This window comes from Sphingobacterium sp. Lzh-3 (genome assembly GCF_046764375.1).
In the GTDB taxonomy this organism is placed as follows: domain Bacteria; phylum Bacteroidota; class Bacteroidia; order Sphingobacteriales; family Sphingobacteriaceae; genus Sphingobacterium.
On record NZ_CP177226.1, the window covers coordinates 2,075,831 to 2,133,501 of the forward strand.

Annotated in this window: 49 protein-coding genes and 1 tRNA gene (2 of these 50 running past the window's edge); 30 read left to right on the forward strand and 20 right to left on the reverse strand. The window is 38.3% G+C overall.

Going from position 1 to position 57,671, the window contains the following annotated elements; genetic code table 11:
- A protein-coding gene (locus tag ACLCDV_RS08530) for a transglutaminase domain-containing protein (protein ID WP_317667657.1) crosses the window boundary here: on the reverse strand, positions 1–1,858 show its 5' portion. The gene continues 116 nt to the left of window position 1, outside the view; 1,858 of the gene's 1,974 nt are visible here — the first part of the coding sequence; it begins with the start codon at positions 1,856–1,858; its stop codon lies beyond the left edge, outside the window.
- A 65-nt stretch (positions 1,859–1,923) separates the two neighbouring features.
- The gene (locus ACLCDV_RS08535; protein WP_317667656.1) at positions 1,924–2,298 is read right to left on the reverse strand and encodes a hypothetical protein; all 375 of its coding nucleotides are present in this window, start codon (positions 2,296–2,298) and stop codon (positions 1,924–1,926) included.
- Between the two features lie 487 nt (positions 2,299–2,785).
- Here ACLCDV_RS08535 and ACLCDV_RS08540 point away from each other — a divergent pair, with 487 nt between their 5' ends.
- Both ACLCDV_RS08540 and ACLCDV_RS08545 read left to right on the forward strand, forming a co-directional pair.
- Entirely contained in the window at positions 2,786–3,310 is a 525-nt protein-coding gene (locus ACLCDV_RS08540) for a hypothetical protein (RefSeq protein WP_317667655.1), read from the forward strand.
- 103 nt (positions 3,311–3,413) lie between these two features.
- Positions 3,414–4,313 (forward strand): flagellar motor protein MotB, encoded by a 900-nt coding sequence (locus ACLCDV_RS08545; RefSeq protein WP_075994703.1) that lies wholly within the window; start codon positions 3,414–3,416, stop codon positions 4,311–4,313.
- Between the two features lie 54 nt (positions 4,314–4,367).
- Here the strand turns inward: ACLCDV_RS08545 and ACLCDV_RS08550 are convergent, their stop codons facing one another.
- The 3 genes from ACLCDV_RS08550 to ACLCDV_RS08560 form a co-directional block, all read right to left on the reverse strand.
- Positions 4,368–5,000 carry a gluconate 2-dehydrogenase subunit 3 family protein gene (locus tag ACLCDV_RS08550; protein ID WP_294184724.1) on the reverse strand — a complete coding sequence of 211 codons (633 nt, stop codon included), beginning with the start codon at positions 4,998–5,000 and terminating at the stop codon, positions 4,368–4,370.
- A 4-nt stretch (positions 5,001–5,004) separates the two neighbouring features.
- Positions 5,005–6,741 carry a GMC family oxidoreductase gene (locus ACLCDV_RS08555; RefSeq protein WP_120334875.1) on the reverse strand — a complete coding sequence of 579 codons (1,737 nt, stop codon included), beginning with the start codon at positions 6,739–6,741 and terminating at the stop codon, positions 5,005–5,007.
- Between the two features lie 287 nt (positions 6,742–7,028).
- Entirely contained in the window at positions 7,029–8,624 is a 1,596-nt protein-coding gene (locus ACLCDV_RS08560) for an ABC-F family ATP-binding cassette domain-containing protein (protein ID WP_411973428.1), read from the reverse strand.
- Positions 8,625–8,852: 228 nt separating this feature from the next.
- Here ACLCDV_RS08560 and ACLCDV_RS08565 point away from each other — a divergent pair, with 228 nt between their 5' ends.
- Entirely contained in the window at positions 8,853–10,190 is a 1,338-nt protein-coding gene (locus ACLCDV_RS08565) for a sigma-54-dependent transcriptional regulator (RefSeq protein ID WP_411567684.1), read from the forward strand.
- 110 nt (positions 10,191–10,300) lie between these two features.
- On the opposite strand, the gene yiaA is transcribed toward ACLCDV_RS08565, so the two are convergent.
- Complete coding sequence (gene yiaA / locus ACLCDV_RS08570; protein ID WP_046675653.1) at positions 10,301–10,768, reverse strand: inner membrane protein YiaA; 468 nt, start codon at positions 10,766–10,768, stop codon at positions 10,301–10,303.
- 141 nt (positions 10,769–10,909) lie between these two features.
- On the opposite strand from yiaA, the gene ACLCDV_RS08575 reads away from it, so the two are divergent.
- Entirely contained in the window at positions 10,910–12,412 is a 1,503-nt protein-coding gene (locus ACLCDV_RS08575; protein WP_411973429.1) for a hypothetical protein, read from the forward strand.
- On the opposite strand, the gene ACLCDV_RS08580 is transcribed toward ACLCDV_RS08575, so the two are convergent.
- Together ACLCDV_RS08580 and ACLCDV_RS08585 are read right to left on the reverse strand one after the other, a co-directional pair.
- Positions 12,413–13,036 carry a murein L,D-transpeptidase catalytic domain-containing protein gene (locus tag ACLCDV_RS08580; protein WP_411973430.1) on the reverse strand — a complete coding sequence of 208 codons (624 nt, stop codon included), beginning with the start codon at positions 13,034–13,036 and terminating at the stop codon, positions 12,413–12,415. It abuts the gene before it with no gap.
- Positions 13,037–13,097: 61 nt separating this feature from the next.
- Positions 13,098–14,201, reverse strand: a complete 1,104-nt coding sequence (locus tag ACLCDV_RS08585; protein WP_411973431.1) for a DUF695 domain-containing protein — start codon at positions 14,199–14,201, stop codon at positions 13,098–13,100.
- A 232-nt stretch (positions 14,202–14,433) separates the two neighbouring features.
- Here ACLCDV_RS08585 and ACLCDV_RS08590 point away from each other — a divergent pair, with 232 nt between their 5' ends.
- The 10 genes from ACLCDV_RS08590 (at position 14,434) to ACLCDV_RS08635 (ending at position 24,970) form a co-directional block, all read left to right on the forward strand.
- Positions 14,434–14,940: a BON domain-containing protein gene (locus tag ACLCDV_RS08590; protein WP_411973432.1), complete on the forward strand. Its 507-nt coding sequence runs from the start codon at positions 14,434–14,436 to the stop codon at positions 14,938–14,940.
- Between the two features lie 12 nt (positions 14,941–14,952).
- Complete coding sequence (locus ACLCDV_RS08595) at positions 14,953–15,372, forward strand: SH3 domain-containing protein (protein ID WP_046675658.1); 420 nt, start codon at positions 14,953–14,955, stop codon at positions 15,370–15,372.
- 228 nt (positions 15,373–15,600) lie between these two features.
- Entirely contained in the window at positions 15,601–16,440 is an 840-nt protein-coding gene (locus ACLCDV_RS08600) for a hypothetical protein (protein ID WP_343567255.1), read from the forward strand.
- A gap of 240 nt (positions 16,441–16,680) precedes the next feature.
- Positions 16,681–17,880 carry a tyrosine--tRNA ligase gene (tyrS, locus tag ACLCDV_RS08605; protein WP_336837291.1) on the forward strand — a complete coding sequence of 400 codons (1,200 nt, stop codon included), beginning with the start codon at positions 16,681–16,683 and terminating at the stop codon, positions 17,878–17,880.
- Positions 17,881–18,013: 133 nt separating this feature from the next.
- Complete coding sequence (locus ACLCDV_RS08610; RefSeq protein ID WP_411973433.1) at positions 18,014–19,771, forward strand: aromatic amino acid hydroxylase; 1,758 nt, start codon at positions 18,014–18,016, stop codon at positions 19,769–19,771.
- Between the two features lie 81 nt (positions 19,772–19,852).
- Entirely contained in the window at positions 19,853–20,212 is a 360-nt protein-coding gene (locus tag ACLCDV_RS08615; protein ID WP_088160879.1) for an S-adenosylmethionine decarboxylase family protein, read from the forward strand.
- A 3-nt stretch (positions 20,213–20,215) separates the two neighbouring features.
- The gene (locus tag ACLCDV_RS08620) at positions 20,216–21,634 is read left to right on the forward strand and encodes a hypothetical protein (RefSeq protein WP_343567253.1); all 1,419 of its coding nucleotides are present in this window, start codon (positions 20,216–20,218) and stop codon (positions 21,632–21,634) included.
- Positions 21,635–21,647: 13 nt separating this feature from the next.
- On the forward strand, positions 21,648–21,866 hold the full coding sequence (locus ACLCDV_RS08625) for a DUF350 domain-containing protein (protein ID WP_088163497.1): 219 nt from the start codon (positions 21,648–21,650) through the stop codon (positions 21,864–21,866).
- The gene (locus ACLCDV_RS08630; RefSeq protein WP_343567252.1) at positions 21,859–23,376 is read left to right on the forward strand and encodes a polyamine aminopropyltransferase; all 1,518 of its coding nucleotides are present in this window, start codon (positions 21,859–21,861) and stop codon (positions 23,374–23,376) included. Before ACLCDV_RS08625 ends, ACLCDV_RS08630 begins: the two co-directional genes overlap by 8 nt.
- Positions 23,354–24,970: an FAD-dependent oxidoreductase gene (locus tag ACLCDV_RS08635; protein WP_411973434.1), complete on the forward strand. Its 1,617-nt coding sequence runs from the start codon at positions 23,354–23,356 to the stop codon at positions 24,968–24,970. The genes ACLCDV_RS08630 and ACLCDV_RS08635 overlap by 23 nt, the downstream gene beginning before the upstream one ends.
- A 110-nt stretch (positions 24,971–25,080) precedes the next feature.
- Here the strand turns inward: ACLCDV_RS08635 and ACLCDV_RS08640 are convergent, their stop codons facing one another.
- The gene (locus tag ACLCDV_RS08640; protein ID WP_411973435.1) at positions 25,081–25,980 is read right to left on the reverse strand and encodes a flavin reductase family protein; all 900 of its coding nucleotides are present in this window, start codon (positions 25,978–25,980) and stop codon (positions 25,081–25,083) included.
- 10 nt (positions 25,981–25,990) lie between these two features.
- Positions 25,991–26,965, reverse strand: a complete 975-nt coding sequence (locus ACLCDV_RS08645; RefSeq protein WP_411973436.1) for a fumarylacetoacetate hydrolase family protein — start codon at positions 26,963–26,965, stop codon at positions 25,991–25,993.
- 317 nt (positions 26,966–27,282) lie between these two features.
- On the opposite strand from ACLCDV_RS08645, the gene ACLCDV_RS08650 reads away from it, so the two are divergent.
- The 8 genes from ACLCDV_RS08650 (at position 27,283) to ACLCDV_RS08685 (ending at position 37,221) form a co-directional block, all read left to right on the forward strand.
- The gene (locus ACLCDV_RS08650; RefSeq protein WP_411973437.1) at positions 27,283–28,440 is read left to right on the forward strand and encodes a homogentisate 1,2-dioxygenase; all 1,158 of its coding nucleotides are present in this window, start codon (positions 27,283–27,285) and stop codon (positions 28,438–28,440) included.
- A gap of 31 nt (positions 28,441–28,471) precedes the next feature.
- Positions 28,472–29,599: a 4-hydroxyphenylpyruvate dioxygenase gene (gene hppD, locus ACLCDV_RS08655; protein ID WP_411973438.1), complete on the forward strand. Its 1,128-nt coding sequence runs from the start codon at positions 28,472–28,474 to the stop codon at positions 29,597–29,599.
- The gene (locus ACLCDV_RS08660; protein WP_317667643.1) at positions 29,571–30,857 is read left to right on the forward strand and encodes a Glu/Leu/Phe/Val dehydrogenase dimerization domain-containing protein; all 1,287 of its coding nucleotides are present in this window, start codon (positions 29,571–29,573) and stop codon (positions 30,855–30,857) included. Before hppD ends, ACLCDV_RS08660 begins: the two co-directional genes overlap by 29 nt.
- An 818-nt stretch (positions 30,858–31,675) precedes the next feature.
- Positions 31,676–32,455, forward strand: coding sequence for an N-formylglutamate amidohydrolase (locus ACLCDV_RS08665; RefSeq protein ID WP_317667642.1), 780 nt, complete (start codon positions 31,676–31,678; stop codon positions 32,453–32,455).
- On the forward strand, positions 32,445–34,277 hold the full coding sequence (locus ACLCDV_RS08670; RefSeq protein WP_317667641.1) for a flavohemoglobin expression-modulating QEGLA motif protein: 1,833 nt from the start codon (positions 32,445–32,447) through the stop codon (positions 34,275–34,277). The genes ACLCDV_RS08665 and ACLCDV_RS08670 overlap by 11 nt, the downstream gene beginning before the upstream one ends.
- A 13-nt stretch (positions 34,278–34,290) precedes the next feature.
- A complete protein-coding gene (locus ACLCDV_RS08675) occupies positions 34,291–35,295 on the forward strand; it encodes a glutathione synthase (protein ID WP_317667640.1) in 1,005 nt (334 codons plus the stop codon).
- Between the two features lie 132 nt (positions 35,296–35,427).
- Entirely contained in the window at positions 35,428–36,411 is a 984-nt protein-coding gene (locus ACLCDV_RS08680) for a lipoate--protein ligase (protein ID WP_411973439.1), read from the forward strand.
- Positions 36,412–36,453: 42 nt separating this feature from the next.
- Complete coding sequence (locus ACLCDV_RS08685; protein WP_411973440.1) at positions 36,454–37,221, forward strand: methyltransferase domain-containing protein; 768 nt, start codon at positions 36,454–36,456, stop codon at positions 37,219–37,221.
- Between the two features lies 1 nt (position 37,222).
- Here the strand turns inward: ACLCDV_RS08685 and ybaK are convergent, their stop codons facing one another.
- Together ybaK and ACLCDV_RS08695 are read right to left on the reverse strand one after the other, a co-directional pair.
- On the reverse strand, positions 37,223–37,699 hold the full coding sequence (gene ybaK / locus ACLCDV_RS08690) for a Cys-tRNA(Pro) deacylase (RefSeq protein WP_411973441.1): 477 nt from the start codon (positions 37,697–37,699) through the stop codon (positions 37,223–37,225).
- A 3-nt stretch (positions 37,700–37,702) separates the two neighbouring features.
- Positions 37,703–39,364 (reverse strand): helix-hairpin-helix domain-containing protein, encoded by a 1,662-nt coding sequence (locus ACLCDV_RS08695; RefSeq protein WP_411973442.1) that lies wholly within the window; start codon positions 39,362–39,364, stop codon positions 37,703–37,705.
- A gap of 260 nt (positions 39,365–39,624) precedes the next feature.
- On the opposite strand from ACLCDV_RS08695, the gene ACLCDV_RS08700 reads away from it, so the two are divergent.
- Positions 39,625–40,749, forward strand: coding sequence for a lipid II:glycine glycyltransferase FemX (locus ACLCDV_RS08700; RefSeq protein ID WP_317667635.1), 1,125 nt, complete (start codon positions 39,625–39,627; stop codon positions 40,747–40,749).
- A gap of 3 nt (positions 40,750–40,752) precedes the next feature.
- Here the strand turns inward: ACLCDV_RS08700 and ACLCDV_RS08705 are convergent, their stop codons facing one another.
- Positions 40,753–41,955, reverse strand: a complete 1,203-nt coding sequence (locus tag ACLCDV_RS08705; RefSeq protein WP_411973935.1) for a hypothetical protein — start codon at positions 41,953–41,955, stop codon at positions 40,753–40,755.
- Between the two features lie 342 nt (positions 41,956–42,297).
- On the opposite strand from ACLCDV_RS08705, the gene ACLCDV_RS08710 reads away from it, so the two are divergent.
- On the forward strand, positions 42,298–42,726 hold the full coding sequence (locus ACLCDV_RS08710) for a nuclear transport factor 2 family protein (protein WP_317667634.1): 429 nt from the start codon (positions 42,298–42,300) through the stop codon (positions 42,724–42,726).
- A 64-nt stretch (positions 42,727–42,790) separates the two neighbouring features.
- Here the strand turns inward: ACLCDV_RS08710 and ACLCDV_RS08715 are convergent.
- The 3 genes from ACLCDV_RS08715 to ACLCDV_RS08725 form a co-directional block, all read right to left on the reverse strand.
- A tRNA-Ala gene (locus ACLCDV_RS08715) sits at positions 42,791–42,864 on the reverse strand.
- Positions 42,865–43,087: 223 nt separating this feature from the next.
- Positions 43,088–43,789, reverse strand: a complete 702-nt coding sequence (gene bla / locus ACLCDV_RS08720) for a BlaB/IND/MUS family subclass B1 metallo-beta-lactamase (protein ID WP_411973936.1) — start codon at positions 43,787–43,789, stop codon at positions 43,088–43,090.
- Positions 43,790–43,913: 124 nt separating this feature from the next.
- Positions 43,914–44,252 carry a cupin domain-containing protein gene (locus tag ACLCDV_RS08725; RefSeq protein ID WP_317667632.1) on the reverse strand — a complete coding sequence of 113 codons (339 nt, stop codon included), beginning with the start codon at positions 44,250–44,252 and terminating at the stop codon, positions 43,914–43,916.
- A gap of 213 nt (positions 44,253–44,465) precedes the next feature.
- Between ACLCDV_RS08725 and ACLCDV_RS08730 the strand changes: the two genes are divergently transcribed.
- Positions 44,466–46,379 carry an AAA domain-containing protein gene (locus tag ACLCDV_RS08730; protein ID WP_317667631.1) on the forward strand — a complete coding sequence of 638 codons (1,914 nt, stop codon included), beginning with the start codon at positions 44,466–44,468 and terminating at the stop codon, positions 46,377–46,379.
- A gap of 82 nt (positions 46,380–46,461) precedes the next feature.
- Here ACLCDV_RS08730 and ACLCDV_RS08735 read toward each other — a convergent pair whose 3' ends face one another.
- Together ACLCDV_RS08735 and ACLCDV_RS08740 are read right to left on the reverse strand one after the other, a co-directional pair.
- Positions 46,462–47,982 carry an acyl-CoA dehydrogenase family protein gene (locus ACLCDV_RS08735; RefSeq protein ID WP_333575660.1) on the reverse strand — a complete coding sequence of 507 codons (1,521 nt, stop codon included), beginning with the start codon at positions 47,980–47,982 and terminating at the stop codon, positions 46,462–46,464.
- A 175-nt stretch (positions 47,983–48,157) separates the two neighbouring features.
- Complete coding sequence (locus tag ACLCDV_RS08740; RefSeq protein WP_333575659.1) at positions 48,158–49,024, reverse strand: helix-turn-helix domain-containing protein; 867 nt, start codon at positions 49,022–49,024, stop codon at positions 48,158–48,160.
- A 224-nt stretch (positions 49,025–49,248) separates the two neighbouring features.
- Here ACLCDV_RS08740 and ACLCDV_RS08745 point away from each other — a divergent pair, with 224 nt between their 5' ends.
- Together ACLCDV_RS08745 and ACLCDV_RS08750 are read left to right on the forward strand one after the other, a co-directional pair.
- A complete protein-coding gene (locus tag ACLCDV_RS08745) occupies positions 49,249–50,457 on the forward strand; it encodes an exo-beta-N-acetylmuramidase NamZ domain-containing protein (RefSeq protein ID WP_411973443.1) in 1,209 nt (402 codons plus the stop codon).
- A 95-nt stretch (positions 50,458–50,552) separates the two neighbouring features.
- Positions 50,553–51,812, forward strand: coding sequence for a PQQ-binding-like beta-propeller repeat protein (locus ACLCDV_RS08750; RefSeq protein ID WP_411973444.1), 1,260 nt, complete (start codon positions 50,553–50,555; stop codon positions 51,810–51,812).
- Between the two features lie 33 nt (positions 51,813–51,845).
- Here ACLCDV_RS08750 and ACLCDV_RS08755 read toward each other — a convergent pair whose 3' ends face one another.
- A complete protein-coding gene (locus ACLCDV_RS08755) occupies positions 51,846–52,196 on the reverse strand; it encodes a DUF2200 domain-containing protein (RefSeq protein WP_317667626.1) in 351 nt (116 codons plus the stop codon).
- Between the two features lie 273 nt (positions 52,197–52,469).
- Here ACLCDV_RS08755 and ACLCDV_RS08760 point away from each other — a divergent pair, with 273 nt between their 5' ends.
- Both ACLCDV_RS08760 and ACLCDV_RS08765 read left to right on the forward strand, forming a co-directional pair.
- Entirely contained in the window at positions 52,470–53,219 is a 750-nt protein-coding gene (locus ACLCDV_RS08760; protein ID WP_333575653.1) for a ThiF family adenylyltransferase, read from the forward strand.
- A 117-nt stretch (positions 53,220–53,336) separates the two neighbouring features.
- Entirely contained in the window at positions 53,337–54,029 is a 693-nt protein-coding gene (locus ACLCDV_RS08765) for a hypothetical protein (RefSeq protein WP_411973445.1), read from the forward strand.
- A 2-nt stretch (positions 54,030–54,031) separates the two neighbouring features.
- Here ACLCDV_RS08765 and ACLCDV_RS08770 read toward each other — a convergent pair whose 3' ends face one another.
- Positions 54,032–54,793 carry a response regulator transcription factor gene (locus tag ACLCDV_RS08770; protein WP_317667623.1) on the reverse strand — a complete coding sequence of 254 codons (762 nt, stop codon included), beginning with the start codon at positions 54,791–54,793 and terminating at the stop codon, positions 54,032–54,034.
- Positions 54,794–55,601: 808 nt separating this feature from the next.
- On the opposite strand from ACLCDV_RS08770, the gene ACLCDV_RS08775 reads away from it, so the two are divergent.
- Positions 55,602–57,671: the 5' portion of a GH92 family glycosyl hydrolase gene (locus tag ACLCDV_RS08775; RefSeq protein ID WP_411973446.1), read on the forward strand. 1,068 nt of this gene lie beyond the right edge of the window; the window shows 2,070 of its 3,138 coding nt (coding positions 1–2,070); it begins with the start codon at positions 55,602–55,604; the stop codon falls past the right edge of the window.

Here is a 57,671-nt window from a genome sequence, read left to right on the forward strand (position 1 = left end):
TTTGTAGTATTTCAAGTTGGTTGCCATTGACCTGCGTTACATATCTATATTTTGCAGTTGACTCCGGGAGTGCTAACGATGCATTCTGAGGCTTCTCGGCAACTTCATAATGGTCAGGGATGGTCAATTTGACGGCGTACATTGTTTTGGATTTAAACCCCATATCAACGGGATAAGTTCTTTCCTGTGCTTTAAATGGATTGTAGGAAATCCTGTCAATAATATTGGGTGCCAGTAATAATACGTCTTGGTCCAACTGTTTGGAAACATCTACGATAACATCAAACTCCTCTATCAATATTTGATCAATTTCTTCAAGGTTTTGGATACTTGATTTTGTTAAAGTTACATTGGGCATTTCTTCGTCCAGTTTTTCCCAGTATTCTTCCAGCGAATTGAATTTGGCGATATGTTGGCGTTTTAAAAAGGCTTTGTTACCCCTGCTACTTATGGTGAGTTTTCCCTTAATTTTAGCTTGTTCATCTAAAGCTCCTTCCAATACGTAGTTCACATCGGAAGATTCCTCTACCGTAAGGGGAAACCAGTCCGAGCTCTTTTTGGAGTAAATAATTCTTCCCCGTTCATTTAGACATTGTAAGGGCAGCTCCCCAAAAGGTAAGTATGAATTGGAGGCATCAAGTTTATATTTTACGCCATCTACATCTACGCAAGCGATGACATAGTCGAAGTCAGATAATACGGGAAATAAGGCATTGGGAGTCCCATTCCGTCGTGTTGAAAGAATAATAGGGTAGGCCTCCAGATCTGCCGCTAATAGCGCGGTTACTAGCGCTAAATTGATGTCGCCAATATTACCGGTCCGTTTTTCCAACGCTTTTTCAATGCCAGATTCTGCGTATTTGCCTAAATACTTATTCCATTTTATTTGTTTGTTGATATAGTTATAGATCTTCTTTGCTTTTTCTAATTTGGTGTCAGTAGGGGATACAATTGCTGCTAAGCTGGTTTTGAATAAGTCTGTTTTTTTTAATTGGCCACCAAAAGCCTTTTCATTCATTAAGTCTGTGTCTACATCTTTCCAGGTTTTGCTGAATGTCTTCTTGCTACCAGTGCTTGGATAAAAGATGGATTCAAGCTCATAATAAATAGCAGATTTAAAATTAGTGGGAGAAGTCATGTAGTCCTCTTCAATAAACGCTGGAATATTTTTCATTGTATAGGTCAATTTTGAACAATCCATTCGTAGTCCATCCAGAAATATATATTCTCTCAATGCTTCTGCTTTTTGATCGGTAAGCTTGTACGGGCCGCGTAAGACTACATTGTAGGTGAAAGAAGCTGGTATGATCGCAACATATTGGCTTTGTATTTTGGGAATATCATCCTGAAATTCCCATGTCTTGAAGTTAAATAAATCCTGCTCTAGCGTCCGATAAGACACTTCTATAATAGATCCTTCTTTAATATTCGGAAGAGTGAATTTATTTAGATCCAGATTGGCCGAATAATTTTCTCTGAAAACTTTCTTACTTTCAAGCTCCGTTTTCTCGATCCTGCCATTTTCTAAGTTATAGGTAACAGCCTTGAGTTCGTCAAAATAGTCTCGTATATAACTTCCGCGTTTATACGAGGGAATTTCAAAATTAGCTTTTTTAAATCCTTCTTTGTTATTGATCCGGATAAGTACATGGTATTCATGTTGAAGTTTTATTCGATTATCGTAATCATCAACAAAAACAGAACTCCGTCCAAACTCATTGAGCACGATAGCATTGGCGTTACTATCCAGATCTGTTCGTGAAAAATCCGAAATAGAAACTTGACCAAAATCAAAAGTTTGGGCTATACTATTTGTATAAATAGAAAATATTAAAAATAGCGTTAAAAACTGGCGCATAACTATAGGTGTAATAATTCACGAATATAAGTTTTTAGCCAAAATTAAACGATACTTCAGAATAATTATTTGTCGAGTTGCAAAAGATTATTGATGATCTCGGTAATGGTATCGACATCTTCGCCATCTTCCAGCATAGAGAATGCGAGATAGGTGGCGTAGATCTCTGGACTGAATTTTACGTGCTTATCGGCGATAAACCTATCGATCTGCTCTTCATTACAGTCAAAATGGATGCTCTGTAATTCATTGAAAAGATTGGTCGAAATGGTCTGATGATTTTCACCACAGGCAAATCCTGCAATAATATGGAATAGAAACTTATCGGTTATTTCGTCATCTTCCTTTTTGAACATAGCACGAATATGCTTATAATCGAATTTAGTTTTTGCGCTATTCACAATAGTGTCCCAAATCTGATACTCTGCTTTTGTCTCCATAGCTCGCTTTAAATTTATATTGGTATAAGCAATATAGCAAAAATAATTTGATTTTTGGCAAGGATAATGAAACTTATTGGCCTACTCAAAAGCGCTACAATAGCGGATTATCCGGGATTATCTGTAGGCATAAAATTCATCGGATCGTTAGGTAGAGGACAGGATGTCAATCATGATGAAGAACTTAGGCTTGTAATAAGGTGAAAACAATCTCTCCTAAGAAGCAGCCTAATATAACGCCAAATAAAATCGACAAAATCACTTTTAACCAGACTGGGCTTGTTGCTAAAATCAGTTTCATGTCGCAAAATTGCTTTAAAAATATCCTGGAATGAAGACTTTTCTCTTATTTAAAGCTAGCTGTGGCGATACGATGACATGAATTTTTGGCTTTGTGGTATGATAATTGAAAATTAATAGTTGAATTCGATTTTTTTAGTAATTTAAGTCGGAAAATGAAATTGTTGAAATAGCCTGATTTATAATTATGATAACACGAATAGTATTGACAATTGCTCTATTTACTTTAACAAAAGTTGGGCTTGGCCAACAGGTGAATATTGATAAAATTCGAAAAGAATATGCGGAGGCCGTGAAGGACGAAGATCTATGTGAACATAATTTGGAGGTGCTGACGGAAGGTGCCAAATCACCGACCGAGAAAGTATACCTGGCCGCCTATCAGATACTTTTAGCGAAACATATCGGCAATCCTTTTAAGAAAGTTGGGCAGTTCAAAGAGGGCAAAAAGCATTTGGAAGAAGTGATTAAGGAAAATCCAAATCATATTGAAGCACGGTTTATACGTTGGAGCGTACAGGTCCATGCGCCTTCTTTTTTGGGATATAACAATAATATCCTTGAGGATAAAAATTTTCTTGTTAAAAATCTTTACAAATTACCCAATGAAGAGGCTAAATCAATTATTTATAATTATCTCAAAGGCGCAAATCCCTATCTTAAAGGTGCGCAAGTATTTAGCGCCACAGAGCTGAAGGAGCTAGCCCAATAGGACGTTAAAGGTTGTTAATTTGACAAGGCTGTGGGGCATTTTGGCGAGAATATTGCGTATCTTGTTCTATGAATTAATTCAACATCTACAAAAAGAGTATATCATGAAGAATTTAGTTTTTCCAATGACTGTATTAACGGCCAGTTTGTTTGTTATCGGATGTGGTGTTAGCAAAAAGCAATATGCTGGTTTACAGTCTGACTATAGTAAATTACAAACGGAGCACAGTCAATTGACCAAACAATATCAGGATGGACAGCTTCAATTGGCTGAAGGTCGGACACGGATCAAGAGTTTAGAAGATCAGTTGGCCTCTGAACGGCAAAATAATGCGGATCTCCGATCGGCTTATGCTGCTTTGCAGAAATCGCTCGATAACAGTATTAATCAGAATTCACAGGGAAATATTAATATTTCCAAGTTGGTTGATGAAATTAACGCTTCAAATAAATATATTAAGCATCTCGTTGAGACGAAAAACAAATCCGATTCCTTGAATCTGGTATTGACCAATAATTTGACAAGATCGCTTAGCCGTGAGGAATTGCAGGAAGTTGATGTACAGGTATTAAAAGGGGTAGTTTATATCTCACTTGCTGATAATATGCTTTACAAATCCGGCAGCTATGAAATTAATGATAGAGCCGACCAGACATTAAGTAAAATTGCGAAAATTATCCAAGATTACAGAGATTATGAAGTATTGATTGAAGGTAATACCGATACCGATCCAATTTCTAAACCTAATATTCGGAATAACTGGGATTTAAGTACATTACGGGCTTCTTCTGTGGTACAGGCTTTACAAAATAAATATGGTGTGGATCCTAAACGCTTAACTGCAGGTGGTAGGGGAGAATATAATCCAATTGCAGATAACACAACGGCTCTAGGTAAGCAACGGAATAGAAGAACGCAGATTATTATCACCCCTAAATTGGATCAATTTATGGAGTTGATTGATAAGGCTCCGGAGGCTACTGAGGTACCATCGGCACAATAGATTTTAATGAGGTAAATAAAAAAATCCTTTCCGTTTTCGGAAAGGATTTTTTTATTATCCAAAGAATTTAGTCGGGTCAAAACCGTGCTCTTTCAACACATCATCTGGTACACCATTCCAGACTCCAGGTTTATTTCCGGCATAGCCGATATCTTTCACACCCATTTCACTCGTGTAAAATCCCGAGGAAGTCAGGTTGCGCATCAATGAAAAGAAGGCTGCACCTTGTTTCATTTCCGGTTTTGCCAAATCAGGGTAGGCAATATCATCTACCAATGCAAGTTGATCTTTTGCACTGCATTTGATAAATACTGTTCCGTAACGCTTTTTGGATTGGAGGTCAAGCCAACGAAGTCCGCCACGCATAGGGATTTTATTATCAGGCAAATCTTTTACGATAAATTCGATGAAATCGGGCACTCCCGCTTCCGAAGCACTTCCTGAAATGTTATCCTTAGGAATAATAATATCTGCCAAAACAGTGATTGTAGCCATTTCATGTTCGTCAAAAAACTTTTCGGCATATAATTGTTCCGTGCGTTCGTATTCAAAATCCTGGACTCCAGGTAATTTTTTGCTATTGTCTGCTACTGCATTTTTAGCATCTTTTGAATTGCAAGCTGCGGTTAAAAGACCAGATCCAGCTGCAATTAATCCTAATGCTCTTAAAGATTCTCTTCTATTCATGCTTTTAACCGTTTAATTTTTTCTTTTCTTGAAGTATATATTCTGCTGTCCGCATTGATAAGGCGAGTATTGTCCAGGTTAGATTTTTGTCACCTTGTTGTACAAATGGTCCCGCATCCACGACGTAGAGATTTTTACAATCGTGCGCTTGTCCCCATTTGTTCAAAACGGAGGTTTTAGGGTCATTTCCCATTCTTGTGGTACCACCTTCATGAATAATTTTTCCGGGAGCTTCCAGGCCATACAATGTATCTGCTCCTGGTATTTTAGAAGTAATTACAGCGCCCATTTCGTGCATAATAGACTGAAATGTCTCTTGCATATGTTTGGCTTGTGCTATTTCTTCATTAGCCCATTTGTAGTTGAAACGTAGCACAGGAATTCCGAATTTGTCGACTTTATCGGGGTCAATTTCACAGTAATTGTCTTTTCTTGCCAATGCCGTTCCCCGGCCTGCCATACCTACATTTGCACCATAATAGCTACGGAAATCTTCTTTTAATGCAGTACCATAGCCGCCTTTGGCTTTTGACTTCCCATCCGAATTTTTTGCCAGGTCATTTACTTTCGGTACCCAATTCAAAAATCCATAAGAGGGCATATGTAAACCACCGCCATATTCGATGTGGTAACCTCTTGGGAAATTCAACTTGGCATTATCTTCCCACCATGGTGAATAAATATGGACACTTCCAACGCCATCCTCATTATAACGCTTCCGGTCAAGTAGTTGTGGTAAAAAGCCCGATAAACTGGCCCCTGTAGAATCGTGGAGATATTTTCCGACTAAACCGCTGCTATTACCAACACCCCCAGGATGCGATTTTGATTTGGAATTTAACATGATCCGCGCGCTTTCACAGGCACTAGCACCCAAAATAACGGTTTTCCCTTTAACGGTATATTCCTGCAAATCCTTGGTGTTTACATAAGAAACACCAACTGCAATTCCTTCATCATTTGTAATGACTTCCCTTACCATTGCATTGTCTATCACCTTTAGGTTACCTGTTTTCATCGCTGGAATAACCAGACAAGATGAAGAAGAAAAGTCCCCATAAACTTTACATGCACGACCACATTGGCCACAGTAGAAACAGGTACCTCGATCTTTAATATCTTTTGATACTTCGGTTAGCACGGCTCCTCTTCCAGGAATCACTGGAACTCCAGCTTTTTTGGCGCCTTTTGCAATATATAATTCGTTTAAGCGTGGCTTAGGTGGTTTCATAAAAATACCATCGGGTTCGTTATGAATACCTTCTGCCGTGCCATATATTCCGATCATTCGATCGACACGGTCATAAAATGGCTTAACTTCTTCATAAGTGATAGGCCATTCGTCTGTTACTCCATCCTTTGGCTTGAAATCGTCAGGTCCCATACGTAATGAAATTCGACCCCAGTGGTTGGTTCTGCCGCCCAGCATACGTGCTCTAAACCATTCAAATTCAGTTCCCGCTACCTTGCTGTAGGGTTCACCTTCGATTTGCCAGCCACCGAAGGCTGCGTCAAAATCCCCGAATGGTCTTGTGGTACCGGCTCCTCTTCTTGGAGATTCCCAAGGCCAGCGTAGTTGTAACGAATCTTTTGCTGGGTCATAAAAAGGACCTGCTTCCAGCATCAATACTTTAAGCCCCGCATGTGCAAGTATATAACCTGCCATACCACCACCTGCGCCGGAACCAACTACGATGGCGTCAAATAATTCGGGATTTTCTTTAATTTGATAATCTGACATAATTAAATGAAGTAATTAATTGAGAGGCCTGTGCGATACATCTGCCCTAAGGCTGCTATGTAAATGAGAAGGTTCAATTAATTTAATGGTTATTGTTTCATGTTTAAAATCATCGTGAATATATCGATAAAAATTCGTTTTTTTTAAATTAATTTATCGATTTAGCAGATTTTAAATAAAGAATATGGGATTGTTACAAAAAATACCGTGTTTTATTAAAATTTTATAGGAAGCAGTCATTGAATACTGCGTTTATTCCGTTGCAACGAAATAAACGCAGTTGTCATTTACAGGTCTTTTAGTTTGATGACTTTGTTGATATGGATCTCCTGTAGAAAGACCGCATCATGTGAAATGACGAGTAGCGTACCTTTATAAAGCTGAATCGCTCGGGTTAGAATCCGGATATTTTGAAGATCTAAATTGTTTGTTGGTTCATCAAGGATAATTAGATCCGGCGACTGTTGCTGAATGGTGAGACAACATAATATCAGACGCATTTTTTCACCACCACTCAACAATTGGCAAGGCTTGTCCCAATCGTCTTTTCCAAATAAGAACCGATTGAGCCTAATTTTGATCTCATGTTCAGGTAGTGCGTCGCTATTGAATTGCTGGGCCTGTTCATAAATACTTAGATGCGAAGACAAAATGGAGTATGTTTGATCTAAATAGATCGAACGAAATGATTGACGTTCAATTTTTCCTTGTACAGGTGTCAATTGGCCGAGTAGAAGTCTGACCAATGTCGTTTTACCAGATCCATTCTGTCCTTGTAGTGCGATACGATCTCCACTGAATAATTGAAAGTTGATATTAGCTGGCCAGAGTCCTTGTGAGTCATACTTGAAATTGACATTTTCGACTTTGACCATACTCTTTCCGGTTGGAAAAGCACTGTTTCCTAAATCTATTTTAATCTCGTCCAGTGCAGATTGTGAACCTCGGAGTTCCTGTAGATCGGATTTGATATCTCCAATTTTGTCCTGATGCACACTTTTTATTTTGGCGGTACTTTTTTCAGCATTGTTGCGCAGTGTATTCATCATAATACGCGCTACACCTGCCTTTTCCTGTTTTTTTTGACCGCGGTTGTTTAATCTATTTTGGCGTTCGATTGTTTCTCTTTCTTTCTCCTTTGCAATTTTAATCGCCCTTTCCTTGTGGTGAATATCTTGTTGTAACGCATGGCGCTCGGTCTCTTTTTGAGTTTCGTAAAAGGCATAGTTCCCCCCATACCGCTTGATACCTTTTGGGGTCATTTCGGCCATGTCATCCAATAAATTAAGCAGGGCTCTATCGTGGCTAACAATAATCACTGTGTTTTTGCTTGATTGAATCCAATCGTATAGTAGCGTTTTGCTATCCATATCCAAATGGTTGCTGGGTTCATCAAGAAGAATAAGTTCGGATCGGTGAATGTGGATTCCGGCCAATAGGACTTTTGTTTTTTGTCCACCACTAAGGGAAGACATCTTCTGTGTCAACTGGATGTGGGGCAGATCCCATTGCGCGAAGGCTTCTTGGCATCGTTCCTCCAAGGTCCAATCATCTTGAAGTCTATTGAAATTTTCTTCAGACGCATCGCCAGCTAATATCGCGTGGAGTGCATCTAATTTTTGGGCAATGCCAAGTGCTTCGGCGACTGTGTTATCCTCAAATTGTCCCACAACTTGAGGAACATAATAGGTGCTGGTACTGACTTGTACGCTGCCACTGGAAGGCGATAGTTCTTTGGTAATCAGTCGCAATAAAGTTGATTTACCGACACCATTGTGGCCGATGAGCGCTATTTTCTCTTGCGCATTGATGTGTAGATTTATGTTCCCAAACAATAAATCTTTATTCGGATGTATATAAGAAAGTTGTTGTAATGAAAGCATGTTGAAATTCTTTAAATGTTAGAAAAAACCATTTGGACAGGTATTGTCAATGGATGGTATTTATTTCGTTCTAAAGAATTTTAATCTTACATGCAGTTTTAAGGATGTTGAGAGAAGCAAATATAGCGTTTTTATTTTGATGACGGGAAAGTTTTTGAGAAATAGTCAAATTGTTTATTTTTCTACTATTTGCTTCGGACAAATTGTACTTTTGAAAAAACGAATATTGTGAATAGAATTCTCCTTATAGATGACGAAGAGAAACTTCGGAAATTGATGGCCAAAATTATTAGCCTGGAAGGTTTTGATGTGATTGAAGCAGCTGATATTAAATCGGGGTTGAAAAAGCTTGAAGTCAGTGATGTAGACGTTGTACTTTGTGATGTTAAACTGCCTGACGGTAATGGGGTAGAAACGGCCAAATTAATTAAAGAACGGTATCCAATTGTAGAGATTATTCTATTGACGGCATACGGGAATATCCCGGATGGTGTTCGGGCGATAAAAAATGGTGCTTTTGAATATATTACCAAAGGAGATGACAATAATCGCATTATACCCCTGCTTTATAAAGCCAGTGAAAAGGTTGCATTGGCAAGAAGGGTACAGCAGTTAGAAAAGCGATTGGGAGATAGACTTTCTTTCGATAAGATTATTGGAAAATCTAGTGCAATAAAGGCCGCCATCGGCATGGCACAAAAGGTTGCTGTTACAAATACAACGGTCTTACTAACAGGCGAGACGGGGACCGGCAAAGAGGTTTTTGCGCAGGCGATCCATCAGGCAAGTGCGCGAAGAGATCGTGGTTTTGTGGCTATTAACTGTGCCGCATTTACGAAAGATCTGTTGGAAAACGAGCTGTTTGGCCATAAATCCGGAGCCTTTACCGGTGCTACTAAAGATCAGCGGGGCTTGTTTGAAGAAGCGCATTTGGGGACTATTTTTCTGGATGAAGTCGGAGAGATGGCTTTGGAACTTCAGGCCAAAATTCTCCGTGTTTTGGAAACGGGCGAGTTTTTGAAAGTAGGGGATTCCAAACCAACTAAAGTGGACGTACGTATCATAGCCGCGACCAACAGAAACCTCGAATCCGAAATTGCTTCTGACCATTTTAGGAGTGACCTATTTTATAGGTTGTCTGTTTTTACGGTTGAATTACCGCCATTGCGCGAACGTACTCAAGATATAGCGACTTTGGCACAATATTACGCTGATATCTTTGCTTTAAAATCCAACTTGAAACCTCTGCAGATGACCCCTGAGTTTGTGCAGGCATTGGAAAGTAACCCATGGCGAGGGAATATACGCGAATTGAAAAATGTAATTGAACGCAGTGTGATTTTGAGTGAGGGCGGTGTACTGGATGTTCAGAGTCTTCCTTTCGGTGAGCGTGATGTTAGGGAAGGTTCGGGTGTCTTGTCAAACTTTTCGATGGCTAACATGGAAAGACAGCATATACAACGTGTATTGAAACATACGAATGGAAATAAAGCTGAGGCCGCTCGACTGCTAGAAATCGGTGTGGCTACTTTGTATCGAAAAATCGAAGAATATAAAATCCAATAATTTGATTGTTAGTTTTCTCAACATGATTAATTCTTTGCGTCAGTATTCGGTTCGTTTGGGATTGAAAGATCCTGCAGCTTGCTACGCAGAGGCTGCAGGATCGGCACCCGCTAAAGTTTTATTTCATTGTCATCGATAAGTTTTGCATCACGTGTATTTTTTTGTACTGCGATAGCTGAAAAAATACTCAATGAGAAGGACATTGCATAGAATCCTTTTTCACTTAACAGCAGGTCCGCGTTCCATAGGCCTACAGTTAATAGCACGACGGCAGCAATTGTGGCAAACCAGCTTAAACCGTAGTACAATTCGGTAACAGCTAGTCCTTCTGCTTTATCTCTTACACTTTTTTGAACGGAGATAACCGCAAATAGCGCAAATAGTAAAATTGTAAAATAATACCCTTTTTCATTTAATGCCATTGTTGCATTCCATAAGCCTACACAATAGCCAACGGTGCCAACCAATAATGCAGTCCATGAGGCTCCAATAAATGCTCCTGTTGGTTTAAATGGGTTTCTTTTGTCTAAATTTCTTTCAGCCTTTTTTTCTTCGATCATGTTTTTTAGCGGTTCCATAATTTTCTTGTTTTAGTTTTAATTTGTTGTTGTTTTATGATTCAAATATCGATAGGAACTAATTATTTTAAAACTTGAATTTATAAGAATACTGACGATATAATTTTGTTTAATATATTTGTTTAATTCTAAATTTAAGCTATGGCGGACGCGATATCGGATCTCCTATTATTATTGAATAAAGATGATATTAGGGATTTTAAGACCTTTTTGAAACAAAAGAATAAGCGAAATGATGTGAAGAATATCAAGTTACTTGAGATTATAGAAACTGATGATATAAATAAGCTAAAAAAGTTATATGATCCCATTAAAAACCGGGATGCTTATCACGCATTGAGGAAGAGGCTTCATGATAGTCTTTTGTTTTTTCTCTCAAATAAGGTTTTTGAACGAGACAACAGTGAAGCCCACGAAGCGTTGAGATTATTTGTTGTGGGCCGTTTTCTATTGGAAAGTCAGTTCATTAAGATTGGATTCAAATGTCTTCAACGGGCTGAGGACAAGGCTCTTGTTCTGGAACAGTTTAGTCTGCTGAACGAAATCTTGCAAATCAGACTACAATATGCACATTTAGATCTCAATGTCAATTTGGAATTACTTATCGATCGTTTTACCGAAAATCAGCAAAAACATCAACAAGAAGCAAAATTTCAGATTGCTTATGCGCTATTGCGTTCAGCATTGCAGGATATTCATTTGAAAGCAAAAATAATTGATATCAATAAGTTGATTTTGAGTGTGCTGAGTAAATACAGTATTTCTTTGGATGATCTCTTATCATTTAAATCACTTTATCAACTTCTGTATATTGCAAATGAGTATGCAGCAATACATCAAAACTATACACTGGTTCGTTCTTTTTTAAAAACAGCAGATAATTTTTTGATGAAGTACGATGAACAATCAGCGCATCAGCTATTTTACTATCTTCATATTTTGTATTATCTGGCCAATTTTAATTTGAGGAACGGATTCTTTAATGAGAGCATCGGGTACTTAGAACGCTTGAATGAAGTTTTATCTCAAGGAAATGCGGTTTTTCGAGTCCAGTTTCAGCTGCGGTGCCATTTGTTGATGGCATTGAATTTCCATTACCTTGGCGATGGAGTAAAAGGTCTTTCCGTGTTAAGGGCGGGGATTAAACAAGCTTCACCAAAATCAAGTGAGGTTGATCTTGCGGATCTACAGTTGTGTTTGGTGATGTTTTTAACGCAATTTGAAGATAAAACAGCATTGATTGAGCTTCGACAGTTGATTCGAACAGATGCTTGGTACGAGAAGAAAATGGGCATGTTGTGGACGATTCGGAAGAGTCTGCTTGAAATCTTGATCCATATTCAATTCGATCACATCGATTTGGCAACCTTGAAATTAAAAAGCTTTGTCGGTAGGTATAAAAAATACTTGCTGAATGTCAAGGAAAACAGAGTGATTGATTTTGCCAAATTGGTAGAGAAATATCTTTTAAATCCAGCAGTTATTCAAGGGAAATCCTTTCGGGCAGCTGTTCAAACTATGGCGGAGGACAAAGAAAATAAAGATTTATTTATCATGGGATTTATTGCTTGGTTGAAAGCTCTTACTGTTTCTCAAAGTCCGTATCAGGTTTTATTGAACTTGATCAAAGAAAATAGCTGGTGATCAATAATAAATATGTAAGACGATTTGTTTCTTTGAAGAGTCAATCAGGTTCTGTAGTCTTTTGTAGAATTCGACGTTTACCATAGGACAGCCTTCACTGAGACATACTGGATCTACTTGTTCATCGTAAGGCATGCGGTCATATTTGTGTAGAACGATGTTTCTAGCATATGCATTGCTATTGGAGCTATCTAAGCCATATAATTTATATGCTTTTCCAAATTTACCGTTATACGAGCTGCCGATAGCGTAACTACCTAGCGATGTCGCATGAGAGTTATCTGTATTGCTAAATTGCAAAAGATTCTTTTTTCCGGTTTCGGAGCCGGATCCATGCGCCACTAGCCCTTGATCTAGAATCCGATCTGTTTTTAGATCTACGACAAAAAAACGATTTCTTCCCGAGGGGCTTTTCATATCCAAGAGAAAGGATATGTCACTATTATACTTTTTGTTGTTTATGAGGCGTTTTTTTACGTTCTTTATTGCCATCGTATAGCGAAAGGCGTCTGAAGGAGCATTTTCTTCCTTATCAACAACGGCTAAAAGCGTGTTTTTTTGAATGGTTTTGTATGTGATAAGGCTAATTCCAAGGATAATAACCAAAAGAATGATTTTATTCATGTAAATAAAGCATATTTCATAAAGTACTTTTATTGAAACTTATGTCTGCTGTTCGAGAGACCTATTCTATTTGTTTATAAAATCGTTCGAAGGTTTTCCAGTATTTATCTTTGTAGATGCTATAATCAATTTGAAGATTGTCCCTGTATTCTTCGATTAATCGATCAATCGTTCGTGAGGCTTTTCGGAATTCTGTACAAGCCAAGTAAATTTCCCTGAGGTTATCGGCAGTTTCTCTTCCGATATTAAGAAATCCAATATCATTTGGAAGACTGTCCATTAATTCTTCTTCAAATTTATCCATTAAATCGTAAGTCTCCTGATCGGGCATGCCATTGGTTGCTGTTCCGTCATAATTAATCTTTAATGTAACTATCCAAGGGTGAGAAGCTTTTCCATCCCAGTCTAATAACGTCGTATTGATGATAGCAAAGATAGGTAAGTCGTTCTCCAGGATGCCCTCAAAAGCAGTGTATGTGTCATCTGCGGCCCGGTGCCTAACGTCGGTATATTTTTCCACAAATTCCTTTTCCCGCCAGATCAAATAGTCTTTTAATTTAAGTAGAGGAATCAGCTCTTCCGTTGCAAGCTCTTTTGAGGTGACATTCAAGTTATCTATGGCTATGATCGAGTTCAATTCCCCAATGTAATTGTCGAGAAATATTTCTATCCCATGAGAAATATTGGCTTTGTTCTCTTCCGTAAAATCGGGGTGAACAATAACAATATCGACTTCATCTGGATGGTATTTATGTTGAATGGGGTAAAAAAACATATCCTTGATGTCAAAAGTGAATCCATACATCGTGATTTTGAATTTTTCCATATCCGCAATAGCGGGTTTTAATGCAGTAAATTTCCAATGCGCTAATACTGGAGCAGAAGCGATCAGATGTTCTACAAACGCAATGTTTTTGATGACACCATCTGGCGTGACGACAAGTTCTGCAGTGTCATCATCGTACATTCCCGTTAAGAAATACAGTTCCTTGCGAAGAGCATCTATCTTCGGCGAAAGTTTGCTGAAAAAATTCTGATCAATTTGTTCTCCAGTCTTGACGATTTGAAAAAATGCGTGTTCGTTTTTTGTAAACCAATCCCAAAAATCCCCTATACTGTCCTTTTTATTTTCTTTTTTACCAAAAATATTGTTCAAAAATCCCATAATTAATAGCTGTTTGATTGAATCATCAAAGTGCGTATCTGTTACTTAAAATGTTTTTATAACCACAGAGGATTAAATGATCCGAATGAAACAATCATGAATACCTCTGTTCCTAAATTTAATTATATAATTATAATCCGGCAAGGGAATTTAAGTTTAAAAATAATTGGACAAACAATTGCGTATGGAGTTTGTTAGGATTATTGTTGAATTATAAATTAAAATTGGTCTTATGAAATTTAGCAAATTAACATTTTGTCTATTGGCAACTACAATTGTGCTTTCCTTTACGGCTTGCAAATCAGGTTTATCTGACGAGAAGTTGGAAGAAAAGATCGAAAATGCACTTACCGGTCGTAAAACCGTGGACGTCGACGTTAAAAAAGGGGAAGTTATCTTAAGTGGCACGGTTGCTTCCGAAGAAGAAAAGCAACAAGTGGAGTCTATTGCTAAAACAGCAGGCGATAAGGACATCAAGTCTATTCAAAACAATATTATCGTTAGCGCCCCAGTGTCGTCGACTCCAGCTCCTATTGAGGTATCCAATAATGATGCGGTGCTTGGAGCAGCAGTGAATACGTTTATGAAGGATTTTCCTACGGTACAGGCAAGTGTAAAGGATGGTGTGATCGCTGTTACAGGTACTTTGGAGCAGCCTAAGATAATCACCTTAAAACAAGGTTTGGATAACTTAAATCCCAAAAAAGTGGATCTAAGCGGTATTGTTGTCAAAAAATAAAATAGTGAAATTATGTCATTGCAGGAAAAATATAAGGTTCTTTTAGATACGGCACAATCTTCAGGTGTAAATGACCTGAACTATGCCGAAATGGATGGAGTATTGCAAATTCGTGGTACAGCACCAACAGCAGATGTGAAAAATAAGCTCTGGGAAATATACGGTAATATAGATCCTAATTTCCAAACCGGAGATGTGGTCTTAAATGTAGATGTTGCAACGGAAGTGCCCGGAAGCCAGGTGAAAGTTATAACAGAAAATAGCAATTTGAACATTCGAAAAGGCCCCGGTACAGACCAGCCTATCGTGGGAAAAGCAGCTAAAGGAGAAATCATCACATTGATTAGTAAGGCTAATGATCAATGGTGGTTGGTGAGAACCAAAGATAATGAAGAAGGGTATTGTTATGCACAATATTTAGAGTCTGTTTAGTTCTCGAATGTTATTCGCATGATGGGTACCCGTACCAATTGGCTTTGAAAAAAGGGGAGTTATGGATAAATAACTCCCCTTTTTTCATTTCACGCTTAAGCTTGTCTGTTCTGTAATATGGAGGTACTACAGCATCTATCGTATTGGGGAATTATTTGGAAAATCAACCGTATTTTAATTTTTGGTGTAATAATTGTATCATTACAATTGCAACAATTTTATTACATTATGTCGAAATCACGTTTTATCCTATTATTATGCTTGTGTTTAGCTGTTCAGTTGGGAGTTGCGCAAGAGTATGTTCGCTTGGACAAAGATCGTTATCAATTGCATTTATCAGAATATCCAAAAGATACAATCCGGGTACTTGAAAAAGGTAAAGAAACGAAGTTGAAACAGGGTAAATATATTCTGCAGAAGAATCAATTTATGGGACTTTCCAATGCATTTATAACGATTAATCAGGATGGCATTGTCGATGGTGATTTTAAAATTGAAAAAGATGGGCGTACCGGTGATGTTATCGTAAGACATGGTGTATTACAGCAAATGACTGTGAAATCTGCTGCATTGCCAGACTTTCAATACACCATAACGGATAGTTCAAGTGTGCAGCGTAATTTTAAGAATGGGAAAATCAGTCAGGAAAAAACGGTATTCTACCGAGCTGCAAATAGTGGTAAAAAAGTGACAAAAGTCTTCTTTGATAATTACTATACGGTTGAAAATGATTTTGACCATACCCGAGCTGACTATCGATTAGACAATACCTTAATGTATAGCGCCAAATTGAATTGTGGTGGGCAGATACAGGAATCAAAGTCATTTGATACCAATGGTCAATTACTAAAACATACCTATCGGAAAGCTAAAATTGATTACACTGATCTGTATCAGAATAATAATCTCGTTGAGCGGAAATATAACCTTAATAACTGCTTTTACCATGAGTATTTTAAGAATTCATTGTTGGTGCATAAGGTCGTGGAGAAAAAGGATAAAGGGAATACAGAAAAGTATGTTTACAATGGAGCCGGAAAATTGATAAGCAAAAATACCGGCGGATAATTTAAAAATGCATATCGAATCAAGTATGGATGCCAATATTTTTGCATTTTAAAAATATAGCACTACCTTTGTCAAGCAATGAAGAAAATGAACAACATATTACGTCTTCCATTTTTCTTTAATTATTATCGCCCGATAATCGTTCGGGACCCCTATGCCTATTAAATTAAGAAATTCAAATTATTATTTATAGCTAAGCCCGAACATAACGTTCGGGCTTTTTTTATTTTATATAACATCATGTTAAAAGAGTTAGAAGAAAATATCGAAATTATTTTACCGAAGGAGGGGCTTGCATCGAAGTTGAAGGAGGCTGAAGAGAAGAACCGACCATTGATTATAAAACTTGGTTTTGATCCAACAGCGCCGGATCTTCATTTAGGGCACGCTGTAGTGTTAAAGAAACTACGGCAGTTTCAGCAGCTGGGGCACGAAGTCGTGATCCTCGTTGGTAGTTTTACAGCTCGGATCGGCGATCCTACAGGAAAAAATAAAGCCCGTAAACCTTTGTGCCAGGATGCGATAGCGCACAATGCGGCAACTTACATTGCGCAGTTGTCTAAAATTATTGATGTTTCAAAAGCGAAAGTTGTTTTTAATGGAGACTGGTTGGATCAACTAAATTTTACAGAAGTTATCCAGCTGGTATCGAAAGTCACCGTCGCTCAATTGATGCAGCGGCATGATTTTAATAAGCGTTTTAACGAAAACCAATCAATAGCCATGCATGAATTGCTTTACCCGATATTGCAGGGCTTTGACTCTGTACATGTCAATAGTGATATCGAAATGGGGGGAACGGACCAACTGTTTAATTGCGCGATGGGCCGGCAGCTACAGGAATCTTTTGGACAGGATCCACAAATAGTACTGTGTATGCCCTTGTTGCGCGGGCTGGACGGAAAAGAAAAAATGAGCAAATCATTAAACAATACGATCGGTCTTTTGGATGAACCGAATGAAATGTTTGGTAAAACCATGTCTATTCCTGATCACTTAATTCCAGAATATATTGACTTGACAACTGATTTCAATCAGGAAACCAAACTTGGCATGAAGACCCGTATTGAAATGGGCGAAAATCCAATGGAAATTAAGAAACTTATTGCACATAATCTAGTTGCTCAATACCATGGCGAAGAGTTTGCGACCAGTGCGGTTGATTTTTTTGTTAAGCAATTTCAGAGCAAGAAATTAGAAGAAAAGGCTTTTGAGGAGGTGTCGGGTCAAATATTGCGCGAACAGTTTGGTAAACAGATTAAACTGGTCGATCTATGTCATTTCCTAAAGGGGACAACAAAGTCAGCGATGCGAAGATTGATTATAGGCGGTGCAGTGCAGATCGATTCAATAAAACAGCTGAATCCGGATCTGATGCTTGACTTAAATACGTGTTTTAAAATTAAATTAGGTAAAAGAGCTTATTTTAGAGTTATCTAGTAAGGTTTGCGAGGGTATACTTTTTTAATATTTTGCTAAAAGTGGTAAAATAATATCTTGGTTCTTTCTTAAACCATAAATAATTTCTACCTTCATATAGGAGTCTCATACTTTATTTTCATACCAATTATAGATGGAAACATATAATAACATTGTTTTGGAGCGGTTGCCCAAACATTTGAAACGCTATGTAGTAGCCCAACGATATGAACGTTACACCGCGCTGGATCAGGCATTGTGGCGTTATGTCATGCGTCAGAATTATTCTTTTTTGAAAGATGTAGCCTATTACCCTTATATTCCGGGATTGAAGAAAGCAGGATTATCCATCGCGACCATCCCGAACCTACAGGACATGAACGATAGTCTAAAATTAATTGGCTGGGGAGCTGTGACTGTGGATGGATTTATTCCGCCGGCTGCTTTTATGGAATTTCAGGCGCACCGCGTACTAGTTATTGCTGCAGACATACGTCAATTGGAACATATCGAATATACACCGGCACCAGATATTATTCACGAATCTTCTGGACATGCACCTATAATCGGTGAGCCAGATTACGCTACATATTTGCAGTACTTTGGGGAGGTTGGTACGAAAGCACTTTCTTCGGGCAAAGATTTTGAACTCTACGAAGCTATTCGCCACCTATCTATTTTAAAAGAACACGCTACAACAACGGCAGCGGAGTTGGCGGAAGCAGAAAAAAATTTGCAAATCATTCAAGATAATATGGGCGAGCCTTCGGAGATGGCATTGTTGAGTAGGTTGCATTGGTGGACTGTGGAATACGGACTTATTGGAGATCTTCATAACCCCAAAATTTATGGAGCTGGTTTACTGTCTTCCATTGGAGAAAGCGCAAGCTGCATGCAGGAAGATGTGCCTAAGTTGGCGTATGGTTTAAATGCAATCGAATATCCTTATGATATTACCAAACCACAACCACAGCTATTTGTTACACCGGATTTTGAACACCTAAAGCTCGTATTGGATAAATTTGCTGATACCATGGCTTTTCGCGTAGGGGGCAAACAGAGCCTTGACAAGGCAATAGACTGTAAAGCTGTTTGCACTGTGGAATATAGTTCCGGTTTACAGGTGTCGGGCGTTTTTAAGTTGGCCAACGCGGATAAAGATCTCTCTTATATTCAAACACAAGGACCTACAGCTTTGGCGGTAGCAGGTAAACAGCTTGAAGGCCACGGTATCATTTATCATAGCGAAGGGTTTGGCTCTCCAGTAGGACACTTGCGCGGTGCAGATCGTAACTTAGCCGATTTTGATGAAGCAACATTGATTCAATATGGTATAGTGGAAGGGCAGCAGTGTTCGTTAAACTTTGCTTCAGGGATTATTGTATCGGGAATTGTTCAAAAGATTGTACGTCAATTTGGCAAGATTGTTTTGATTTCATTTATAGGATGTGAGGTATACCGTAGCGCTAGGGAAGAGGTGTATTTTAAACCTGAATGGGGAACATACGATATGGCTGTCGGAGCAGAAATAGTATCTGTATTTGCGGGCGCTGCAGATAAAGATGCCTATGATGCGCTGGAAGGGCATTTGGATCAGGATCTATCTTCAATATCTACCCAAACGGAAGATGTAAAACTAGTGAATTGTCATGCTGCAATACGGAATTTGCGGGACAACGGTTTTGATCAAAAAGTCTGGCTGGAGATTTTCAGTCAATTGGGACCGGAAAGTGCCGATCATTGGTTAGGTTTGGTTGAATTATTTGAAATTGCCCAGGCTAATGATGGAACGGAATTAACGGCTCAGGCTGAACAGAGGCTCTTGGAATTTATTATCCTATATCCAAATTTGAAAAAACTGATTGATGATGGATTACGTGTTGCTAAGGAGGAAGATTTAAATAACCACTAGGTTAGATGATCGTGGATTATTATCGTAAATCATGTAAAACTTTCTATATTTGCGGAAACAAAATTAACCGCATTATTTTTGATGAATGATAAGTATACTCCAGGGAGACACTTGCTTTTGACTTTGCAAGTTGAGGACGTATTGTTATTAACTAGTTTGGATCCATTTTTGGAGTTTACGAAAGATCAGATTAAGGTCAATCATTTAAACATTGTTGGCACTTCGACGCATACTTTTCAGGGGGGAGGATTTACAGCTGCAATTTGCTTAATGGAATCACATATATGTATCCATACGTGGCCTGAGTTTGGACAACTCACGTTGGATATTTATTTGTGCAACTATCTGAAAGATAATAGTGATAAAGTCTTTCGATTAGGCAGTCTTTTCAAGGACTATTTTAATGCCATTGTTATTAACGAAACAGTCGTAGATAGATAGTATATGGAAGTTATTTGTGCTGACTGCGGCCATGTTCATAAATTTATTGTGGATGTATCTGATTTCTCTGGTTTTGTATGTGTCAACTGCCATAGTTATTTTAAAGGTACAACACTGGCGACGCTGACGTTTGTCAAAAAGTTTGAAGTTCCCAAAATCTTGCAATGGGCTAAATTGAATGAATCCATTCAATTTAAACGGATGAATTATAGGATTATCACCAAAATTCTTAGACTTACGGCAACAGGGGCTTATGGCAATGAATATGTAGGATTAAATAATGGTAATAAAAATCCGATTTATTTAGCCGATGGTGTCGATTATACAAGTGTTCTACATGCTATTTCCAAGAAAAAGGTGATCGTTACCCCCGATAGCGTTTGTAAATTCGAGAGAGGAAATTATGATTTAACATATACAGATCGACAGCGTGTCATCTATGCCGAAGGTTTTGTGTTTGAAGATTTAGATGCTGAATCTACTGTCAAGACCTATATTCGAACGATAGATGAAGATCGTTTTATTTCAGAGGAGTTTATAGACGATGATATCGAATACTATCAAGGTTCTTATATTGACGAGAAGTCCTACTTTAGTCTATTTGATTTTTATAAAGATTATAAATTCACAAGTGACCTTGTAGGGCGAAAGTTTGAGAAACTTGGGGTTATTTTGGTCTTATTAATAGCATCCATCTTTCTTGCATTAAATTTTAAACAGATCGGAAGTGATGTCTATACTTTTGATGAAACGTTTAAGGTAAAGAAAGCCAGTAGCGAATTTATAGGGACGTCTTTTGAACTAAAAGGAGAGGTTTCAAAAACATTGCTGCTTGAAGGTATATCTGAAGCTAAAAATTATCCGCTTTTTCTGGAGATTAAGCTGGTAAATGAAAAAACAAATGCGGTGATCCAAACAAATTCTTTTGTACATGAAGCTAATGATATTAATTATGCGAGAGGATTGACCGTAGATTTTTGTCGTGTGGGGCCTGGTATCTATCATCTTGTTTTTGTAACGTCATTGTCCAATGCTTCCCGAGATATGGCGCTTGATGTTGAGCTCTCTGAGGATTATAAATTAACCTATGGAGGTACAAGTTATTTTCTTTTCATCTCCTTTTTGGTAGGAGCGATTATTTTATTGTGGGTCTACCGCTATTGGTCCACAGAATTAAAAAATAAAGATTTTTTTATAAGACTTGATCACGTAAATCTTTTTAGTATTTTAAAATTTAGAGGTTTAGGGTTTGTTTTGTTCATTTTTGTTGCCGCATTTATTGTGATAACAGTCCTGGTTAATTCGTCGACCAGTTGTAAAACAACAATCAGCACAAATACATTGGAGGATCATACCTATACGGGTTCTAGAGGACATTATTACCGATCATACTATGATGAAGACGGTTCTGGTCATAAATAAAAACAATATAAACATGAATTACGAATTATTTTATAAAGGAGTAGCAGCTTCATTAATCTACTCAATTGTAGGGATAGCTGTATTGTTGTTGGCTTATTGGGTTATTGAGCGTTTAACCCCGGAAAAATCCTGGCAGGAAATTGTACAGAACAAAAATATGGCCTTGGCGATTGTTTTTGCTGCATTTATTTTAGGGATATCCATAATTATAGCTGCAGCAATACATGGGTAAGAGAAATAATCTGCCCATATTTCTTTTATTGGCAGTGTTTATCATTGCTACTTGTGGTCTGATCTATGAGTTGGTTGCTGGCGCATTGGCGAGCTATCTACTGGGAGATTCTGTTAAGCAGTTTTCATTTATAATTGGTACATACCTGTTTTCAATGGGGGTGGGATCGTTTTTGGCAAAGTATATTACCAAAAATTTATTTGATCGATTTATCGATATTGAATTGATGATCGGACTTATTGGTGGTTGCAGTTCTGTCGTTTTGTTTTTGATGTTCCAGCAGATCGAACATTTTCAGTTTGTGCTCTATTTCTTCGTGTTTCTGACAGGCTGCCTCTGTGGAATGGAAATCCCGCTGCTAATGAATATTTTGAAGGATAGAATACAGTTTAGAGATTTAGTTTCCAATGTTTTTGCCTTCGATTACATTGGAGCTTTGATCGCTTCGGTTTTATTTCCTATACTGCTCATCCCAAAGCTTGGCGTTATGGGTACATCGTTATTTTTTGGTATTATCAATATCTTAGTTGGTGTATTTTTATCGTTCTACCTTTCAAAAAAATTGAAAAATCCAATCTGGATAAAGATGAAATCTGTTTCTTGTTTGGTATTGCTATCCATATTTTTTTTTTATTCAGATGACCTGTTGAAGTATTCCGAAAGCCAATTATATGGGAATAATATTATTTACAAACATTCTACACCCTATCAGCGTATAGTCTTGACAGAAAATAGAGGTGATTATCAGTTGTTCCTAAACAATAATCTACAATTTAACACGAAAGATGAATATCGTTATCATGAAGTATTGGTGCATCCAGCCATGTCTATGGCTAAAGATGTTTCCAATGTTTTAGTTTTTGGCGGAGGGGATGGGCTTGCTGTAAGGGAAATCTTAAAATATCCTGAAGTAAAAAAGGTAACGTTGGTCGATTTAGATGAAGGAATGACAAGATTATTTAAGACGAATGAGCTGTTGGTTCGGTATAATCAAGGTTCGCTAAACGATCCTCGGGTAACTGTCATCAATCAGGATGCTTTTATATGGGCCAAGTCGGCAAAGGATAAATATGATGTCATGATTATTGATTTTCCAGATCCTTCTAATTATAGTTTAGGGAAGTTGTTCACCAACAGTTTCTATCAAACGTTGGCAGCTCTAATGACAGATAACACCATGGTCTCTGTACAGACAACTTCGCCCTATTTCGCTCCCAAATCTTATTGGTGTATACATGAGACCATCGGTTCGGTTTTTCCGAATAATATTGCATACCATACTTATGTACCGTCATTTGGAGAATGGGGTTTTTGTTTATTCTCTATGAATATGCAGCAACGCTTTACTCAATTACGTCGCCGTGTAGATAAAGTTCGTTATTATAATTATAAGTTTGAAGAATTGACAAATTTTCCAGCTGATATGCGTACAACGGAAAAGGTAGAAATAAATCGATTGGACAATCAAATTTTAGTGCGGTATTTTGATGAGGAATGGGGTAAAATCTAATCAATCCAGGCGAGGATTTCTCAAAGCTACAGTTTTATTGGCGCTCGGTGCTCAATTTTTACAGGCCTGTCGAACGAAAGTGAACCATATTTTTCTGCAGCTAACGGGAACCAATCATATTTTGGGTCACCGGCTTCGATTTCCGGATTTCCCTGCTTCGACCGAAGTAATAGAAGTACCCATCCTGATTGTGGGTGGCGGCATAGCAGGGCTTTCAGCAGCTTACCGTCTACAACAGAAGGGCTATTCTGATTTCATCCTTTTGGATTTAGAAGATGAAGTTGGAGGAAATGCCCGGAATGGTCAGAATGCACATAGTGCTTATCCTTTGGGCGCACATTATCTTCCTATTCCCAATGCCTCCAATAGGGAACTGCTCCAATTTTTGGAAGAATCGGGAATTATAAAAGAATGGACTAGCACGGGTAAGCCCATTTTTGATGAAGAACAGCTTTCGTTTGCGCCGCATGAAAGACTGTTTATTCATAATGTATGGCAGGAAGGAATTGTGCCCAGCTATGGGATTTCGGATGCTGAATCCGCAGAACTTGCGCGGTTCTTTCGGCAAATGCAAGATTTCAAAAAGTTGAAAGGTGCCGATGGTAAATATGTATTTGATATTCCCATGCGTAATGCTTCACAGACCCATGATCGAACGGTTCTTGATGGGCAGGATATGCTATCTTGGCTGAAAAGTCAGGGATATCATACCGAAGCTCTTCTGGAATATGTAAATTATTGTTGCCGAGATGACTATGGTACTGGAATAAAGTGTACTTCTGCATTTGCAGGGATACATTATTTTGCAAGTCGCAAGCACGATTGGGACGACTATCAGGATCTGGTGTTGACTTGGCAAGAGGGAAATGGGCGGCTGGCCTCTCATCTCAAAAAATATGTCAAAGGAAAAGTCTTGAATAAAAATATGGCCTTTCGGATTGACTTCAAAGCCGAGAAAGTAGAAGTTTCTGTATATGACGTAGCTAAAGCAATTACGAAAGTTATTAAAGCAGACCGTATTATAAATTGCTGTCCCCAATTCGTCAACCAGTATTTGTTACCAAATAGAACTTCAATAACTAGGGAATTTCATTATGCGCCCTGGATTGTAGCCACTATTGTCTTGCGTCGCTTTCCTTTTGCTGATGGTGTACCTCTTTCTTGGGAGAATATCATCTATAAGGGACATGGATTAGGATACGTTTACGATCAGCATCAAAGCCTAAAGCAATTCAATAGTCCATTTGTAATTAGTTATTATCACAGTTTAGGAGATGGCGATTTAAAACAAAATCGAAAGCAGTTATTTGCTTGGACGGATCAACAATGGAAAAGCTTTATCTTGACTGATCTTGAAAAAGCTCACTATGGAATAGAGAAGGAGATTATTAGTATGGAAATATTTAGACATGGGCATGGTATGATTAGCCCAGTCAAGGGATTTTTGACTTCACAAGCGCGTACTGAACTAGCAAAATCGATTGGGGGCAAAGTATACTTTGCACACTCCGATTTAAGCGGTATTTCGATTTTCGAGGAAGCTTTTTATCAAGGTTTAGATGCCGTAGATCAGCTGATTGCCGATCTTAGCTAAGTGCGCGTTGTTTTACAAAGCTAACGGTCTGGTTAAGTTTTCACTTTCCATTTACTTAGTGCAGCACAAGGAAAGTGAAAGAGATTTATAATGCTAAGATACTTTAATACCTAGCCCCTTAATAAAATTTGCCAGGCTTCATTAAGTTTGCCCGCGTCTAATAGTTGGGCAGCATATTCGTGAATTTTTTGTGTGAACTTTGATGGGCTGTCTTCAAAGTTTAGCTTCAAATAGTTGAAGTACTTATCTTCTTGTTGTGGGGCTTTTAATGTTGGTCGTGTTTCTACATTAGCCAGCAACCCCAGGTGATTTCCGGTTAATACATTCGAAAATCTAATTTTTTCTGGAAGTTGGTCTATGCCAATTCCCAAGCTACGGAGGGGCTTCGGTACAATAAATAAGTTTTCGTCGGTTACGCGACAATACCAATCACCACCGAGCCGGGCTACCAGATCCAAATCTTTTTGTTGAATGGTATTGTTTTTGCCCAACAAGTGTTTATGGATATGCATATAGAGGATCTCGGCGATAACGAGATTTCCAGCTCCTGGCTCATCGCTTAATGCGACAACCTCTCTGACCCGACATTCCAGCTGGACTGGGGATTCGGCTACACGAGGTGGTGCAACTCGAATAGAGGGAATGGGCGTAAAACCCGACTTATCAAATTCATTTATTTCCTTGCCATATTCGGTACTGGCAAGTGATTGTTGCTGGACCATATCGTAGTTAACAATATTGATGACAACTTCATTAACCTCCTGTATATTATCCAATGTATGTTTGGTACTACCATCACGCATGCGCCGCAATGGAGAGAAAACACAGATTGGCGGCTGATGGGACATTAGATTAAAATAGCTGAAGGGGCTTAAATTTATGTTTCCATTGCTATCGATCGTGCTTGCAAAGCAAATTGGCCGCGGTGCAACAGCATACTTAATTAAATTGTCTATAATAGCTTTGTCTTTAACAGATTCAAAGGTGATGGTTTCAAAGGAAGAGGTCATATCCGTAGATTTATGAATGGTATAATACAATAGAATTGGAAAGTTTTCCGAGCGCTGTGATTTCTAGTTCAATCTCATCGCCAAAGTCGAGCCATTGGTCTTTATGATTAGGATCGGCTATGCGTGCCGTGCCATTGAGCTCAAGAAAGCAGCCTGTTCCGACTGTCCCAGAACCGATTATATCACCAGGGAAAATTTGCACACCATAGGAAACACGTTCAATAATTTCTGCAAAGGTCCAGTGCATACTCGCAAAATTACCCGCTGAGACTTGCGTGCCGTTTACTTTACAAGTCATATTGAGCTCATAACAGTCGCCAATATGTCCTGCTGCAGGTTGAACTTTATAAGGTTCCAATTCATCCTTTGTCACCAAGTAAGGTCCAATTGCTGTTGCAAAATCTTTGCCCTTGGCAGGGCCCAAACTCAATTTCATTTCCTCCATTTGAAGTTTTCTGGCACTAAAATCATTCATAATCATATAGCCAGCAATATACTCATCCGCTTGAGCGGCGGGGATATTGATTCCTGGTTTGTTGATGACTATTGCAATTTCTAGTTCGAAATCCAGTTGATTTAAATGTAGGGGCATGCATTGAACGGGACCAGGTCCCTGTATGGACTGATGGTTGGAGAAATAGAAAACGGGAAATTCATCAAATTCAGGGATCATAGCTAATCCGCGGTTTCTTCTCGAGGTTGCGACATGCTGTCGAAAAGCGTAAGCATCACGAAAAGATGTTGGCTGTGGCACGGGGGCGATGAGTTGGATATCGTCTAGTAGACGATAGGGCCTGTTCATAGCTCCTTGACGCAAAGCTGTTTCAAGGATTTGTAGCTGATTCATGGTCTCTTCGCCACCTTTGAGGAAGTCCGACATCGTTGTGGGAAGGTTTTGATCGATGACTGAGCAACTATAAAAGCGGTCGTCTATAACAATGCCCAATTCTTGTTGACCATTTTTAGTGCTAGTGGCAATTCTCATATATGAAGTGTTCTATTGGGTTATTCAATGTTGTTAGCATTCGACACAAATATATTGTATAAGATTTGAAAAAAATATTTCTTCTCTTGAAAATAGAAAAATATTCTTACCTTTATTAAAGCATTATAAACTATAAAAAATGATCAATCGTGGTGTACATCGCTTTGCGTCCTCCATGCCCTATGTTGCTTTTAATAAAGCAATCATAGCTGATATCGTTTTTGCACAATACTAATCTTCTCTTTTACTACTTGCCGATCGTTCTATTGGCAATTTGGATATTCATTTAATTTTATAACCGTTTAAATCGTAGAATTATGCCATTTTATGTTAAACAAGGGCAAATTCCAATGCAGCGACATACTGTTTTTAGAAAGCCCGATAACACGCTTTATGCCGAGGAATTAGTATCCACACATGGTTTTTCCAGTCTTTATTCCTTAGTGTACCATTGTCATCCACCCACACTCGTTAAACAAATAAGAGCGCCTTATGATGTGTCTCCCCGGATTGCCCGCGACAAACATCTTAAACATACCAGTCTAAAGGGATTTCAGGTACAGGCAAAAGATGACTACCTCGAAAGCAGGACACCTGTGTTGGTTAATCAGGACTTACATATATCCTTAGCAGCTCCCCGTCGGTCGATGGGTGACTATTTTTATAAAAATAGCCAGGCAGATGAGATTGTCTTCATCCATCAGGGGATGGGAAAACTCAAGACTGGATATGGGAGTATCCCCTTCAAGTATGGAGATTATTTGGTAATCCCCCGAGGAACGATTTATCAAATGGAATTTGAACAGGAAGATAATCGACTGTTTATTGTTGAATCATTCTCTCCAGTACGTACGCCTAAACGTTATCGCAATGAATTTGGTCAATTGATGGAACACGCGCCCTTTTTTGAGCGGGACATTCGGGTACCTCAAAATTTGGAAACTTTTGATGAACTGGGTGACTTTGAAGTGAAGATCAAGAAGCAAGGGATGATTTATCCGTATGTTTATGGGAGCCATCCATTTGATTTTGTGGGTTGGGATGGCTATCATTTTCCCTGGGCATTTTCGATTCATGATTTCATGCCGATAACAGGTAAATTGCATCAACCACCACCCGTTCACCAGACCTTTGAAACAGATAATTTTGTATTATGCAGTTTTTGCCCGCGTATGTATGATTACCATCCGCATTCGATTCCGGCACCATATAACCATAGTAATGTAGATTCAGATGAAGTCCTATATTATGTGGATGGCGATTTTATGAGTCGAAAATCCGTGGAAAGGGGAGAGATAACGTTACATCCAGGTGGTATACCGCATGGACCTCATCCAGGGACGGTGGAAAAAAGCATTGGGCAAGTGAAAACCGAGGAGTTGGCCGTGATGATCGATCCTTTTCGACCACTGATGTTGACCCAAGAAGCACTCGATATAGAAGATCCAGACTATTATAAATCTTGGATGAGTTAGGAAAAATAAAAGAATAACCTTTATATAAATTATGGCAAATACATTTGCAGAAAAGATTGCCCAAGCGCAAGATTTTCTACCTATTAATGGCACAGATTATATTGAATTTTATGTTGGCAATGCCAAACAGGCCGCACATTATTACAAAACAGCTTTTGGTTTCCAGTCGGATGCGTATGCCGGACCAGAGACAGGTGTTCGAGACCGGGTATCTTACGTGTTAAAACAAAATAAAATACGTTTAGTGCTTACCACAGCGTTGAATTCTGACCACCCTATAACAGAACATGTTAAAAAACATGGTGATGGTGTCAAAATATTGGCGCTTTGGGTAGACGATGCACGAAAATCATTTGAAGAAACAACAAATAGAGGGGCGAAAGTCTATCAGAAACCACAACTGCTGAAGGATGAAAATGGAGAAGTTTGGACAGCAGGCATTTATACCTATGGCGAAACGGTCCACATGTTTGTTGAACGCCGCAATTATTCTGGCCCGTTTATGCCAGGATATGAAAAATGGGAAAGCGATTACAATCCAACGGAAACTGGACTGCTTTATGTTGATCATTGTGTGGGTAATGTTGGCTGGAATAAGATGAATGAAACTGTAAAATGGTATCAGGATGTGATGGGGTTTGTCAATATTTTATCTTTTGATGACAAGCAAATTAATACAGAATATTCAGCTTTGATGAGTAAAGTGATGAGCAATGGAAATGGCTTTGTTAAGTTTCCAATTAATGAGCCTGCCGAAGGAAAGAAAAAATCGCAGATAGAAGAATACCTTGAATTTTATGAGGGTGAAGGTGTACAGCATGCGGCTCTAGCAACCAAAGATATTGTGGCCACCGTGCGGGAACTTAAAGCAAGGGGAGTAGAATTTTTGGGTGCTCCTCCCGAAGCATATTACGATATGTTGCCTGAACGAGTTGGAAAAATTGATGAAGAGATACGGATCATCCAAGAACTGGGTATTCTAGTTGATCGTGATGAAGAAGGTTATTTGCTGCAAATTTTTACAAAACCGGTAGAGGATCGACCAACTTTATTTTATGAAATCATCCAACGTAAGGGGGCACAAAGTTTTGGAGCAGGAAATTTTAAGGCTCTTTTTGAAGCAATAGAACGTGAACAAGAACGTCGAGGAAATTTATAGGAGTATGGAAGGGATGAAGGAATTATTGCGGGCTTTTGAGCACAAAAGTCCGGAAATTGTTTTCGAATGGAAAGATAGTGAAACTGATGCCAGGGGATGGATTGTTATCAATTCCTTACGTGGAGGTGCAGCTGGCGGGGGGACCCGAATGCGGGCTGGATTGGATAGGCATGAGGTAGAATCTTTGGCAAAAACAATGGAGGTCAAATTTACGGTATCTGGCCCTGCAATAGGAGGAGCAAAATCTGGAATTGATTTCGACCCACATGACCCAAGGAAAAATGAAGTCTTGGAACGTTGGTTTAAAGTTGTCACACCACTATTGAAAAACTATTACGGGACAGGTGGAGATTTGAATATCGATGAAATTCATGATGTAATCCCGTTGACGGAAGAATATGGACTATGGCATCCGCAAGAAGGCATTTTGAATGGTCACTTTAAGGTGAATGAAAGCAATCGTATTCATCAAATTGGACAATTGCGTTATGGGGTTTCTAAAGTATTGGAAGATAGCTCCTACAGCCCGGATCTGAAGCGCAAGTACAAAGTGGCAGATATGATCACGGGATATGGCGTGTCAGAGTCAATTCGTCATTATTATGAACTTTTTGGCGAAAATTGCTTTGGGAAGCGAGCGGTAATTCAAGGTTGGGGTAATGTTGCTGCCGCAGCGGCATTTTATCTGTCTAAACTTGGTGTAAAAATAGTTGGTATAATTGATCGAGTTGGCGGACTGATCAATCCGGAAGGATTTGGAGAGGAAGATATTACCCGTTTGTTTTTAGAGCGCAAAGGCAATGAGCTTTGTTCTCCGGACCTGATTCCTTTTGATCAGATACAAAAAGAAATATGGAGTTTGGAAACAGATATTTTTGTGCCTGCTGCGGCCTCCCGCTTAGTGTCAAAAGATCAGATCCAACACATGATAAATCATGGGCTTGAGGTGATCGCTTCAGGTGCCAATGTACCATTTGCAGATCAAGAAATATTTTATGGGCCTGTTATGGAATTCGCAGATCAGCATGTTGCAGTTATACCTGACTTTATTGCGAATTGTGGTATGGCGAGAGTATTTGCTTATTTAATGCAACGTAATATCGAAATTAGTGATGACGCAATTTTTTCGGATGTTTCCAGTGTGATTTTTGAAGCATTAAAGAAAATTAGGACCGTTTCTTCTAAAAAGACACATATATCATCGCGAGCATATGAAATTGCATTGAAACAGTTGGTGGAAATCGGTAACGAAGAATAAGAGGCTAAACGCTAATTTACTTCTGCTATAATGCTATAAAAAAAACACTTGAAGCGGGGAACTTCAAGTGTTTTAACTAACCAATTATTAACCTAAATTTATGAATGCTTAAAACAGTGCAATACCTATGCCAAAACTTATTTTCTTAGCATGAACATATTGTCATTTTTTTGTTATTAAAATTTCTGCCTGAAATTTGATTTTTTTGAAGTTTTGTTGAAAGATCAAAACAGCATAGGCTAAAAACAAATTTCATCCTGCAGTTTTCAAATACTGGTCCTCTTGATGAAATATTTTGTCTTTTTATAGTTTTAAGATGTTGATAAACAGAAACTCCTGAAGCGGGGAGCAACAGGAGTTTTCCTAACCAATTATTAACCTAAATTTATGAAAAGTACCTATATAACGTAGTAAGTTCAAGAAATGTTTCAACTGATTGGAGTTTTTTTTACTTTTTAACATTTTTTGACTATTTGCTATTGATTTCCAATAAAATATACTACTATTTATTTTGTTTTCTTTTTAGGGGAAATAAAAAACCTGTTAGCGGGGACTAACAGGTTTTTTATAAACTAACTAAATTATTAACCTAAATTTATGAAACTACAAAATAATATTCAAGAAGGATGCCAATGTACTCAACCCGTTAGCTGTTTAACGATTTTTAACAGCCTCTTTTCGGATAAGAAGGGGGAGCCCCTAATTCTAAGACAATCCAGTTAATTTTCAAACCTTTTGTTGCTCATAAGCGTTTATCTAAACAAAAAGGTCAGCAATCAATGCTGTCTATTTGACGTAAACTGTTTAAAAAAAGGTACATGTCTTTAACATATCGCTATCAATTTGAAAATTACGATAGCCCATTTTGGGCTTTTGCCATTCATGATGGCCATCAGGTCGATGCGCATTTGATGCCCTACATAAATATTTCAGACGAGGAACGATTACGCGAAGAGGATCCTTATACGGCTATTTTGGCCGAATTACCCTGTAATCGATTTGTATCGGGAACTTCCAGGTTTCAACTGGATCTTAATCGAAAACGAGAAGATGCTATTTATCTTACACCCGAGCAATCTTGGGGGATGCGGGTATGGCGAACGGATCTACCCAATGAACTAAAAGATCAGCTGTATGCAGCCTATGATCGCATATATGAGGAAATAAGCCAAGCAATTCAGCGCACGATTGATCGTTATGGCTATTTTATCGTGTATGATATTCATAGTTATAATATGCGTCGCGGTGGGGCTGACACTAGTTTAAATAATGAAACCGACCCTCAGATCAATATTGGTACGCAACATAATCACAAAAAATGGCGAACGCTGACTGATCAGGTTTTGGAAGCACTACAGACTGGAAAAGATGGACAAGTTTACGACGTACGTGAGAATGTCAAGTTTAAGGGCGGATTCCTTTCTGCGTATTTGAATGATAAGTTTGGTGATAAAGGCTGTATTTTTTCTATCGAATTTCGGAAAGACTTTATGGACGAATGGACCGGGGAAGTATATCCGCAAAAGCTTCAGGAGTATAAACAACTTCTCTTGCATAGCATTGGAACACTGGAAAATTATTTTGCCTATGAAAGATAATGCGAAACAACTTGCTGGCATTTTAAAAATGATCAAAAATAAGGAGGTTTTCCACGTACAGATTCCGCCAAAAAACAAACTGGTATTTAATCAAGTTGTTCCTTATCTGTTTTTATACAGACAGTTTTTTAGTCAAGACCCTATGCTGGCAGAGTTGGTTAAATCAGAACCAGCTTATTTTAGGGTAAGAGATCCGCAGATGAATGTTTCTGAATGGATCGCTCCAATCCTCAATCAACTTGTCGAAGAGTTTGGTGCTTGTTTGATTATTGAAGCTTGGGCATCAGATTCAGCACAGGAGGAAGATATCCAAATTCATATTGCGCGGAAAAATGTACAGGCTATCGCTCAGTATCTAGGTAAGCAACTGACAACAGAGGAATCGATTTCCAAAGTGGAGATACTGACAGATTCCAAAACAAATGCAACGCAAAGTTTATCCCCTTCGAGTGTACAGTTGGATAATCTGAACACCAATATATTTTACATGGGGCTAGAGATAAAACCGAAATACCTTTTAGGGGTAGACCAGCAAATTTTACCGATCGATCTGCGTCATTTCCGTGAAGCCATATCTAGGAGTCTGTCGAAAACATTCTTCGAATTCATTCGTATACATACCTTATCTAAACCTACGGCATTTAAAATAAGCCAGCCTAAAAAGATGATTCCTTTAGCTTGGGAGATTGATCAGAAATTAGCACGGGAAAGTCAACGATTTGATTTTTTATTATTGGTAACACCAACAAATTCTTATGATGCCTGGCAGCAATTTAAAAAGGGAAATTACCGAAAAACTCCTGTTTTTCGATATAGGCCCATGCCGATTGATCCAGATATTATCAAGAGAAACCTCTATAACTTGCATATCGAAGATTTATTTGATCCTTCCATTGCTTATTTGTTTCGTGATAAACGCAAGGAGCTTGATCAGATGATGACCATGTTGAGTGAGCGGGGAAAAGAAGGATTTTTGTTGGGCAGTATGCAGGTTTTTGGTACTGTCAATGAAAAATTGTTGGAAAAGGCTCAGGCAATTTTGACAATTACGACAACGGATCGAGAAGTGAGAACGAAAGAAGAGGATATTGTCTATGCCGAAGAGTTCGCTAAGCTCGCCCAGGAAGAATTGGATTATCTGAAAAATCAAGATCCAAGCTTTGGCACCACAGTGAGGCTACGGGATGATATTTATGGCGTGATGGTAAATCAAGGCGTACTCAATATAAGTAAGCAGTATAGTTTGCCAAGGAATAGGGTAAAGGCATTGATTCAACATGAGGTCGGTACACATATTGTTACTTACTATAATGGGAAGCAACAGCCGTTCAGTCTCTTTAGATTGGGGGTTCCCGGTTATGAAAAACTTCAGGAAGGCCTCGCTGTACTTGCTGAGTATTTGGTGGGGGGCCTCACAAATAATAGACTACGTATTCTGGCAGGCAGAGTTATCGCTGTCCATCACATGCAGCAGGGCAGTTCATTTATTGATACATTTTCAGTATTGGTAGATAAGTACCAATTTTTGACCGAAACAGCTTTTCAAATGACGATGCGGGTCTATCGAAGTGGTGGGCTTACCAAAGATGCATTATACTTGAGTGGTTTAATCGAATTGACTAATTATATCAAGAGTGGGCGAGATCTATCCCTGTTGACGATGGGCAAAATCCGCGAAGATTATATACCAATCGTTGAAGAACTCATGTTAAAGGGCGTCTTGAAGGCTCCGGTCCTGACACCAAGGTATCTAATGGATCCATACAAGGATGCCTTGTTACACCTCAAAAAAAGTAATGGAATATTTCAAATGATTCAGTAATCAGATATTTTATATGAAGATAGCATTCGTGATCAACCAAACCCATAAAGAAACTGCTCGTTTCACGACGACTGTTTTGGCATTGAAAGCCCATCAAATGGGACATGAAATTTATTATATTGGCTTGGCCGATTTCTACTATGAGTCGGCCCATATCGCCGCCCACGTGCGAAAAGTACTCCCTGATCAGATGCTTACTTCTACCAATAGCCTCATGGAAGTATTGCGCGCAACAGAAAAAACGAAGATGATGTTGGAAGAAATGGATGTGGTCTGGCTACGATTTGATCCAGTCCTCGATATGGTTAACCGACCTTGGGCTGCCGCTTCAGCTCTACAATTTGCCGCTCTCCTAAAAGAAAAAGGTGTATTGGTTATCAATGATCCCGATAGCCTTAGTCGGGCCAGTAATAAGTTATATCTCGAGGGATTTGATGAATCTATTCGACCTAAAACAATTGTAACCCGAAACTATGCCGATGTCATTGAATTTTTTGAACAACAGAATAAGCTTATTATTTTGAAACCCTTGAAGGGGTCCGGTGGTAAAAACGTATTTTTAATCAATAAGGATAATCAGCAAAACCTCAAGCAAACGGTAGAAGCTATTGCCCGAGATGGGTATGTAATTGGCCAGGAATATCTTCCGGAAGCTGCCCGCGGTGATATAAGATTCTTTTTACTAAATGGAGAGCCTATTTCGATCAATGGAAAATATGCTGCTGTTCATCGCGTGCAACAAGGGGATGAGATTCGGAGCAATGTGCATCAAGGTGCAAAGACCCAAGCAGCTATTATTTCACCGGAGTTATTGCTTATGGTCGATAAAATCCGGAATAAATTAGTTCAAGACGGAATGTATTTTGTTGGTTTGGATGTGGTAGGAGATCGTATTATGGAAATCAACGTATTTAGTCCGGGGGCATTATGCCAGACGGAAGAAATTGTAAAAGAGGATTTTTCGGCGCTTATTATTGAAAAATTAGCGGAGAAGGTTGCTTTCAGAAAACGAGGTTGATGACAGTTGTATCGATGAAAATTGATGTTGTTGAAATCGCTGCGGGATTGCTAAGCTAATGATTTGCGGTAATTATGAATTTGAAATGAATTACAGGAATTAAATTCTTGTTACTTTTGAAAAAAGAAAAATATGCTAATTATCGATTCTCCATCCCGCAACGCCTATTTTAACATCGCTTCAGAGGAGTATTTGTTGGGTAAATTTCCGGAAGAGGATATTTTCTTACTCTATGTAAATGACCCTTCAATTATCGTGGGTAAATTTCAGAATACCTTGGCCGAAATCAATCTTGATTATGTCAACGAGCATCAGATTAAGGTTGTGCGACGAATGTCTGGCGGCGGTGCTGTTTATCATGATGCTGGAAACTTAAATTTTTCTTTTCATACCTTATTGGGAAATCATGATTTTATGGATTTTTCGACCTTTACCCAGCCGATTGTACATATTTTGAACAAATTGGATATCCCTGCAAAATTAGAGGGAAGAAATGACCTCCTGGTAGATGGGAAGAAGTTTAGTGGAAATGCAAAGCTTGCAAAAAATGGGAAGATGATTCAACATGGTACGATATTGATCGATTCGCAGATGCAGGTATTAAGTGATGCTTTAAAGGTTAATCCATTGAAGTTTGTAGATAAGGCGGTAAAATCGAATCGCGCACGTGTCACAAATTTAATTGAATATCTACCTGCTGGTTTTACGACTGGAGATTTTAAGGAATTGCTGATTGAAGAAATAAAACGTGAGAATCCGGCAGCCAAAATGATTGATTTTACGGCTTCGGACATTGAAAATATAGAAAAATTGGTCGAAGAGAAGTATGAAACATGGGATTGGAACTTCGGTTTTTCACCAAATTATAACTTTAAAAAAGCAATTAAGATCCCTGCAGGATTCATCGAGTTGCATTTGGATGTACACAAAGGATACATTGAAAGGGCTAAAATTTTCGGTGATTTTTTTGCATCCCGATCAATTCATGAACTTGAAAATTTATTGATTGGTGAAAAGCATGAAGTAGGAGCGATTGATGCCTTACTGAAATCAATTGATTTGACGACGTATTTTGGTAAAGTTGAACCCGCAGAAATTCTTACCTTGTTTAACTAGAAAATGTAGTATTGCCCGATATGGGTGTTAATTAATAAATATATGCCTTGGAATCCAGCTATATACAATCAATTTAAAGATATCCGTTTTAAACCGTTTTATGATTTATCTGAGCTAATTACTGCCGATAAAATGGAGCATGCAGTCGATTTAGGTTGCGGTACAGGTGAACAGACAGCTATCTTAAGTGAACAATTTTCTCAAGCGACCTTTCTTGGGATAGATTCTTCTGCGGAAATGCTTTCTAAAAGCCATAAGTTGGAAACGGAGCGTCTAAAATTTAGGCAAAGTTCCGTCGAGGCCTTCCTTGCAGAGCCAAAAACCTGGGATCTTATATTCAGTAATGCTGCTTTACAATGGCTGGAAGATCATCAGGTTCTTTTCCCTCAAATTATTTCTAAGCTTAATGTTGGCGGACAATTGGCGATACAAATGCCTTATCAGCCCGAAAATATACTCAATAAAATTTTAGTTGAATTGGCGACGGAAGAACCCTATCGAACCTATTTAGGGGGCTGGAATAGGCCTTCTTCGGTATTGGATATGGATACTTATGCGCAATTGCTATTTGATAATGGCCTGGATCAATTAAACCTTTCTCTTCGTGTATATCCACTCATTGCTGCTGATGCAGAAATGCTTTACAATTTTATCGCTGGGTCTGCTTTGATTCCTTACATGGAACAATTGGAGGAAGATAAGAAGTCTGTGTTTGTAACTGAATATAAAACACGCATCAAAGAACAGTTCACTAAATTTCCGGCGATCTATTCTTTCAAGCGTATTTTATTATACGGGCGTAAAATGTAATCTACATGCCGATTAGGTCCGACCAACTGGCATCTGTAATTGTGACTAAGTCCGCTGGGTCTAAAATAATCTGAAGCCCTCTTTTTCCCGCGCTGACGGAAATCGCTGATTCCAATTGTGCGGCTTCTTCAATAAAGGTTGGGAACTGTTTTTTCATGCCAATAGGTGAACAGCCACCACGAATATAGCCGGTCACCGCTAAAAGGTCCTTCATTGGAAGCATTTCGCAGTTTTTATTCCCAGAGGCCTTCGCTATTTTTTTAAGGTCGAGCTGTGCGTTTCCGGGAATTACGGCAACAATATAAGGATCCTTGTTGCCTTTTAAGACCAGGGTTTTATAAAGCGTCTCGGGTGACAAACCTAGGGTTTCGGCGACATGCTCAGCACTGACGTCCTGTTCGTCTACCTCGTATGCTCTGAGTTCATACTTAATTTTTGCTGTGTCCAACAGCCGAACAGCATTTGTTTTACTCGACATACCCTAGCCTTGTTTTTTCTTATTAAAATAGGTCGTTATGGCATCTAGCGCGTATGCATTCAAGCAGTTGCTTGCTTGCAGACCACCCTTTTGAGCCACTAATACACCATATTGCATATCGTGCAATCCCTCTGTACGATGGGCATCGGGATTGATGGAAAGCAAAACTCCTTTCTCTACTGCATAACGGTGCCATCTCCAATCCAGATCTAATCGTAAAGGATTGGCATTTATCTCAATGACAACGCCATTTGCCGCACAAGCATCGATTACCCGTTTAAAATCTAAGGGATATCCGGCCCTACTTAATAATAGTCTTCCTGTCGGATGGCCTAAGATTGTTGTATACGGATTTTCGATCGCTTTGATTAGTCTTGTTGTGGCTTTGTCTTCGTCCATTTTCAGATTGGAGTGTACGGAGGCGACAACGAAGTCAAACTTAGCCAATACCTCATCGGGATAGTCTAATGAACCGTCACCTAGAATATCGGATTCAATTCCCCTGAAAATCTTGAAAGGAGCCAATTTTTCGTTTAATGTAGCAATCTCATTCCACTGCTGTTCCAATCGCTCAATGGAGAGGCCGTTGGCATAGACTGCAGTTCGCGAGTGATCGCATATACCCAAATATTCTAGCCCCAGGACATCTTTACAATGTAATGCCATTTGCTCGAGGCTATGTACGCCGTCACTATAGGTGGAGTGATTGTGGAGTGTTCCCCTGAGGTCTTTGTATTGAATCAGCTTTGGCAGTGTATGTGTTTGAGCCTGCACTATTTCATTCAACCCCTCTCGTAATTCGGGTTCAATATAATCTAAACCCAAGTTACGGTAAATGGCCTCTTCACTGGAAAGTGAAGGGAGATCCGGTAGAATATTAAATAGATGATCGAGATGTGCAGTGGATCCGGTACTAAGAATCAGGTCGCGATAAAAATCATTGATATTACTGCTGAATACTTTGAAAGTAAACCCCAATTCATCGGTCAGTTCTATGGAGTTTTCTGTTTTTTCCACTAAAGTAAATCCATCAAGGAATTTTTCGACATTGTCTATACTTTCCGATATTAAAAGATCTACGGTACTCAAAACCTCGCATTTTCTTCTGAAATCTCCTGTATATGACAGCAGTGAAGAAGGAAAATGCAATTTCAAGTCGTTGAAAAATTTTTCTGCCAGTGGAAGTACTTTTGCATATAAAAACCATCCTTTGTTGGAAATAGAAAACTCAATGGATTTTTTGATGTCTTCCTGTGTCTTAAGACCAAACCCTTTTGCTTCTACGAGACGGTTTTCATTACAGGCGTACAGTAATTCGCCCACACTTTCAATCTCGAGTTCTTTCCAGATAATTTGAATCTTTTTAGGGCCAAGGCCCTTAATATTTAACATTTCAATAATACCGGATGGTGTGTTTTCAATAAGATCCCCAAGCTCTTTGAAAGTTCCTGTAGCGGCAACTTCTTTGGCTTTTTCAGCCGTGCTTTTTCCGATTCCAGGCTGTGCACTCAATTCTTCAAGACTGGCCTCTTCAATACGGAAAGGTAGCTTGTCCAACTTAAAAGAGGCACTTGCAATGGATTTTGTTCGAAAAGGATTTTCGTTGTGAAGCTCCATCAATTGGCTACATAATTTGAAAATTTTTGAGATCGCTTTATTGTCCATCGTATTTGAATTGTTAAGCTACAAATATCTTAAATTTTAGGTCAAAATAACAATTCAAACGCGGATATTATAGCGTTAAATAATGTAAAAAAGCGACTTTGAATGCCTGTTTTTCTCTATTTCTTGAAATTAACAACAAAGTGACAAATGCATGTGCGCTTAACCAAACATTTTGGCTATGTTTGCCGTTTTTGGGTGTTAAAATTGCAGCGATTTTGTGAATATCTTATAAAAACAACCCTATTAAATAGTAAAATATCATGATAGCAGACATTAGTGACAAAGAAATCAGTGGGCTTTATAAAACAGGTATTATTCAACAAACTGCTTACTGGTCTGCAGTAAAAAAAATGCAAGGTATACAATCGAAGGCATTTAATTTTAAATCCAAACAATCCGATCTGTATGTCGGAGTCGACGACGATACCTATTTTATCGGTGATCTATTAATTATTATACAAGCCATAGATCAGGAACATAGCATAGCCTATGTACCTTATGGACCTGAGATTGAACCTTCAGATGAAAACCAGGGCTATTTTTTAGAACAGTTATCGGAAAGTTTACGTTCCCATCTGCCACCAAATTGTATAATGATACGCTATGATTTATCTTGGGAATCACATTGGGCTAAAGAGGATGATTGTTACGATCTTCATGGTAATTGGCTAGGGGTGCCGGAGAAACGGATTCAGGAAATGCGCTTTAATTTTAACACAGAAAACTGGAACTTTCATAAAGCCAATACGGACATACTTCCTTCAAATACTATTTTTATGGATCTTAGAAAGGGGGAGGATATGTTGCTTGGAAATATGAAATCTAAGACTCGATATAATATCAATTTAGCAGAGCGAAAAGGAGTACGTGTGCGTTCGCTGGGGCTTGAAAGTTTGGCGGTTTGGTATGAGCTTTATCGGCAGACAGCTCTTCGAAATAACTTTTTCTTACATGATATAAGCTATTTTAAGATCGTTCTTTCTGCAAGGGCAAGTGATACATTGTCTCCCGCAGATGTATATCTTTTAGTAGCCGAAGTGGATAGCCAGCCTTTGGCCGCGATGTTTTTGGTAATTGCAGCAAATCGGGGGACTTATCTATATGGAGCTTCTGCTTCCGAAAATCGTAATTATATGGCGACATACGCTTTGCAATGGCGTGCGATGCAGCTTGCGAAAGAAAAAGGCTGTACAGAATATGATTTCTTTGGAGTATCGCCACAGGCAGATCCGTCACACCCTTTATATGGACTTTATCGTTTCAAAACAGGATTTGGTGGTGAAATCTACCACCGTATGGGCTGTTGGGATTATCCCTTGGACAATAGGAAATATCAGTACTATGCGTCAATGGAGTTTAAAAACCAGCGCTATCATTTAAGTTAGAAACTAGAAGACCTCACCCAAGGTGAGTCTAACGCCACGGTGATTCTTACTGATACCATAGTCGATTCCAATGTTGGTGCCCGAGTTTTTGTTAAACTTAATTCGTGCACCAGCACCAGTGCCGACGTTCCAGTCTTCGAACATGGAATTCTTTGGCCCGTTTAATGTCGTAAAGTTCATAAATGCAACAAATCCAAATAAGCCATTTTGGGTGATATCACGACGATATTCCGTTTCTAAATAGTAAAGTGATTTACCACGAAAACGACTGACTGGAAAGCCTCTTCCCGAACTATTGTATGGATCCCATCCTAAATTCGGAAGATCAAGATAGGGCGCTTTACTATTAAATACCGTCCAGAAGAAACTCCTTATGGCAATCATATTTTGGCGATTTCTGTCTTGGGTAAGCCTATGGTATCGTCTAACTTCGAGAAATAGCGATTTCCAGTTCTGATCGCTTCCTAAAAATATCGGATTTACACGGAACTGTAAATTGGCATAGTTACCCGACCAGGTATTGATCGAATTGGCGCGCGTATCGTAAATTAAATTGAAGCTGACTCCTGAAGACATGGTATTGTCTTTTAAATCTGTTCCATAAGGGTAGGACGTGTAGTCTTCGAGCTTGGTATTGCTCGTAGACTTAATATTCATTCTATAATCCAGATCATAACCAATGCCCATAAAAAGGCCTCCATGAATTCTTTTTAATGCATGTTGGTATAAACGAAAGTAGGTGTAATCTAAATTAATCTGCTGATCACCATGATGCTCTTTGCCAATTCCCCAAGTTTCGTGCGGATATTTTAGTAGACGGATATCCCCATCAATCACCCATGTATTATCTTTTAACCAGATGTAAGAACGTATTGGCAGACCAAATCGTTTGCCAAAATTTGTGTAAGGCGTAAATGTCATTTTAGACATATAGGTGTCGGAACGATCTCCTAAATAAAATCCTGCGGTTGTACTTGTAATTAGAGCATGCCCCCCTCCGGGAACATTTGTCGAAAAGGGTAAAAAGGAAAAATAGATTTTCTTTCCTGTACTATCGACAGTTTGGGGTGGCTTGATATTTAATATTTCTTTTCCAATATCAATCAGATCACGTTGTTTACTTGTATCAGCAAGATGTTTGGTGGTTTCTATTTCATTGACGGGACGTTGTGCATATACAGTATCGCCAAGTACAAGTAGAACCATCAAAATAGACCATTTAATATAAAAAATATATGCGCTATCGTAGTGTGTCATGAAAGAATGCAATCTAGCAGGAAATAGATAGAATAACAATATTCAAACCAATAATTTATTCATTCTGTCACGTTTTGGCTATAAAGAGAATTGATTGGAAATTTCATTCGCCTAGAAAAAAAGAGCATTTACCGATTTTAATGTAATGTTAATCTAAATGTAATGAAATCAATATATGAGTTGTCTTAACTTTGAATCAGAAAATAAATAAAAAAAGTACGCAACAAATTTATATAGTTCGCGACAGTAGAATAAGAAAATATACTAATACATTATAAAATTGAAAAAGATATGAAAACTTTAGTAAAAACATTTGTAGCAGCAGCAATGATTGCAATCTCTACTTGCTCAATGGCTTCAGTTAAACCAGAAGAACGCAATTTAATTACTGCTGATTTAGCCATCGATGAATACGTTGGAGCAATGACCGAAGGTCAGGTAGCTAATTTAGATAAGCTTTTTACAGCTGATTTTAACCAAAAAGTTTGTGGCAAACAAGATTTGAAATTTAGCCGTCTTGAGATGGTTGAGTTTTTGAAAAAACAAAAAGGAATCAAGATGAACTGCAAAACAACAACACAGATCGTTGAAGAATTACCTGATTATGCAATAGCGAAAGTTACGATGCAATTTGATGGTTTTGCTAAAACAGATCTGATCACACTTGTTAAAGAAAACGGAACTTGGAAAATTTCTAAATCTGTAAACTCTTATAAATAAGAATTTGCTGTCAAAATTGGTCGATTAAAAATAAGAAAAGGGTACTTAAGTACCCTTTTTTTTGTGGAGCATATCAGATTCGAACTGATCACCTCTTCGCTGCCAGCGAAGCGCTCTAGCCAAATGAGCTAATGCCCCTGCTTTATTTGGTGTCGCTAAGATAGTACTTTTTTGGATAAACAAAGCCTCTTTTTTATTTTTCTACATATTTTTCTATGTATGTCATCTAGTCGTTTTTTTTTTGATACACAAATACGCTCGAGCTGACCACTCTATTTTTCTATTTGGATATCTTAAGGTGTTTTTATCTCGTTGAAAAACAAGAGAGTTTACCGGCGTAAAGGAGGACATGAACAATGTATTAGTGTCCCTCAGTAAGCAGCGCTTCGGTTCGCTTTATCTGACCTTTATCTTTCCAGGCATCATGCCCAGGAATAACCATATTAATTTCGGGATATTTTGCCAATAACCTCGCTAGGGATGGTTTCCAGGATTTTATATCCCCATCTGCCGTAAATCCTAGATCTTGGGCTTCGGAGCTTTTTATAAAACAACCACCGTCTAGGATCTTATATTGGGGAAACCAGACAACAACATTGTCCATGGAGTGTCCGGCACCAAAAAAGTTCAAAACAAAAGATTGTCCGCCGACGGTGTAGGTTTTATTGGTGGAAACAAGATGAGTGGCCTGGGCTTTGTGATTTACCTTTAGCAGGTCGTTCGTCATTTTTGTTGCGTAGGTTGGAATTCCAATACCGTTGTAATAAGCAAAGCCACCTGCCCGATCTTCGTGCCAGTGTGTCGCGTAAACAGCAATGACGGGTAAATTATGTTTCTGTTTGATGCTGTCCAATAAGGGTTGATATTGTGTGGAATCCCATGGTGTATCAAAAAGGATAACGCCTTTTTTTGTAATTAGGTATACCGCATTAGCAGCATATTTGGCACCTCCAAAGGTGTTAAAGGTCGTGTAAAGGTACAGATGCGGATTTATCTTTTCTATTAAAAGAGGTTTTTCTTGCGCTTGTAGAGATGGAGAAAGACCGAATAAACCAATGCTCATGCATACGGCAGCAAATGTTGCGCGAATATAAGGAGAAAGAAGTGAGATCATATTTTTGAATGTTATTGCATTAACGTTAGAACAAAATGATTATTATTTTTTCAAAACCTGATTAATACATTTTTTAGGTAGATTGAACAAAATCTTCACGATATGGGGTGAACGAATCGATCAGTTCTCCTTCCTCCAAACATTCACATCCATGAATCAATTGCGAATAGATGATACAAGAATCGCCAGCGGTTAAGATGCGATCAACACCATCAATATGGTATCTGAATGTTCCTGCACTAACATAAGAAATCTGTGTGTGGGGGTGTTGATGAAGTGCACCGATAGCCCCTTTTTTAAAACGAACTTTCATGAGCATGAGTTCATCATTAAAAACGAGTATTTTTCGCATAACACCTTCGCCCAGGTCTGTCCATTGCTGCTCGCTGTCGTGTAAGAATATTTCGCTCATCTAATTGTTGATTTATGGAGCTTCGATTGGAAAACGCTCTCTTTTCCAATTATAGTAAAAAAATATGAATTTACGGTTAGATCCAATGCTTCTTTTGGAACATATCAATTTGCTTTACAAAATTTGACTACATATGAGATGAATTAAAAACCAAATGGTCCAAATAAGTAAAAAAACAGTTATTTTGCGCCTGAGCAATTTGTATATTACACGATGAATTATTTCGACGAGCTTATTACTTTATTACGTCAGGAGCACCAATTTGATCGATTACAACATGAAAATTTGTTGTTGAAAAGTAGTTTGAATGAACGAAGAATGCAAGGTGTCACCTGGTTTCCGATTCAGATAACAGATACGGAGCTTGGGAGAGGAGACTATTTATCCGTTAATTTAAATCGAACAAATTATTATGAGGTCGAACATAAGTTTCGCTTTGGTATGCCAGTTTGTCTGTTCTCAAATCACGATCCCGACCGAGATCGAATAGAGGGCATCATATCTTCGATCAATAGGGATGGGATGCGAATTTCATTTCGTGTCGATGAACTTCCAGAATGGAGCAGAAGAGGGAAGCTTGGTGTTGATTTGTTATTTGATGAGTATTCCTATCGGGAGATGTTCAATGCCTTGGAGAAAGGAAAGGAATTGAGCCGTGATGCAAAGCAAGGTAGTTTTGTGAGAAGATTAATCGGTGAAGAGTTGATTCCAACTGAATCTATTGCAGAATTCTTTGAGCATCCCAACTTAAATACGGGGCAAAATAAAGCGGTCCAACAGCTATTGGAAGCAAGTACTGTAGCTCTTTTGCATGGGCCGCCGGGGACGGGGAAAACAACAACATTGGTTCAGGCCGTGAAGGCATTGCTAAAACAATACAACAAGCAAGTGTTGGTTGTTGCACCGAGCAATACTGCCGTTGATTTGTTAACTGAACGTCTAGATGCTGCTGGAATTGCAGTAACAAGAATAGGAAACCCTGTGAAGGTTTCGGAGCATCTCCAGGAATTGACACTCGATGCAAAGATTGATCGACATCCTGCAAATAAGGATATTAAAACACTTCAAAAGCAAGTGCGGACGTATACAGAGATGGCTCAAAAATATAAACGTAATTTTGGAAAAGCTGAGCGGGAGCAAAGAAAAGCGTTGTTTGATGAAGCTCATCGAATCAGAAAAGATGTCGATAAGATTCAAGATTTTATCAGTGCAGATGTTTTGGATAAATCGCAGGTAATTACTGCAACTTTGGTTGGATCGAATCATGAGGTTATTCGCAATCGCAGCTATGAAACAGTCATTATTGATGAGGCCGCACAAGCATTGGAGCCTGCTTGCTGGATCCCGATATTAAAGGCACATCGAGTTATTTTGGCGGGAGACCACAATCAATTGCCTCCTACTGTAAAATCCAGTAATGTACCTCACCATGGCCTGAGCCATACATTATTCGAAAAATTGGTAGATCATAATCCGCAATTGGTTTCTTTGTTAGATGTACAGTATCGCATGAATGAACAAATTATGCAATACCCGTCCACAGCCTTGTATAATGGTTTGTTGAGAGCAGATAGTACAGTGGCACAGTGGAGCTTAGCAGTGGATACCGAACCGGTCTTATTTATCGATACAGCGGGAGCGGGGTTTGAAGAAACCGAAAGCGACGGCGCAATCTTTAATCTAGGAGAAGCTCATTTTATTAAAGCTCATCTGAACGACCATATTGGAGCTTGGACAGCGTCTTTGAGCCTCGATGAAAGCCTGAGCGTCGGGGTGATTGCTCCTTATCGAAAGCAGGCCACTTTATTGAAGGAGGTATTGGATGGGGAAGAAGTGCTACGACCTTTTAACGACTTGATTAAAATACAGACAATAGACAGTTTTCAAGGGCAGGAGAAGGATGTTATTTATATCAGTTTGACCAGAAGTAACGCTGAACAGCAGATTGGTTTTTTGTCTGATGTTCGCCGGATGAATGTGGCAATGACTAGGGCTAAGAAGAAATTGGTTGTTATTGGAGATAGTGCTACAATAGGTTCACATCCGTTTTACCGAGAATTTATTGCCTATACCGAGTCGATAGGGCACTATCATAGTGTGTGGGAATGGGATATTTCAGCAATATAATGGAAGAGGCCACTTCATAGGAAGTAGCCTCTTGCTTTTATTGAAACTTACTGACCAGATTGATTCCTGTAATGTCTCCTTATTAAGAAGTGAACTTCATCCAATCTGTGTTTTCGTCGTAGTTCATAAGTGGTTCGGCATTATTGTTATTTGATAACTGGCCTACCAACATATAAATATCCATGCTCACATGTTGACGTGTTATTTCTGTCATCTTATCATTGAACCCGGCGTTGTTAATTTGTAAAACATACTGAAAACAGATGACGCGGGCGATTATCTTTCCAAGTGTAACCAGTTCACGTTGTTTGGGCTGTAGCGGAAAGTCAAAATTCAAGATTGATGAGAAAAATGGTGCTGCAAATTCAGTTGAGCTATATTTTTTTAAGAAAGACAACAAGTTACTTTCTTTGGTTTTGCGCATAAGTTTACCGATCGCTTCAGCAACTTGAGAATAAAGCATTTCATTTGATCCCTCAAAGATTTGAAAAGGTCTACTGTCTACGAGGCCACGACCGGCAACATGGTCTAACCTATAGCCATTTGCACCGGATAATTGCACACATGTTTGCGCGGCTTCATGCATTAAGTCTGTCACAAATGCTTTCACACTATTGGCATCTACACCATAGGCCGAAAGGTCATTATGGATAGAGCTGATCGAGACACTGTATGAACACATTGCAGAACATAAGGTAAATGCAGCCTGTATGCGCGACAACTGAAATTTAACAGCGTCTAATTCATTTAAACTAATACCCGCTACACGGCGTTCGGAACAATGTGTCATGGCCTCATCCAACATCCGTTTTATGAAACCCATTCCCATTCCAGGGAATTGTAATCTGCTGCGGTGGAGGGTGTCTAACATCAATTTAATTCCTGTACTTTCCGGATTTAGTTTGTGATCCATGGGAACATTGATGTCGATGTCGTTCACTCCATAAGGAATTGCATAAAGACCAAGGCTATTGTATTTCTTTGTAACAGTAATCTTTTGTTCTTCGACGGCGTTCTCTGTGACAAAGAAATCTATATCCCGCACCAGTTCTCCGTTTTCATTTTTCTTGCGTGCTGTCACGAGCCAAAAGTCAGCAGCTCCAGTGAGACCTTGCCAGTGTTTTTCACCTTTTATATAGTACTTATCGTCCTTTTGTTCGTAAGATGTTCGCATATTGAGGGCGTCACTGCCGTAAGCCTGTTCGGTAATCATTAATCCTCCCATTGCCTGGTTTTCCAAAAATTGATGGAATATCTTCTCTTGAAGTAAGGTATCGCCGTATTTGGCAAAGGGCTCCAAAAATAGCGCAATATTAATCCCGAAAATGAGCGATAAAGATAGTGATTCATAAGAAGCTGCCGCCAGTACACCCAAGCATTCTTTCACATGAAGGCCCCGACCACCGTGGTGTTCCGGGATAGCAACCGACAAGGGCTGCATTTTCATGATCTCAGCTAAAAACTCAGGCGGTAGCCCACGCGTTAAACTGAGCGAGTTGTAATCATACTCTTTATTAAATAAGCTTGATAGCCTAGTTTTAAAATCCGCAATAAACAAATCGAAATCTTGGGTTATATTGTTGTGTTCTGAAACCTTAAGCATCTTTAAATATGTGATTAAATGATGGAACAATGTAAATCGAAACATGAAGAAGAACTGCCCGTTGACCAAAAAATTCTCTTTTGCTTCAATCACTTACACAAAAATAACTCCAATCAATTTGATTCTCTTGTGTACTTCAGTATAAAAGATAGGACAAATCGTGCATGTTGAAAATCTAAGTTGCTCTGTTTCGATAAGAAGTAGGAGAAACACCAACTATTTTTTTGAAAAGCCGTGAGAAGTAAGAAGGATCGGAAAAATCCAATTCATAACAAATGTCTGCAATGCTTTTAGTGGATTCAAACAATAGAAATTGACTGTGCATAATCAGTACTTCAAGAATGAGTTCCTTCGACGATTTCTTGAATACAGAAAATACGCAGCGATTAAGGTAGTTTGTAGATACCGCGAGTTTATCCGCGTAGAATGAAATATTTTTTTGCTTTTTGAAGTTTTTGTGCACAAGCTGTTTGAACATCATTGCAATTTCCTGTCTCCGATTGAGCGCAAGGTTGGATGAAGATAGCTTGATAATTTTTAGAATTGCAGATTTTAATAAATTTTCAAATAGTTCTTTATAAGGTGATTCGGAAAGCAATTCATCATAAAGTAATCTGAAAAGTTCTTGAAGATCGCCGCTGTCTCGCGCAGTTAAGTTTAGTAAGGGCGAGATATTAAAAATATTCAAAATCTCCTGTTCCCTGAAGATGGAAGTCATCGCATTGTCGTTGATCAAAACGCAATGTCCTTTCGCGGATTTATCGACCGACTTTATTGTTGAGATATTGCCGTAGTTGCTGATAAGAATTGCCGGAGCTGTTACAACATATTCCTTGGCACCAATCTGATGTTTAAAATAACCTTCCGTGATGTGAACAAGAAGATTATAGCCTAGGAAAATAGGTGGGGTCGGAAATTTAATGTAGGGTGCGATTTCACTGAGCTGGAAGATCTTGATCGGGGATTGTTGATAACGCAGATGCTCCAGACTACCTGTCATAAAACGATCTACAAATTCACCTGCATTTACCTGATTTTCCATGATTAATAATTATAAAAATTTAGCACGCTAAAGCTTCCTCATGCCATCCATTGTTCATTTGGAAATCATGCTCAATAATATTCCAAAGGTAGTGTGATAAAACTTGTTTGTCAATTTTAACAAACGATTTGTGAAAATAAAGCTTTATCCTTAGTTTAGTTTTTTGTTATCGTGTGAATAGCCTGATGCTCAGTGGGTATTTTTTAAATATAAACCGAACGAATATGAAACCAGTGCTCATTTTTATATTAACGCTATTCCTGTTCAACGATGTGAAAGCGCAGACCTTTTTGGATTATTGTAATGATCGTATACGGACAGGAGCCGAACAGACCGAGCGTTATGTACCTTATTTATTGAATAAGCGCATTGGTATATTGGGCAATCCATCTACGGTTATTAAAGGGAGACACCTTGTTGATAGTCTACTCGCGCGCGGGGTTCAGATTGTGAGAATTTTTGGACCTGAGCACGGATTTCGAGGCAATGCAAGTAATGGAACTGAAGTGGGGGACGAAATCGATCCGATAACCAAAATTCCTATTGTCTCTTTATACGGAAATAAGAAAAAGCCAACAGCGAAGGATCTAAAAGATGTCGATCTGTTTATTTATGATGTGCAGGATATGGGGGTGAGATTTTATACCAACATTAATACCCTTCGGGATATTATGGAAGCTTGCGCCGAAAATGATAAGGAGCTCTTGATCTTAGACAGGCCCAATCCCAATGCCTATCTTATTGATGGCCCTATTTTGGAGGAAAAATATAAGTCGGGTATTGGGCAATTTCCTGTTCCTATTGCACATGGGATGACTACAGCTGAATTTGCCCAGATGATCAATGGAGAAGGTTGGATGAATACCAAAAAGAAATGTAAATTGAAGATTATTCCTGTAGCAAATTATGACCACAGTATGCTTTATAAATTACCAGTCAATCCCTCACCCAATTTAAATACGGAACAAAGCATACTATTATATCCGAGTACCTGCCTCTTTGAAGGTGTGAAAGTGAATCATGGCAGAGGCACCGATTATCCCTTTGTTGTGATCGGTAGTCCAATCTATAAGGGTATATATGATTTCTCATTTGTCCCCGTCAGTAAAAAAGGGATGAGTGAATCGCCACTGTTTATGAATGAAGAATGCTATGGAATAGACCTGCGTAAATATGATCTAAAGCAGCTTGTAGATAATAAAAAAATAAACTTATCCTGGATGATAGCACTTTATCAGAACTCTCCGGAAAAAGACAAGTTTTTTGATCAATCATTTTCGAAACAGATTGGCAGTATCGAAAGGCTCGTGGGCGTAGGTTTATTTCGCAAGCAAATCGAAGCTGGTGTTTCGGAAGAAGAAATCCGAAAAAGCTGGGAACCGGGATTAAAGAGTTATAGAAAGGTTAGGGAAAAATACCTTATCTATCCATAATATGATAAGGACACTTAGCGACCGAGAGATAATAGTCGATAGCTCAGCTATTTTTTGAGCGCGACAGCATAACCTATAACCTTAAAAAAACATCGATGTTTAGACTAAAATATGATTGGCGCCCCATTATTATCCTATTTATTGCGGTGGGATGTTTTTATCAATTAAGAGGGCAGCATCTGGCTCTGGCTAGAAGCCTAGATCGTCAAAATTATGCAGCGTCCTCCAATGTCGGTTTAAAGCCATCATTGAAATGGAAATTCCAAACAAAAGGAAAATTGTTTTCTTCACCCATCATTTGGGGTGATGTCGTCTTTGTGGGTTCTTGTGACAGTAATTTATATGCGTTGAACAAAACTAGCGGAGATGTACTTTGGACGTATAAAACTGCTGGTGAAATTCGGTCAACTGTTGCTGTAGATGCTGGAATAGTGTATTTTTTAAGCGCTGATGGCTACTTGTATGCCCTGGATGCTCAAACTGGACGAAAATTATGGCAGTTTTCAACCAATGGTGAGAAGAGCTATGATGTATGGGATTATTTTCTTTCATCTCCTGCAGTGGTCGATGGCGTCGTGTATTTTGGGTCTGGAGATCATCATATTTACGCTGTAGGTGCTAAATCTGGGAAACTTATTTGGAAATTCCTGACCGGAGGAATTGTGCATGCAGCCCCAACGTTGACACGAGAGCATGTTTTTATTGGTAGTTTTGATGGTTATTTCTATTGTTTGAAAAAAGATGGCACCTTAGATTGGAGGTTTAAAACAATTGGCGAACGTTATTTTCCCAAAGGTGAGATCCAATTCAACGCAGTTGTTGCTGATAGTACAGTCTATTTTGGTGCGCGTGACTTTAATGTATATGCGCTAAATACCACGAATGGAAGTGGATTTTGGGTATATCATCAACCGGGAAGCTGGACAAGTGTTCCTAGTATTTTTGACGATAAGCTTGTTGTAACCATGTCGGATTCCTATAGTATACTTGTTTTAAATAGAATTGACGGAATGAAAATAGCCGAACCCAAGGTGCCTTTAAACACATTTAGTAGTGCCACAATTGCTGGCGATGCGGCTTTTTTTGGGACACTGGATGGTGTAATTTATAGATTGAATATAAAAAAAGGAGAAGTTGTACCAATATTCCAAACGGAGTCGAGTAAAAAGAACAGACAATTGTTTCTCAATGGTGAAAATATGCTCCATGCCGATCTGCAGCAAAAATACAAAAACGATATTACGCGATTGTTTGCAGATTATTTACAGATGGGAAGTGTTTTTTCAACGCTATGGATCGAAGATAATAGGCTTTATTTTGGTTCCGCTGATGGAGCCATCTATGCGTTGGAATAGCAAGTACGCGCTATTTACAAATCGTAGCAGGGCTTACTTTCTTAAAATTTTTTCCATGGATCTACCTTTGGCCAGTTCATCAATTAATTTATCGAGATAACGAACTTTCTGAACCAGCGGATCTTCAATATCCTCAATGCGATAACCACAGATTACGCCTGTGATCTTGGAAACATTCGGGTTTAAGCAAGGTGCTTGTTTAAAGAAATGTTCAAAGTCAATTTTATCGTCAATTGTTTGTTGTAAGGATACCGGATTATAGCCAGTTAGCCAAAAAATAATTGCGTCGACCTCCTCTTTTGTACGTCCTTTTCTTTCAGCCTTTTGTATATAAAGCGGGTACACACCAGCAAATGACATACGATATATTCTTGTATTATCCATTTTACAAGTTAATTTCATTAAAGGTATTCATTTTGAACGAAAATAAAAACAAGCGATAGCTGACTAATATCGTGGATTTTAGATTCTTTACTAGTTGTAATGTTTATTTTGAATAATTTACTTTTCATGCGCGGTAACTTATATTTGATAATAAGGAAAATCATGGTTAATTGACCCGAGGTGAATGTGAAAAAGTGCTTAGCAATTTCTTTAATAATAATATAAATTATAATTCTATCTTTATGTGATACAAAATTATTGAAATATTATTACATGGATTTGAGGTATATTCGGAATAACATACATATTACAGAAGAAGAACAACAACGTATCAAGGATTTTCCCGTGTTGATAGGAGGATGTGGAATAGGAAGTTACATTGCCGAATGCCTGTTGCGCATGGGATTCGAAAATTTGACAATTGCTGATGGGGATATTGTCGAATTATCAAATCTAAATAGACAAAATTATACCAGTAAAGATATCGGTGTAAAGAAAGTCTTTGCTTTGCAGGATCGCTTACGGACAATTAATCCAGAAGCCAAAATAACGGTATTTCCGGAATTTATTAACAAAGATAATCTGTACGATATTGGTATCGACCATAAGGTTGCTATTAATGCTTTGGATTTTTCTTCCGATATTCCCTTTGTTTTTGATCAATATATGGCAAAAAAAAATATACCCGTAGTACATCCCTATAATTTGGGTTGGGCTGGGTTTTTAACGGTCCTCCCGCCCGAGGGGCTCAATCTGCATTCATTGGAAAAAGCCCACGAGACCTTCGAATTAAATGTCGGTAAATTTATTGTGGACAGTTTAAAAACAAAGGGTATAGAAACGAAATGGCTTGAGGAGTTTTTGGCAGAATATGGTAAAATAGCGTTAACGTCTCCTCCACCACAGTTATCTTTAGGGTTATACCTCTTATCTGGGATGGTAAGTCATATTGTGTTTAATTTGGCAACAACAAAACCAGTGAAATTCTTTCCAGATTCCTATTATTTGTCCATGATGAGTTGAACAAAATATAACTGAAAAAACATTCCTTCCATTACACTTTTATGTAGTAAATTTGTTACTGTGGGAATTTAAACGAAAAGTCTTTATTTTTATAATTGCATATCGAATAACATTTGCATGAACTGGACGCCTGAAAACTATTATTTTACCAAGCTTAATAAAAACGAACTTCCTGAACTTATTCATTTTTATTTAGTAACGACTCAAGAGCACTACAAACTGGATAGCTATTCCGAAGAGGAGTATAAGTTTGATTTCGAGTCATTAATAGGAGAGGATCAGATTTTTTTTGATCGTTCCATTTATTATGTCCTTCGAAGTAAGCTTGATGGTGCTATTCAGGCCTCTATTAGAATTACATTTTGGGATAAGGAAACAAGTTTGCCGATTCAGAAATTATTTGATATTGAAACAGAAAGCTTGTTAATTCCGCATATAAAGAACTTTTGGCACATTGGGCGTTTTGTGATTTCAGGAAAGATAATTGGTAATCGGATCAATATTCTGAAAAAAATGCTTTTTGACGCATTTTATGGACCCTACAGTCTTGGGAGTGGATTAGTCATCGCTGAATGTGATCGAAAAGTCGTCAATACGCTCCGGAAATTAGAAATCGAATCTTTTGAACTTGGAGATCCAATTATATACCTCTATTCTGAGACACTTCCGATCTATATCAAATCGGAATGGCTGGATACTTTTATTGAGAAAAATAAATATTCTCAGTTTAGTATGGGAAACCAGGTCGATATTCAAAAATTTGTTGAGATGTCTAAGTTAATGCTGTTATGTTCAAAAAATAGTGAATAACATTAGAAAAGAGATAGTTCAATTGCTAGTGCTGTAGCTTCTGTAATGCTTTTGACTTTTAGTTTTGAAAATATTTGTTTTTTATGAAATTTAACCGTGTCAATTGATACATAAAGCTGATCTGCTATTTGATCCATGGTAAGACCTTGTGCGGAAAAAAGAAGAATGTCCTTTTCACGGGGTTTCAATTTAATACGAGGGGTTTCTACCCAAATATCTTTAGCCAAATCATATTCAAACTGTTTTCCGTCCTCATCCGATTTATATCTAATGTTTCCTGAGTTTGCATGCGAGGAAATAGAAACCAGGCAGAGCGCGATCCAAGGATTGGAAAACTTGTCCAATAGCAGGGGTTTTAGCTTATGGTTTACTAAAAGCGGTTTATTCCCTGGTTGTTTTAAATGGAAATCATAAGATATAGAGAATTTTAGACGATCTTCGGCATCTAAATTTCCAAAAAAGTCAAAACCAACGTCGTTTATTTTTTTTAGTAAATGTAAATCGTTCTCAGGGACATTATTAACATAATGATAATAACCTTCACGCATTACTTCAGTAGGGGTACTTCCACATAAAAAGATTGGGTTATCAGAAACAAATAGAAAGCTTTTCTTTGAATAATCAATTAAATATATACTTTGATAGGTTAATCTGCTTAACGATTTAGCGAAATTTATAAAGGCTTCGACAATCTCATAATCATCTTTGCTAAAGTCGTCTTTAACTTGTACCGGCTTGAAAAAATCTTCAATCTTAATTTTCATAGTGTAAATTACAAAGATGATCCGTAATTGCTTTTGAATACCACGTAAAATCGATGTTGTCTTGGCTTGCAAGTTACAAAAATAAGCACATAATGTCAATTTATGCACTAGAAACAAGCTTTTTTACGTTCCTATCCTTACAATGTAATCATTGTCAAAGCTAATAGTTGAACTTGTTCAAAATATTAAATCTCTATCCAGCAATGAAATAAGGCTCTACACAAATGGGTAGAATATTGTTTATAATGATAATACTAAAGATAATACTCTTATCTTTATGGTTTCAAAGCAAATAATTGTATAAATATACCTTTTTGAATCCAAATTGCCAATAGTAATTATTGCTTTGCCTGAGTTTTAGACAAAGTTAGAGTGCAAGAATATTAAACTTTCGGGAAATTATTTCAATTTGTACATTCTTATTAAAGCTTTGTTTATCTTAAATAGCCTTCAGCAACACTTTTGTACGTTAACCAGACTTGTTTCCCAATTCAGGAAAAAATCCAATATGAAAGAAATTATCCATTGATCTAACTCTTCTCTCTAAGAATCAAAACCTTTCATCGCTTCAAATTTGTGTGTTTATATCGAAATCATTTTCCTCTGTTTTTACTTTATATGTATATACATTTGGTTTTATTCGTTTGATATTTGTGATTTTTGTAGTAATATTGTGTTTATTATTTTGTTTATCATAGGTTTTGGTTGATCTTTTATGTATGTACAATTGAATAAGTCTAACGAATAATTTTGACCAATTTATGGAAAATGAAACTGATGTAATTAAAAATTATAAAATCTGATACTTATGAAATTACGTTTCTCACTTTCTTTTGCCGCCGGTCTGTTGCTTCTATGTGTACAGTCTGTAGTTGGCCAGGAGCACGCAATTTGGCAATTGGGGAATTCAGACGGTTCAAGCAGCGAATTTGCCTTGTCCCCGAATGGATATAAGAAATTTTTGGAACATGATTTTGGTTATGAAGACAATGCCTTTATCATCGGTCAATCTTCTTTAACAAAGGATCTACCCTATGTATTGCCCGGTCCAGCCAATGAATGGGGCGGGACTGGAGGAACCTCTGGTCTGAGAACACATTTTTTGAATTTATACTATGTGTTAAACAATAGTATAAAAAATGGTCAGTGCACACTTCAGGTTAAATTGGCCAATAGTGACCCTAAAAATAAACCTACACTACAGATCGTAATCAATGGCAAGCCCTATAATTTTGAGGTGGAGCGGGGAGCAGGAAATGGTGAGCCGCTAGAGAATCCTTTAAAATCTGGAAATTCTACGATAAATATACCGGTATCAGCTGATCTCATTAAGAAAGGCGGAAATCAGATTACCCTAACTGTCATAAAGGGAGGTTGGGTTGAATTTGATTCCTTTAAACTGCTTGGTCCACAGCAAGTAAAGTTAATAGCTAATCGATCTGTAATTGTTAAAAATGTACAGCAAGCTGATTTTGAGATTCTAAATGCAGGAAAACCCGTCCAAAATATGCTGGTTGATCTCTTGAAATTGAAAGATGATGAACAGTTGAAAGTAGTCTTGGATGGCAAGAAAATTTATGAGAAAACACTTGAAAAAGGTGCAGCGAAATTGGAAATACCAATGCCTTATGTCGCTAAGGATATCTGGAGTAAGTATGAAATTTATAATAATGGGCAATTAATACAGTCTTCAACAATCAAGCGGGGCCCAAAAAGACTCGGTGGAGTTTCAGATTATGTGAACACGATGATGGGTGCAGCACATTCCAGATGGATGATAGCCCCGGGACCATGGATGCCTTTTGGCATGGTAAAGATCAGTCCAGATAACCAAAATATTGGCTGGCAGGCAGGTTATGAACCTTCTATCGAATCTATTGGTACTTTTAGCCATATTCACGAATGGACAATGGCTGGATTGGGAACATTTCCGACAGCAGGTCAATTGAAAACTCGGGTCGGAGATCAGTACAGTACAAATTCAGGATATCGATCTGCAATAGATAAAACCAGCGAAAAGGCTCCATTGGGATATTATGCTGTTCATCTCCTTGATCACGATATCGACGTAAAATTGACGGCTGGTACACGTTCCAGTTTTCAACAATATACCTATCATAAGTCGGATACAGGACGTATCATGATTGATCTTAAGGTTAACGGAGAATATGATTATAAAATTAAAGATTTCTCGCTGAAAAAGGTTTCTGACTATAAGGTTGTGGGATACAGTAATCAATTATCTGAAAACGTTTGGTCCACGGATGCAAAACAGGATTATGTCGTATACTTTGTGATGGAGTTTGATAAACCTATCATAAACTATGGCACATGGCATAATGATCGGTTGACTGAACGGGCTGATTTGGTTGCTGATAGCGCTCAATTTGCGGGAATGTACGTGGAATTTGATGTGCATAAAGATAAGGCTGTACAACTGCGCACTGGGATTTCTTATGTGAGCTTAGCCAATGCAGAGGAGAATTTAAAAACGGAACTTTCGGAGCCATTCGGATGGTCCATTGATCGGGTCGTGGAAAATCAGCATAAAGTTTGGGATGAACTTTTAAGTAGATTGGCGATAAAGTCTTCAGACTATTTTGAAAAAGAGAAATTCTATACCAATATGTATCGCACTTTGGCAAGCCGAAATACATTTAGTGATGTGAACGGTCAATGGAGGTCTTCGGATGAAGTGATACGAACTTTAGCCCATAAAGGGGATCTCGCTTTAGGCTGTGATGCTTTCTGGAATACCTTTTGGAATTTAAATCAGTTTTGGAACTTGGTTACGCCGGAGTGGTCCAATAAATGGGTTAGATCGCAACTTGCGATGTATGACGCAAATGGCTGGCTGGCGAAAGGGCCGGCCGGAATG

What these genes read in the sequence shown, in the direction of transcription:
- ACLCDV_RS08535 (WP_317667656.1), bottom strand. Translation starts at nt 2,298, where the DNA reads ATGGAGACAAAAGCAGAGTATCAGATTTGGGACACTATTGTGAATAGC.
- ACLCDV_RS08540 (WP_317667655.1), top strand. Translation starts at nt 2,786, where the DNA reads ATGATAACACGAATAGTATTGACAATTGCTCTATTTACTTTAACAAAA.
- ACLCDV_RS08545 (WP_075994703.1), top strand. Translation starts at nt 3,414, where the DNA reads ATGAAGAATTTAGTTTTTCCAATGACTGTATTAACGGCCAGTTTGTTT.
- ACLCDV_RS08550 (WP_294184724.1), bottom strand. Translation starts at nt 5,000, where the DNA reads ATGAATAGAAGAGAATCTTTAAGAGCATTAGGATTAATTGCAGCTGGA.
- ACLCDV_RS08555 (WP_120334875.1), bottom strand. Translation starts at nt 6,741, where the DNA reads ATGTCAGATTATCAAATTAAAGAAAATCCCGAATTATTTGACGCCATC.
- ACLCDV_RS08560 (WP_411973428.1), bottom strand. Translation starts at nt 8,624, where the DNA reads ATGCTTTCATTACAACAACTTTCTTATATACATCCGAATAAAGATTTA.
- yiaA (WP_046675653.1), bottom strand. Translation starts at nt 10,768, where the DNA reads ATGGAACCGCTAAAAAACATGATCGAAGAAAAAAAGGCTGAAAGAAAT.
- ACLCDV_RS08575 (WP_411973429.1), top strand. Translation starts at nt 10,910, where the DNA reads ATGGCGGACGCGATATCGGATCTCCTATTATTATTGAATAAAGATGAT.
- ACLCDV_RS08580 (WP_411973430.1), bottom strand. Translation starts at nt 13,036, where the DNA reads ATGAATAAAATCATTCTTTTGGTTATTATCCTTGGAATTAGCCTTATC.
- ACLCDV_RS08585 (WP_411973431.1), bottom strand. Translation starts at nt 14,201, where the DNA reads ATGGGATTTTTGAACAATATTTTTGGTAAAAAAGAAAATAAAAAGGAC.
- ACLCDV_RS08590 (WP_411973432.1), top strand. Translation starts at nt 14,434, where the DNA reads ATGAAATTTAGCAAATTAACATTTTGTCTATTGGCAACTACAATTGTG.
- ACLCDV_RS08595 (WP_046675658.1), top strand. Translation starts at nt 14,953, where the DNA reads ATGTCATTGCAGGAAAAATATAAGGTTCTTTTAGATACGGCACAATCT.
- ACLCDV_RS08600 (WP_343567255.1), top strand. Translation starts at nt 15,601, where the DNA reads ATGTCGAAATCACGTTTTATCCTATTATTATGCTTGTGTTTAGCTGTT.
- tyrS (WP_336837291.1), top strand. Translation starts at nt 16,681, where the DNA reads ATGTTAAAAGAGTTAGAAGAAAATATCGAAATTATTTTACCGAAGGAG.
- ACLCDV_RS08610 (WP_411973433.1), top strand. Translation starts at nt 18,014, where the DNA reads ATGGAAACATATAATAACATTGTTTTGGAGCGGTTGCCCAAACATTTG.
- ACLCDV_RS08615 (WP_088160879.1), top strand. Translation starts at nt 19,853, where the DNA reads ATGAATGATAAGTATACTCCAGGGAGACACTTGCTTTTGACTTTGCAA.
- ACLCDV_RS08620 (WP_343567253.1), top strand. Translation starts at nt 20,216, where the DNA reads ATGGAAGTTATTTGTGCTGACTGCGGCCATGTTCATAAATTTATTGTG.
- ACLCDV_RS08625 (WP_088163497.1), top strand. Translation starts at nt 21,648, where the DNA reads ATGAATTACGAATTATTTTATAAAGGAGTAGCAGCTTCATTAATCTAC.
- ACLCDV_RS08630 (WP_343567252.1), top strand. Translation starts at nt 21,859, where the DNA reads ATGGGTAAGAGAAATAATCTGCCCATATTTCTTTTATTGGCAGTGTTT.
- ACLCDV_RS08635 (WP_411973434.1), top strand. Translation starts at nt 23,354, where the DNA reads ATGAGGAATGGGGTAAAATCTAATCAATCCAGGCGAGGATTTCTCAAA.
- ACLCDV_RS08640 (WP_411973435.1), bottom strand. Translation starts at nt 25,980, where the DNA reads ATGACCTCTTCCTTTGAAACCATCACCTTTGAATCTGTTAAAGACAAA.
- ACLCDV_RS08645 (WP_411973436.1), bottom strand. Translation starts at nt 26,965, where the DNA reads ATGAGAATTGCCACTAGCACTAAAAATGGTCAACAAGAATTGGGCATT.
- ACLCDV_RS08650 (WP_411973437.1), top strand. Translation starts at nt 27,283, where the DNA reads ATGCCATTTTATGTTAAACAAGGGCAAATTCCAATGCAGCGACATACT.
- hppD (WP_411973438.1), top strand. Translation starts at nt 28,472, where the DNA reads ATGGCAAATACATTTGCAGAAAAGATTGCCCAAGCGCAAGATTTTCTA.
- ACLCDV_RS08665 (WP_317667642.1), top strand. Translation starts at nt 31,676, where the DNA reads ATGTCTTTAACATATCGCTATCAATTTGAAAATTACGATAGCCCATTT.
- ACLCDV_RS08670 (WP_317667641.1), top strand. Translation starts at nt 32,445, where the DNA reads ATGAAAGATAATGCGAAACAACTTGCTGGCATTTTAAAAATGATCAAA.
- ACLCDV_RS08675 (WP_317667640.1), top strand. Translation starts at nt 34,291, where the DNA reads ATGAAGATAGCATTCGTGATCAACCAAACCCATAAAGAAACTGCTCGT.
- ACLCDV_RS08680 (WP_411973439.1), top strand. Translation starts at nt 35,428, where the DNA reads ATGCTAATTATCGATTCTCCATCCCGCAACGCCTATTTTAACATCGCT.
- ACLCDV_RS08685 (WP_411973440.1), top strand. Translation starts at nt 36,454, where the DNA reads ATGCCTTGGAATCCAGCTATATACAATCAATTTAAAGATATCCGTTTT.
- ybaK (WP_411973441.1), bottom strand. Translation starts at nt 37,699, where the DNA reads ATGTCGAGTAAAACAAATGCTGTTCGGCTGTTGGACACAGCAAAAATT.
- ACLCDV_RS08695 (WP_411973442.1), bottom strand. Translation starts at nt 39,364, where the DNA reads ATGGACAATAAAGCGATCTCAAAAATTTTCAAATTATGTAGCCAATTG.
- ACLCDV_RS08700 (WP_317667635.1), top strand. Translation starts at nt 39,625, where the DNA reads ATGATAGCAGACATTAGTGACAAAGAAATCAGTGGGCTTTATAAAACA.
- ACLCDV_RS08705 (WP_411973935.1), bottom strand. Translation starts at nt 41,955, where the DNA reads ATGGTTCTACTTGTACTTGGCGATACTGTATATGCACAACGTCCCGTC.
- ACLCDV_RS08710 (WP_317667634.1), top strand. Translation starts at nt 42,298, where the DNA reads ATGAAAACTTTAGTAAAAACATTTGTAGCAGCAGCAATGATTGCAATC.
- bla (WP_411973936.1), bottom strand. Translation starts at nt 43,789, where the DNA reads ATGAGCATTGGTTTATTCGGTCTTTCTCCATCTCTACAAGCGCAAGAA.
- ACLCDV_RS08725 (WP_317667632.1), bottom strand. Translation starts at nt 44,252, where the DNA reads ATGAGCGAAATATTCTTACACGACAGCGAGCAGCAATGGACAGACCTG.
- ACLCDV_RS08730 (WP_317667631.1), top strand. Translation starts at nt 44,466, where the DNA reads ATGAATTATTTCGACGAGCTTATTACTTTATTACGTCAGGAGCACCAA.
- ACLCDV_RS08735 (WP_333575660.1), bottom strand. Translation starts at nt 47,982, where the DNA reads ATGCTTAAGGTTTCAGAACACAACAATATAACCCAAGATTTCGATTTG.
- ACLCDV_RS08740 (WP_333575659.1), bottom strand. Translation starts at nt 49,024, where the DNA reads ATGGAAAATCAGGTAAATGCAGGTGAATTTGTAGATCGTTTTATGACA.
- ACLCDV_RS08745 (WP_411973443.1), top strand. Translation starts at nt 49,249, where the DNA reads ATGAAACCAGTGCTCATTTTTATATTAACGCTATTCCTGTTCAACGAT.
- ACLCDV_RS08750 (WP_411973444.1), top strand. Translation starts at nt 50,553, where the DNA reads ATGTTTAGACTAAAATATGATTGGCGCCCCATTATTATCCTATTTATT.
- ACLCDV_RS08755 (WP_317667626.1), bottom strand. Translation starts at nt 52,196, where the DNA reads ATGGATAATACAAGAATATATCGTATGTCATTTGCTGGTGTGTACCCG.
- ACLCDV_RS08760 (WP_333575653.1), top strand. Translation starts at nt 52,470, where the DNA reads ATGGATTTGAGGTATATTCGGAATAACATACATATTACAGAAGAAGAA.
- ACLCDV_RS08765 (WP_411973445.1), top strand. Translation starts at nt 53,337, where the DNA reads ATGAACTGGACGCCTGAAAACTATTATTTTACCAAGCTTAATAAAAAC.
- ACLCDV_RS08770 (WP_317667623.1), bottom strand. Translation starts at nt 54,793, where the DNA reads ATGAAAATTAAGATTGAAGATTTTTTCAAGCCGGTACAAGTTAAAGAC.